General features: G+C 59.8%; 56 protein-coding genes (1 of these 56 only partly in view). 32 read left to right on the top strand and 24 right to left on the bottom strand.

Annotated elements, in window-relative coordinates:
• The 5 genes in view from ASD01_RS10410 to ASD01_RS10390 are tightly spaced (at most 6 nt apart) and all read right to left on the bottom strand, a layout consistent with a single transcriptional unit that may run on beyond the window.
• On the bottom strand, positions 1-171 hold the beginning of the coding sequence (locus ASD01_RS10410) for an FAD/NAD(P)-dependent oxidoreductase (protein ID WP_060643910.1). 1,233 nt of this gene lie to the left of the window's left edge; 171 of the gene's 1,404 nt are visible here — the first part of the coding sequence; it begins with the start codon at positions 169-171; its stop codon lies beyond the left edge, outside the window.
• On the bottom strand, positions 164-478 hold the full coding sequence (locus ASD01_RS10405; RefSeq protein WP_060519053.1) for a (2Fe-2S)-binding protein: 315 nt from the start codon (positions 476-478) through the stop codon (positions 164-166). The genes ASD01_RS10410 and ASD01_RS10405 overlap by 8 nt, the downstream gene beginning before the upstream one ends.
• Positions 479-484: 6 nt before the next feature.
• Positions 485-1,279, bottom strand: a complete 795-nt coding sequence (locus tag ASD01_RS10400) for an ABC transporter permease (RefSeq protein ID WP_060519051.1) — start codon at positions 1,277-1,279, stop codon at positions 485-487.
• Between the two features lie 4 nt (positions 1,280-1,283).
• On the bottom strand, positions 1,284-2,156 hold the full coding sequence (locus tag ASD01_RS10395) for an ABC transporter permease (RefSeq protein ID WP_034799957.1): 873 nt from the start codon (positions 2,154-2,156) through the stop codon (positions 1,284-1,286).
• The gene (locus ASD01_RS10390) at positions 2,156-3,214 is read right to left on the bottom strand and encodes an ABC transporter ATP-binding protein (RefSeq protein WP_060643909.1); all 1,059 of its coding nucleotides are present in this window, start codon (positions 3,212-3,214) and stop codon (positions 2,156-2,158) included. The genes ASD01_RS10395 and ASD01_RS10390 overlap by 1 nt, the downstream gene beginning before the upstream one ends.
• A gap of 335 nt (positions 3,215-3,549) precedes the next feature.
• On the opposite strand from ASD01_RS10390, the gene ASD01_RS10385 reads away from it, so the two are divergent.
• Entirely contained in the window at positions 3,550-4,374 is an 825-nt protein-coding gene (locus tag ASD01_RS10385) for an IclR family transcriptional regulator (protein WP_060519046.1), read from the top strand.
• 12 nt (positions 4,375-4,386) lie between these two features.
• Positions 4,387-4,662, top strand: coding sequence for a helix-turn-helix domain-containing protein (locus tag ASD01_RS37545; RefSeq protein ID WP_082566333.1), 276 nt, complete (start codon positions 4,387-4,389; stop codon positions 4,660-4,662).
• Here the strand turns inward: ASD01_RS37545 and ASD01_RS10380 are convergent.
• The 10 genes from ASD01_RS10380 to ASD01_RS10335 form a co-directional block, all read right to left on the bottom strand.
• Positions 4,586-5,329: an amino acid ABC transporter ATP-binding protein gene (locus tag ASD01_RS10380; RefSeq protein ID WP_034799947.1), complete on the bottom strand. Its 744-nt coding sequence runs from the start codon at positions 5,327-5,329 to the stop codon at positions 4,586-4,588. The genes ASD01_RS37545 and ASD01_RS10380 overlap by 77 nt on opposite strands.
• Positions 5,326-6,300, bottom strand: a complete 975-nt coding sequence (locus tag ASD01_RS10375) for an amino acid ABC transporter permease (protein WP_034799945.1) — start codon at positions 6,298-6,300, stop codon at positions 5,326-5,328. The genes ASD01_RS10380 and ASD01_RS10375 overlap by 4 nt, the downstream gene beginning before the upstream one ends.
• 58 nt (positions 6,301-6,358) lie before the next feature.
• Complete coding sequence (locus ASD01_RS10370; protein WP_060643908.1) at positions 6,359-7,189, bottom strand: transporter substrate-binding domain-containing protein; 831 nt, start codon at positions 7,187-7,189, stop codon at positions 6,359-6,361.
• A gap of 139 nt (positions 7,190-7,328) precedes the next feature.
• Positions 7,329-7,718, bottom strand: a complete 390-nt coding sequence (locus ASD01_RS10365; protein ID WP_034799942.1) for a carboxymuconolactone decarboxylase family protein — start codon at positions 7,716-7,718, stop codon at positions 7,329-7,331.
• Entirely contained in the window at positions 7,711-8,520 is an 810-nt protein-coding gene (locus tag ASD01_RS10360; protein ID WP_034799940.1) for an alpha/beta fold hydrolase, read from the bottom strand. The genes ASD01_RS10365 and ASD01_RS10360 overlap by 8 nt, the downstream gene beginning before the upstream one ends.
• 2 nt (positions 8,521-8,522) lie before the next feature.
• On the bottom strand, positions 8,523-9,599 hold the full coding sequence (locus ASD01_RS10355) for an LLM class flavin-dependent oxidoreductase (protein WP_060519041.1): 1,077 nt from the start codon (positions 9,597-9,599) through the stop codon (positions 8,523-8,525).
• A gap of 34 nt (positions 9,600-9,633) precedes the next feature.
• Positions 9,634-11,148 carry an aldehyde dehydrogenase gene (locus ASD01_RS10350; RefSeq protein WP_060519039.1) on the bottom strand — a complete coding sequence of 505 codons (1,515 nt, stop codon included), beginning with the start codon at positions 11,146-11,148 and terminating at the stop codon, positions 9,634-9,636.
• Between the two features lies 1 nt (position 11,149).
• Positions 11,150-12,145: a flavin reductase gene (locus ASD01_RS10345; protein WP_060643907.1), complete on the bottom strand. Its 996-nt coding sequence runs from the start codon at positions 12,143-12,145 to the stop codon at positions 11,150-11,152.
• 180 nt (positions 12,146-12,325) lie between these two features.
• Positions 12,326-14,128: a helix-turn-helix domain-containing protein gene (locus ASD01_RS10340; protein ID WP_060643906.1), complete on the bottom strand. Its 1,803-nt coding sequence runs from the start codon at positions 14,126-14,128 to the stop codon at positions 12,326-12,328.
• Positions 14,129-14,299: 171 nt separating this feature from the next.
• A complete protein-coding gene (locus ASD01_RS10335) occupies positions 14,300-15,781 on the bottom strand; it encodes an amidohydrolase (RefSeq protein ID WP_200950016.1) in 1,482 nt (493 codons plus the stop codon).
• A 161-nt stretch (positions 15,782-15,942) separates the two neighbouring features.
• On the opposite strand from ASD01_RS10335, the gene ASD01_RS10330 reads away from it, so the two are divergent.
• The 6 genes from ASD01_RS10330 (at position 15,943) to ASD01_RS35475 (ending at position 19,013) form a co-directional block, all read left to right on the top strand.
• Complete coding sequence (locus ASD01_RS10330) at positions 15,943-16,545, top strand: amino acid synthesis family protein (protein ID WP_060519031.1); 603 nt, start codon at positions 15,943-15,945, stop codon at positions 16,543-16,545.
• Positions 16,546-16,582: 37 nt separating this feature from the next.
• Entirely contained in the window at positions 16,583-17,059 is a 477-nt protein-coding gene (locus ASD01_RS10325; RefSeq protein ID WP_060607921.1) for an Lrp/AsnC family transcriptional regulator, read from the top strand.
• A gap of 554 nt (positions 17,060-17,613) precedes the next feature.
• On the top strand, positions 17,614-17,796 hold the full coding sequence (locus ASD01_RS10320) for a hypothetical protein (protein WP_034799928.1): 183 nt from the start codon (positions 17,614-17,616) through the stop codon (positions 17,794-17,796).
• A 26-nt stretch (positions 17,797-17,822) separates the two neighbouring features.
• A complete protein-coding gene (locus ASD01_RS10315; RefSeq protein WP_034799927.1) occupies positions 17,823-18,080 on the top strand; it encodes a hypothetical protein in 258 nt (85 codons plus the stop codon).
• Between the two features lie 101 nt (positions 18,081-18,181).
• Entirely contained in the window at positions 18,182-18,442 is a 261-nt protein-coding gene (locus tag ASD01_RS10310) for a hypothetical protein (RefSeq protein WP_234798879.1), read from the top strand.
• Positions 18,443-18,770: 328 nt separating this feature from the next.
• A complete protein-coding gene (locus tag ASD01_RS35475) occupies positions 18,771-19,013 on the top strand; it encodes a hypothetical protein (protein WP_034799922.1) in 243 nt (80 codons plus the stop codon).
• Positions 19,014-19,101: 88 nt separating this feature from the next.
• Here the strand turns inward: ASD01_RS35475 and ASD01_RS37215 are convergent, their stop codons facing one another.
• Entirely contained in the window at positions 19,102-19,230 is a 129-nt protein-coding gene (locus ASD01_RS37215) for a hypothetical protein (RefSeq protein WP_255382115.1), read from the bottom strand.
• 221 nt (positions 19,231-19,451) lie between these two features.
• On the opposite strand from ASD01_RS37215, the gene ASD01_RS10305 reads away from it, so the two are divergent.
• The 3 genes from ASD01_RS10305 to ASD01_RS35470 all read left to right on the top strand — a co-directional run bounded on the left by ASD01_RS10305 (position 19,452) and on the right by ASD01_RS35470 (position 21,012).
• The gene (locus ASD01_RS10305) at positions 19,452-19,835 is read left to right on the top strand and encodes a hypothetical protein (RefSeq protein WP_060519029.1); all 384 of its coding nucleotides are present in this window, start codon (positions 19,452-19,454) and stop codon (positions 19,833-19,835) included.
• 91 nt (positions 19,836-19,926) lie between these two features.
• A complete protein-coding gene (locus ASD01_RS10300; RefSeq protein ID WP_127890335.1) occupies positions 19,927-20,448 on the top strand; it encodes a hypothetical protein in 522 nt (173 codons plus the stop codon).
• A gap of 39 nt (positions 20,449-20,487) precedes the next feature.
• A complete protein-coding gene (locus ASD01_RS35470; RefSeq protein ID WP_127890334.1) occupies positions 20,488-21,012 on the top strand; it encodes a hypothetical protein in 525 nt (174 codons plus the stop codon).
• Between the two features lie 527 nt (positions 21,013-21,539).
• Here ASD01_RS35470 and ASD01_RS10295 read toward each other — a convergent pair.
• A complete protein-coding gene (locus ASD01_RS10295) occupies positions 21,540-21,731 on the bottom strand; it encodes a hypothetical protein (protein ID WP_034799920.1) in 192 nt (63 codons plus the stop codon).
• 367 nt (positions 21,732-22,098) lie between these two features.
• The gene (locus ASD01_RS10290; RefSeq protein WP_234824545.1) at positions 22,099-24,111 is read right to left on the bottom strand and encodes a methyl-accepting chemotaxis protein; all 2,013 of its coding nucleotides are present in this window, start codon (positions 24,109-24,111) and stop codon (positions 22,099-22,101) included.
• A 775-nt stretch (positions 24,112-24,886) separates the two neighbouring features.
• On the opposite strand from ASD01_RS10290, the gene ASD01_RS10285 reads away from it, so the two are divergent.
• The 3 genes from ASD01_RS10285 (at position 24,887) to ASD01_RS10270 (ending at position 29,344) form a co-directional block, all read left to right on the top strand.
• Entirely contained in the window at positions 24,887-25,534 is a 648-nt protein-coding gene (locus ASD01_RS10285) for an MOSC domain-containing protein (protein WP_060519025.1), read from the top strand.
• Positions 25,535-26,835: 1,301 nt separating this feature from the next.
• Positions 26,836-27,138, top strand: a complete 303-nt coding sequence (locus ASD01_RS34590; protein ID WP_082566340.1) for a DUF982 domain-containing protein — start codon at positions 26,836-26,838, stop codon at positions 27,136-27,138.
• Between the two features lie 463 nt (positions 27,139-27,601).
• Positions 27,602-29,344 (top strand): adenylate/guanylate cyclase domain-containing protein, encoded by a 1,743-nt coding sequence (locus ASD01_RS10270; RefSeq protein WP_060519021.1) that lies wholly within the window; start codon positions 27,602-27,604, stop codon positions 29,342-29,344.
• A 389-nt stretch (positions 29,345-29,733) separates the two neighbouring features.
• Here the strand turns inward: ASD01_RS10270 and ASD01_RS10265 are convergent, their stop codons facing one another.
• The 3 genes from ASD01_RS10265 to ASD01_RS10255 form a co-directional block, all read right to left on the bottom strand.
• Positions 29,734-30,141, bottom strand: a complete 408-nt coding sequence (locus tag ASD01_RS10265) for an MgtC/SapB family protein (RefSeq protein WP_210333294.1) — start codon at positions 30,139-30,141, stop codon at positions 29,734-29,736.
• A gap of 334 nt (positions 30,142-30,475) precedes the next feature.
• Positions 30,476-30,958, bottom strand: a complete 483-nt coding sequence (locus ASD01_RS10260; protein WP_060519017.1) for a pyridoxamine 5'-phosphate oxidase family protein — start codon at positions 30,956-30,958, stop codon at positions 30,476-30,478.
• Between the two features lie 143 nt (positions 30,959-31,101).
• Positions 31,102-31,596, bottom strand: coding sequence for a YciE/YciF ferroxidase family protein (locus ASD01_RS10255; RefSeq protein ID WP_034799916.1), 495 nt, complete (start codon positions 31,594-31,596; stop codon positions 31,102-31,104).
• A 443-nt stretch (positions 31,597-32,039) separates the two neighbouring features.
• Between ASD01_RS10255 and ASD01_RS10250 the strand changes: the two genes are divergently transcribed.
• The 4 genes from ASD01_RS10250 (at position 32,040) to ASD01_RS10240 (ending at position 37,200) form a co-directional block, all read left to right on the top strand.
• A complete protein-coding gene (locus tag ASD01_RS10250) occupies positions 32,040-32,507 on the top strand; it encodes a low affinity iron permease family protein (RefSeq protein WP_060519015.1) in 468 nt (155 codons plus the stop codon).
• Between the two features lie 695 nt (positions 32,508-33,202).
• Positions 33,203-34,279, top strand: coding sequence for a nucleotidyltransferase family protein (locus ASD01_RS10245; protein ID WP_060519188.1), 1,077 nt, complete (start codon positions 33,203-33,205; stop codon positions 34,277-34,279).
• Between the two features lie 629 nt (positions 34,280-34,908).
• Positions 34,909-35,127 (top strand): hypothetical protein, encoded by a 219-nt coding sequence (locus ASD01_RS36175; RefSeq protein ID WP_200954149.1) that lies wholly within the window; start codon positions 34,909-34,911, stop codon positions 35,125-35,127.
• A 990-nt stretch (positions 35,128-36,117) separates the two neighbouring features.
• Positions 36,118-37,200 (top strand): fatty acid desaturase, encoded by a 1,083-nt coding sequence (locus ASD01_RS10240; RefSeq protein WP_060519013.1) that lies wholly within the window; start codon positions 36,118-36,120, stop codon positions 37,198-37,200.
• A 310-nt stretch (positions 37,201-37,510) separates the two neighbouring features.
• Here ASD01_RS10240 and ASD01_RS10230 read toward each other — a convergent pair whose 3' ends face one another.
• Entirely contained in the window at positions 37,511-38,377 is an 867-nt protein-coding gene (locus ASD01_RS10230) for an NAD(P)-dependent oxidoreductase (RefSeq protein WP_060519009.1), read from the bottom strand.
• A gap of 70 nt (positions 38,378-38,447) precedes the next feature.
• Here ASD01_RS10230 and ASD01_RS10225 point away from each other — a divergent pair, with 70 nt between their 5' ends.
• The 9 genes from ASD01_RS10225 (at position 38,448) to ASD01_RS10185 (ending at position 47,193) form a co-directional block, all read left to right on the top strand.
• Positions 38,448-39,032: a TetR/AcrR family transcriptional regulator gene (locus ASD01_RS10225; RefSeq protein WP_234852818.1), complete on the top strand. Its 585-nt coding sequence runs from the start codon at positions 38,448-38,450 to the stop codon at positions 39,030-39,032.
• Between the two features lie 1,272 nt (positions 39,033-40,304).
• Complete coding sequence (locus ASD01_RS10220; protein WP_034803348.1) at positions 40,305-41,318, top strand: methyltransferase; 1,014 nt, start codon at positions 40,305-40,307, stop codon at positions 41,316-41,318.
• 286 nt (positions 41,319-41,604) lie between these two features.
• The gene (locus ASD01_RS10215; protein ID WP_034803346.1) at positions 41,605-42,531 is read left to right on the top strand and encodes an amino acid ABC transporter permease; all 927 of its coding nucleotides are present in this window, start codon (positions 41,605-41,607) and stop codon (positions 42,529-42,531) included.
• Positions 42,528-43,292, top strand: a complete 765-nt coding sequence (locus tag ASD01_RS10210) for an amino acid ABC transporter ATP-binding protein (protein WP_060519003.1) — start codon at positions 42,528-42,530, stop codon at positions 43,290-43,292. Before ASD01_RS10215 ends, ASD01_RS10210 begins: the two co-directional genes overlap by 4 nt.
• Before the next feature lie 31 nt (positions 43,293-43,323).
• Positions 43,324-44,184 carry an ABC transporter substrate-binding protein gene (locus ASD01_RS10205; protein ID WP_060519001.1) on the top strand — a complete coding sequence of 287 codons (861 nt, stop codon included), beginning with the start codon at positions 43,324-43,326 and terminating at the stop codon, positions 44,182-44,184.
• Positions 44,185-44,206: 22 nt separating this feature from the next.
• Positions 44,207-45,007: a GntR family transcriptional regulator gene (locus ASD01_RS10200; protein WP_127890328.1), complete on the top strand. Its 801-nt coding sequence runs from the start codon at positions 44,207-44,209 to the stop codon at positions 45,005-45,007.
• A 1-nt stretch (position 45,008) separates the two neighbouring features.
• Positions 45,009-45,749, top strand: a complete 741-nt coding sequence (locus ASD01_RS10195) for a BtpA/SgcQ family protein (protein WP_034803342.1) — start codon at positions 45,009-45,011, stop codon at positions 45,747-45,749.
• On the top strand, positions 45,746-46,255 hold the full coding sequence (locus ASD01_RS10190; RefSeq protein WP_051659646.1) for an ureidoglycolate lyase: 510 nt from the start codon (positions 45,746-45,748) through the stop codon (positions 46,253-46,255). Before ASD01_RS10195 ends, ASD01_RS10190 begins: the two co-directional genes overlap by 4 nt.
• Positions 46,252-47,193 carry a carbohydrate kinase family protein gene (locus ASD01_RS10185; protein ID WP_060643903.1) on the top strand — a complete coding sequence of 314 codons (942 nt, stop codon included), beginning with the start codon at positions 46,252-46,254 and terminating at the stop codon, positions 47,191-47,193. The genes ASD01_RS10190 and ASD01_RS10185 overlap by 4 nt, the downstream gene beginning before the upstream one ends.
• Before the next feature lie 258 nt (positions 47,194-47,451).
• Here the strand turns inward: ASD01_RS10185 and aptA are convergent, their stop codons facing one another.
• Positions 47,452-48,780 carry an omega-aminotransferase AptA gene (aptA, locus tag ASD01_RS10180; protein WP_060518995.1) on the bottom strand — a complete coding sequence of 443 codons (1,329 nt, stop codon included), beginning with the start codon at positions 48,778-48,780 and terminating at the stop codon, positions 47,452-47,454.
• 57 nt (positions 48,781-48,837) lie between these two features.
• Complete coding sequence (locus ASD01_RS10175; RefSeq protein ID WP_060518993.1) at positions 48,838-49,956, bottom strand: C45 family autoproteolytic acyltransferase/hydolase; 1,119 nt, start codon at positions 49,954-49,956, stop codon at positions 48,838-48,840.
• 131 nt (positions 49,957-50,087) lie between these two features.
• Here ASD01_RS10175 and ASD01_RS10170 point away from each other — a divergent pair, with 131 nt between their 5' ends.
• The 5 genes from ASD01_RS10170 to ASD01_RS10150 all read left to right on the top strand — a co-directional run bounded on the left by ASD01_RS10170 (position 50,088) and on the right by ASD01_RS10150 (position 56,084).
• Entirely contained in the window at positions 50,088-50,999 is a 912-nt protein-coding gene (locus tag ASD01_RS10170) for a GntR family transcriptional regulator (protein ID WP_063979510.1), read from the top strand.
• A gap of 137 nt (positions 51,000-51,136) precedes the next feature.
• Complete coding sequence (locus tag ASD01_RS10165) at positions 51,137-52,696, top strand: ABC transporter substrate-binding protein (RefSeq protein ID WP_060518989.1); 1,560 nt, start codon at positions 51,137-51,139, stop codon at positions 52,694-52,696.
• 15 nt (positions 52,697-52,711) lie between these two features.
• On the top strand, positions 52,712-53,656 hold the full coding sequence (locus tag ASD01_RS10160) for an ABC transporter permease (protein ID WP_034803329.1): 945 nt from the start codon (positions 52,712-52,714) through the stop codon (positions 53,654-53,656).
• A complete protein-coding gene (locus tag ASD01_RS10155) occupies positions 53,653-54,471 on the top strand; it encodes an ABC transporter permease (RefSeq protein ID WP_060518987.1) in 819 nt (272 codons plus the stop codon). The genes ASD01_RS10160 and ASD01_RS10155 overlap by 4 nt, the downstream gene beginning before the upstream one ends.
• Positions 54,468-56,084 (top strand): dipeptide ABC transporter ATP-binding protein, encoded by a 1,617-nt coding sequence (locus ASD01_RS10150; RefSeq protein WP_060518984.1) that lies wholly within the window; start codon positions 54,468-54,470, stop codon positions 56,082-56,084. The genes ASD01_RS10155 and ASD01_RS10150 overlap by 4 nt, the downstream gene beginning before the upstream one ends.
• Positions 56,085-56,301: the final 217 nt, after the last annotated feature.

The raw sequence follows: 56,301 nt of genomic DNA, 5'->3' as shown, positions 1-56,301 counted from the left end.
GCTGCGATAGGATCGACCGTCGTCGATCAGCGGGCGTCGATAGATCTGCCCGCCAGCGCGCAGACCTTCGTCAAGCACGATCGGCCTGAGACCTGCGCGCACGAGGCGCTCGGCGGCGCGTATGCCCGCCGGTCCGGCGCCAACGATGACGGGCTGCAACGGCTCAATCATGGGCCGTCTCCGACACCGCGCCGAGATCGGTGATGAAAGCCATGCCCGCGAGCAAGGCGGTGCTGCAGGCGCGGACGCGGCTGCCTTGCGCCGTCATCACATAACAATCCTGACAGGCGCCGATCAGGCAGAAGCCGGCCCGGTTCTCCCCGGTGAATTCGCTCTGTCTCAGGCGACCGCTCACCGAGAGTATCGCCGTCAGTACAGTGTCGCCGCGGCGCCCGGTTTGGGCCGTCCCGTTCAATGTGAAGGGCACGAGTGTCTCGTCCAGGCGGTAGCGCCGCCGGAGTAACGGGTTCATCGACATCGGATATCAGCCCTTGCCCACAAGCAGCCGGTCGAGACCGAACAGGCGATCGAGGATGATCATCGTAACGGTGGCGAGTGCGATCATGAGCGTCGAAACGGCCGCCATCATCGGATCGATGGATTCGCTCGCGTACATGTACATGCGGACCGGCAGCGTTACCGTCGACGGCGAGGTCACGAAGATCGACATGGTCAGCTCGTCAAAACTGTTGATGAAGGCGAGCAACCAGCCGCCGCTGACACCTGGCAGCATGAGCGGCATGGTGATCCGGCGAAACACCGTCCACTCCGCAGCCCCCAGCGTGCGCGCCGCATTTTCGGCGTTGCGGTCCATGCTGGTGAGTGACGCCAGGATCAGCCGCAGCGTATAGGGGGTGACGACGATCGCATGGGTGGCGACAAGCCAACCGAAGGACCCGCCCATGCCCATCAGCGAGAAGAGACGCAGGAAAGCGACGCCGAGGACCAGGTGCGGAATGATCAGTGGCGACAGGAAGAGCGCGTTCAGCGCCTCACGGCCGCGGAAATCGTAGCGGGTAATCGCCAGCGCCGCCGGAACCGCAAAAACGGTGGAGATGGTGGCTGATAGCAGGGCGAGCCTTACGCTGTTGCCGAAGGACGACATAAAGTCGGCATGATGGAAAACCGCCTTGAACCACCGTAGCGACAGCCCATTCCAGGGCATCGCCAGGGTGTTTTCCGGCGTGAAGGCCACGAGGCAGACGACCACCATCGGCGCCAGCATGAAGACGACGACGAGGCTATGGAATGCGAGAGCGATGGGTCCGTTTCTCTGCATGGCTTCAACCCAGCTTGCGCTTCGCCTGCCGCTCGATGAGGCGGTTATAGGCGAGCATGATGACGAGATTGGCGACAAGCACGATGATCGCGATGGTCGCACCGAGCGGCCAGTTCAGCTCGATCAGGAACTCGTCGTAGACAAGTGTTGCCGCCATTTTCAGCCGCCGGCCGCCAAGCAGGCCGGGGATGGCAAACGAGCTTGCCGAGAGTGCAAAGACGATGAGGCTGCCCGAGAGGATGCCGAGAGCCGCCTGCGGAAAGACGACGCGACGAAGGGCGGTGAAGCGCGAGGCGCCGAGGGTGAGCGCTGCCGCCTCGACCGTCGGGTCGAGTTTCTGCAGAACGGTCCAGACGGGGATGACCATGAACGGCAGCATGATATGGACGAGACCGATGACGATCGCCGTCTCGGTGTAGAGAAGCTGCACCGGGTCAAGGCCGACAATGGCAAGCGCGCTGTTTACAAAGCCGTTCTTGCCGAGCAGCATGCTCCAGCCGAAGGTGCGCACCACCACAGAAACAAGCAGCGGGCCGATGATCACGAGCAAGAAGATCGACCGCCAGGGCTTGCGCATGTTCGAGAGCACGTAGGCCTCCGGCACACCGATCGCCACCGTGATGACCGTCGTCAGAAGCGCAAGCCGCAATGTCCGCCAGAAGGTCGAGAGATAATATTCGTCCTGCAACACCGTGAGGTAGTTGGCGAAGGTGAAGTCGCTCTGGATCCCGGCGGTATAGTCATAGCTGTTGAAGGAGAGGATCACCGTCAACAGAAGCGGCAAGAGCACGAGGCCGATGAAGAACAAGGTGGTCGGCCCGGAAAGAGCCAACGGCGCGAGCTGGCGCGGCTTGATGGCGGAGGTAGCGGCGCTCATCACTTGGCCGCTCCCGCCAGCACACGACAATCGGCACTCTGCCAGGCAAGCCCAACGGTTTCGCCTTCCATCGGCGGCGGCGCACCGAGATTGGGAACCGCAACGGCAAGAACGCCCGCCGGTGTCTCGGCGCTGACCAGCCATTGGCTCCCCATGAAATAGCGTGTCGTCACTTTGCCCTGGATCTGGCCCTCGCCCGGCTCGGTTAACCGGAGCTTTTCCGGGCGGATGAAGATCGAGACTTTGCCATCCGGCTCGCGGCGGTCGGTGTTGAAGCGGATCGGCGTGTTGTCGATGCTGATCGACGCGCCCTTGCCGTTGAAGGACGAGGTCGCCCACATGAAGTTGGACTTGCCGACGAAGGACGAGATGAAGTCGTTGCGGGGATGCTCATAGAGTTCGTAAGGCGTATCGACCTGGGTGATGCGCCCCTTCTCCATGACGACGACGCGGTCGCTGATCGACAGCGCCTCAGCCTGATCATGGGTCACCATGATCGTCGTGATGCCGACGGTCTGCTGGATGCGGCGCAATTCGAACTGCATCTCCTCGCGAAGCTGCGCATCGAGGTTCGATAGCGGCTCGTCAAGCAAAAGCACCGGCGGATTGATGACAAGCGCCCGGGCAATCGCCACGCGCTGGCGCTGCCCGCCCGACATCTCGCGCGGGTAGCGATCGGCAAGCGCCGAGAGATGGACCAGCGACAGGATCTCCTTGATCCGTTTGTCGCGCTCCGGTTTTGCGACCTTGCGCATTTCGAGGCCGAAGGAAACATTCTGCGCCACGGTCATATGGGGGAAGAGCGCATAGCTCTGGAAGACTACGCCCAGTTCGCGTTGCGGCGGCGGCAAATGAGTGATGTCGCGCCCACCCATGGTGATCGTGCCCGAGGAGGGACGCACGAGCCCAGTGATCATCTGCAGGGTCGTCGTCTTGCCGCAGCCGGAGGGCCCGAGCAGCGAGATAAACTCGCCCTTTTCGACCGCCAGATCGAAATCATGAACGGCTGCGACCGATCCATAAAACTTGGAGACCTTCTCAAGATTCAGGAAACTCATACTCATTCTCCCCTGGGTCGCTACCCCTGAGATCGCCTGCCCCATTTTTCTTGTCGGCGATCCCGGCGGCTGCGACACGTCGTCAACCATCGAACCTTCCTTCAGGCGTTGAGATCTCCGGCGTACGCGAGTGCACCGATAAAGGCACGGTTTCGCGCTCGGAATAGCCTCTCGGCTATTCACGTCTGGCACATCCACCCCTTGAAGAAGGCTTGTGTGAATTAACTCCAGGAAATTGACGAAAAACACAAATGCAATTTTCTATTTCGGAATTTTTTGTTAGAAAAATCCGATATACGGAATTACGCCACGCAGATTTTGAAAGATTTTCGCAAATGTCGGAATCAGAGAACGCCGGAAGCTCCAGCCTCACCAAGGCGATCCACATCCTGAAAGACCTCGCAGATAACGCGAGCGAGGGTGTGCGGGTCATCGATCTCGCGCGGAGGCTGAATCTCAGCCAGCCATCGGCGCATCGGCTATTGAAGACCTTGATTGCCGAAGGCCTCGTAGAGCAAATGCCAGAGGGGAAATCCTACCGCCTGTCGCTGGAGTTCTTCTCGATCGCCTCGCAGGCGCGCAGGCGAGAAGGCATCCTCGACATCGCCCGGCCATCACTCTTGAGGCTGTCCGCCACCTTCAACGACACGGTCTTTCTGCTGGTGCGCAGCAATTTTGACGCAATCTGCCTCGACCGCGTCGAGGGTCCCTTCCCGATCCGCTCCTTTACCGGCGACATCGGTGGCAAGGTGCCGCTCGGCATCGGCCAGGGCAGCATCGCCATCCTCGCTCACCTGCCAGAGGAAGAACGCGAGGCGATCATCAAGTTTAATATGCCTCGCATCATGGACCGGGCGGCGATCGACGAGGTGGACCTGCGCATCAAGATCGAGGAGGTCAGGCGGATCGGCGCAGCCCAGATGAACTTCGAGATGATCGAGGGCATGGCTGGGCTCGGCGTGCCGGTTCTTGACCGCAACGGCATCGCCGTCGCCTCCTTGAGCATCGGCACGCTGGCATCGCGCCTGACGGAAACGCGAAGCGGCACGATCACCGATCTCTTGAAGGCAGAGGCGCAAGCGATCAGCAGTAAGCTCAATCCCTTCGACCCGACCCTACGTTATCCGGCCTCCGCCTTGCGGGCCGCGCAGAAGGGTTGAACCTTTAGGAACATGCGACTGAACTACGGGCGGTACCTGCTTTCCGGGGGCTCGCTGACTGTGATGGAAATTGCAAATATCACAGGCTTCGCGGACACAGCGCATTTCTCGCGTGAGTTTCGCAAAGCGTTCGGAGACACGCCGAGCGCGTTCCGCGCATCAGAACGCACCAACGAGCATCAACTGGTAGCTGAAACTGTTGGGCGCCGAGCTAATGCTTCAGGATCTGACCGAGAAACAGCTTGGTCCGCTCGTGTTTTGGATTGTCGAAGAAATCATCGGGCCTAGCCTCCTCGAGAATCTGTCCCGAGTTCATGAAGATCACGCGATCTGCGACGGCCCTGGCGAACCCCATCTCGTGCGTGACGCAGACCATCGTCATGCCGTCCTTTGCCAGGCTCGTCATGGTATCAAGGACTTCGGACACCATCTCGGGGTCGAGCGCGGATGTCGGTTCGTCAAACAGCATCACGGCCGGCTGCATGCAGAGCGAGCGCGCGATCGCGACGCGCTGCTGTTGGCCGCCGGAAAGCTGGATTGGAAACTTGTGGGCCTGTTCCGGGATGCGTACCCGATCGAGGAATGTGAGCGCCCTTGCCCGCGCCTCCGCTTCCGGCACGCCGTTGATCCACATCGGTCCGACCATGCAGTTCATCAGTACGGTCATGTGCGGGAAAAGGTTGAAGTGCTGGAACACCATGCCGACGTTGCGGCGCACATCCGAGACATTGCGCATCTTCGGATGCAGGTTGATCCCGTTGACGACGATCTCACCTTCCTGGTGCGCTTCCAGGCGGTTGAAGCACCGGATCAAGGTAGATTTGCCGGATCCGGACGGACCGCAAATCACGATGCGTTCGCCCTTGCGGACCGTCAGGTTGATGTCGGTCAGCACCTGGAAGGCGCCGTACCACTTGGAAACATTTTTGACGTCGATGATGGTCTCGGCGCTCATCTGACCTTGCTCCTGGCATAGTGACGTTCGATGCGGGACTGGATCAGCTCGAGAACGATAGACATCGTCCAATAGAGCATGGCGGCTGATATGAGCATTTCCATATGCTGGAAGGTCTTCTGGCCAAGAGTTCGTGCGAGAAACATGAGTTCCCAGACACCGATGACGGAGACCAGCGAGCTGTCCTTCAGCATGGAAATGAACTGGTTACCGGTCGGAGGGATGATGACCGGCAGCGCCTGAGGCAGGATGACCTTGCGCATCGTCAGCCCGAAGCCGAAGCCGATAGAGCGCGACGCCTCCCACTGGCCACGGTCGATGCTCTGGATGCCGGAGCGGAAGATTTCCGTCATGTATGCGCCGTAGCAGAGCGAAAGTGCCAGAATACCGGCCGGCACCGCGTCGATGATGAAGCCGAGCTGCGGCAGCCCGAGATAGATCAGATAAACCTGCATCAACAGCGGCAGGCCGCGAAAGAAGGACGTGTAGAAGCTCGCAATCGCATAGGCGAAGCCGTTGGTCGAGAGCTTGGCCACGGCGCCGAGGATGGCGATCGCCGAGGCAATCACAATCGAGATCGCCGAAACATAGACCGTCGTCACCAGCCCTTGCGTGATGAGGAACGGCAACTTTTCCTCTATGAAGGGCAGGCTGAGATCGAAGGTCTGGAAGAAGGCGAGGAACAGCGCCAGCAATTCGAGCCAGACGACGACGATCTGGACCCTGAGGCTCGCAAAGCCGATCAGGACGATGTTGAGGCAGAAGAGCACCGCCACGACGAAGGCGGTCGCAAAGCGGCCGTAGAATCCGCTTTCGAGCGGCTCGCCGATCACTGGCCGCATCAGTTCGCCCATCGTTGTGCCGGTCAGGCCGAAGGCCGTGAAGGCAATGAGGACGGCAGCGAACATGCTGGCCACGAACCATGGCTTGTGGACGAGTATTTCGGACTCGACAGTATCCGGATAAAGCATCTTTGGTCCCTTTGGACAACGTGCGGTCCGGCTGCCCGGACCGCCAGACATGGCTGCCTTACTTCACGACGGTGTAGTCGACGCCGTACCATTTCTCCGACAGCTTGCTCAGCGTGCCATCGTCCTGCATCGCCTTGATCGCTTCGGCGATCTTGTCGCTCAGCTCCTTGTCGCCGTGTTCGACAGCGACTGCGAGCGGTTCGTAAAAGACCGGGTCGCCAACCTGCTTGATCGGATAGCCGGCCTTGATTGCGTCGCGAATGCTGGGCAGCGACGATACGACTGCGTCGAGCCGCACGCCGTCACCGAGGCGCAAATCATCGAATGCGGTCGTCGAGTTGGCGTAGGACTTCACCTCTTTCGGCTTGAAGGTGTATTCGAAGGCAGGTGCGCCAGCAGCGTCGAGGGTCAGATCCTGTTTGGCATAGGCTTCGAAGGTGGACGTCGCCGTCGCACCAACGACCTTGTCGTCCAGATCGATCAGGCCGACCACAGGGCTGTCCTTGTGCACGGCCACGGCGGCCGGGGTGTAGTAGTAGACGGCTGGGAAATCGAAGACCTTGGCACGCTCCTTTGTCGGCGTCATCGAGCCGACATGCATGTCCCAGCGCCCCTGCCAGTTGCCGGCCGTGATGATGTCCCAGCCGGGGGTAACAAACTCGACACCGACACCCAACCGCTTGGCGAGTTCCTTGGCGACATCGACATCGAAGCCGTCCATCTCGTTCTTTTCGTTCATGAAGGACTGCGGCGCCCAGTTGGCGTCGGTCGCTACCTTCAGTGTCTTTGCATCGAGCACGTGGTCGAGTACGGCACCGGCGTGGGCCGGAACGATCGAGAGCGACAAGGCAAACGATGCCGCCGCGGTGAGTTTTGCGAATGTGTTCATGTTGTCGTTCCCTTTGTCGTTCTGGTTTTTGACAGGGTCCTCTTCCTGCCATCGGGTTGATCTTGAGTTCTGAGCCCGCCATCCGTCTTCCGGCGATACGAGGTAGCGCGGCGCTGCCCCTTCCTCGAAAACGTGGAAGTCAGCGCTCTCCTTTTTCAGCCATCTCGTCGCGGACGCGCCGGGCCACACGGAACGCTTCGACGCCTGCGGGAATGCCGCAATAGATCGCGATCTGGACGAGTGCTGCGCGAAGCTCTTCGTCGGTCAAACCGTTGCGGATCGCCCCGCGAAAGTGGACGCCGAATTCGTGCATGCGGTTGAGCGCTGCAAGCATTCCGAGGTTCAGTAGGCTGCGGCTCCTCAGGTCGAGGCTTTCGTCCGTCCAGACGGTGCCCCAGCAATGTTCGTTCAACAGATCCTGAAACGGCCGCGAGAAGGCATCGCTGCTGCCAATTGCCCCATCGACATAGTCATCGCCAAGCACCTGGCGCCGGATGGCCTCTCCCCTTGCTCGCAGTGCTTCATCCATCGACCGTCTCCCCCTGGCTCATGAACTCGCCCATCAGCGTTGCCACGACGTCGGGCGCCTCGATCAAGATGGAATGGCGAAGGCCCGGCAGGATACGAAGCTCGGACCCGGGAATGCGCTCGTGCATGTAGCGCGCCATGCGCGGGTTGGAGCCGGCATCGTCTTCGCCGGTAGCAATCAGCGTTGGGCATCGGATCTGGTCGAGAAAGCCGCCGAAATCCGTTTCCGCCAACACACGATAGGCTGCCGCGTAGCAGTCGGGGTCGTTTTCGGCGTCCCGCGCCCTTAGCCGTTGGATCACCTGCGGGTTGTTCTCCTGGAACTCTTCCGTCAGCCAGCGCGACAGCGAGGCATTGTGATGGTCGGCAGGCGTTCCGTCTCTGAGGGCGGCGAGGCGGTCGAGAACCCGCTCACGCTCGGCCGGCGTGCGGCCGGCCACGGTCGACAAGAGCGCCAGCCTGCGCAGACGTCCAAGGTGGGTCAGAGCGAGACGCTGGGCGATCAGGCCGCCCAGCGAAAAGCCTGCAAGATTGAAGGTCGGGAAGCCCGCTGCGTCGGCAAGCCCCAGCGTCTCGTTGACGAAGTCGTCGATCTCGTAGCGGCCCTTGACCCGGCTGGAGCGGCCATGACCACGAAGGTCGAATGTCAGGATCGTGAACCGGTCCTTCAAACGTTCGACCACGCCCGACCACGCTTCGAGATAGGAGCCGACGCCGTGGATGCAGACGAGCGGTTCGCCTTCTCCCTCGATGCGGTAGTTGAGCGTCACCTCTCCGACGGTATGGCGCTGAGCTCCTGCCATGTTCAGGCACCCACCGCGATACGCTTCTGTTCCTTCTCACGGGCCGCGAAGAAGGGCATGATTTCGCTGGCAAATAGCTCCAGCGTCCGCTTCTGCAGCTCGAACGGCAGATTGAAGGTCAGGCCCAAGCAATACTGGTCCACACCGGCGGCCTCATAGACCAACAGCTTCTCGATCGCTTCGTCCGGCGTGCCGAACATCAGGTTCTTGCGGATGTTGTCCGGATTGTAGTTGTCCTTGCCCTTGACCGCTTCGTAGGGCACTGCCTCGGGGAAGCCGTTGTGCACCGTGCCGATGTTCTGCATGAGGTTTTCGAAGGCGCGGCCGTAGTCCATGCTGTGCTTGACGGCACGTTCCCACCCATCCGGCCGGTCATAGACGCAGGTGCGGCGCTGCATCATAAAGCGCGGGCGCGGCACCTCCGGATGATCGGCGACCGCCTTGCGAAATTTCTCGGAGAGCACGTGGATTTCGGCTTCCGGCGCGGAGAGCGGCGTCGATAGGATACTGGCGCCGTTTGCGATCGCCCAGTCGAAGGTTCCGGGATCGCGCGCCGCCACCCAGATGGGCGGGTGGGGTTGCTGCAGCGGCTTCGGCACTGCCGCCGTGACCGGAAACTTCCAGTATTGTCCCTCATGGGCATAGTCGCCGGACCAGAGCTTCTTCACGGCCGGCACGATCTCCTTCATGTAGGCCACCCCCTCCTGCTGCGGAATACCACCCGCCATACGGTCGAACTCGTACTGGTAGGAACCGCGCGCGATCCCGAACTCCAGGCGGCCATTGGTCAGGTGATCGCAGAGCGCCGACTCGCCGGCGAGCCGGATGGGATTCCAATAGGGCGCGACCAGAGTGGAGGTGCCGAGCCGGATGCGATCGGTGTGCTGCGCGAGCCAGACCAGCGTCTGGAACGGATTGGGGGAGATCGTGCATTCCAGCGTATGGTGTTCTGCAGTCCACAGCGTTTCGAAGCCGCCTTCGTCGGCAAGCCGCGCGAGTTGCAGCAAGTTGCTCTTGACCTGCTCCATCGGAATATCGGGGGAGAAGCGTTCCATCGTGAGGGAGACTGCGAACTTCATGTTTTCTGCCTTTCCTGTGCCCGTGCTTTTGCTGTCACTTCAGACGGATGACGAAGGGGTCCTGCATCGCGCCGGAGTAGTCGACGATGACGTTCTTCAACCGCGAGAACTCGTGCATGACCTCGAACCCGCCGCGCCGGCCGTAGCCGCTTTCCTTGAAGCCGCCGTTGGCAGACATGAAAGACGCGGAGCGGTAGGTGTTAATCCAGACGGTCCCGGCATCGATCCGGTTGGCGAACCGCAGCGCCCGGTCGATGTCCTTTGTCCAGATGCCGGAAGCCAAGCCGTATCGCGTATCGTTGGCGAGCCGGATCATCTCTTCCTCGTCGCGGAACGGCATGACGCCGACCACCGGACCGAAGAGTTCGTCGCGCATGAAGGTCATGTCGTTTTGCGCATCGACCATCACTGTCGGCTCGAAATACCAGCCCCCTGACGAAAGCCCTTGCCGCTGCGGACGCCGCCCGCCGGCGGCAACGCGCGCCCCTTCCTTGACGCCGGAGGCCACGTAGGATTCAACCTTGGAGAGCTGATCGGCGAGCGCGAGCGGACCGATGTCGGTGTCCTCGACCGCCGGGAGACCGACCCGTATGCGTTGCGTTCGGGCGACGAGCGCCTCAACGAAGCGATCGTAGATGCGCTCCTCGACGAAGCAGCGAGAACCGGCAACGCAAGTCTGGCCAGCGGCTGCGAAGACCCCGGAGACGACGCCGTTGACCGCATGTTCGATGTCGACATCACCAAAGACGACGTGAGGCGACTTGCCGCCAAGCTCCATCGAGCACGGAACAAGGTTCTGCGCGGCGTTGCCGGCGATGCGCCGGCCGGTGGCCGTGCTGCCTGTGAAGACGTATTTCGCAACGCCAGGATGACGCGTCAGCGCCTCACCGGCGCTCTGGCCCGTACCCGTCACGACATTGACGACGCCGGCGGGAAAGCCCGCCTCGTGGATCAGTTCCGCAAGCGCCAAGGTCGAGGCGGTCGCATGTTCCGAGGGCTTGATGACGACCGTATTGCCGATTGCAAGGCACGGTGCCAGCGTGCCGGTCAGAAGCATCAACGGCGAATTCCACGGCGTGATCATGCCGACGACGCCCAAGGGCTCGCGCAGGTTGAAGTTCAACGTATCGAGACGATTGATTGGAATGGTCTCGCCCTGCAGCTTGTCGGCCATGCCCGCGAAATAGTGATAGCTGTCTGGCATCGAGCGCATCTGCGCCCGGGTTTCCTTGAGAAGCTTGCCGTTGTCGCGCGTCTCGATTTCCGCCAGCCTATCGGCATTGGCGCGAACAAGTTCGGCGAGACGGCGCATCAGCGCGCCGCGATCGGTCTGCGTCATGCGGCGCCAGGCCGGGTCGCGGAAGGCGGCGGCGGCAGCAACGACGGCTGCCCCGACATCGTCCGCACCTGCTTCAGCAAAATGATACCAGGGCTCGCCCGTCGTCGGGTCGAAACTGGCGATGTAGTTGCCGTTCTTCGGTGCCACGAACTGCCCGCCGATGAACAGCAACTGGCGCGAACCCTCGATGGAATTGACCGTCGTCTTCATTTCAATGTCCTTGGTCTTGGGAGGTCTGAAGCCAGGTGCGAGCTTCGCCGTCGATCATTGCCACACGGCCGCCGTCGTCGGAATCCATGTAGATGCCGAAGCGGCCGGCTTGCCGCTCGCGCACGTAGCGGCGCAACATGGATCGCAGTTCGTGCGTCGCGATCGTATCGTCAGGAAGATCGTCGAGCGGGAAGAAGCGCAGATCGGATGGCAGGCTCGTGCCGGCGCCGCCCTCACCCGCCAGCCGTGCGCGATAGACCAGGTAGCCCGGGTCGCTGTCGGCGACATCGAAGACGGAGTAAAGGAAGGTCTCGTCCGGGACGAGGCTGAGCGCGTCGCCACCGTCGATGACGAGCTGGCTGTCGGCTTTGCGGCGCCGTGCTGACGGCAGAACCCAGCCGCCCTTGCCATCCGAACGCAGCAGCAAGCCTTCACCGGCCTCGATCAGATAGCCGATGATCATCCCATGCGACGCAAGCCAGCCGTTTGGCAGCGGGTCCTTCACACTGGCATAGCGGCCGCGGCAAAAGCCGAGCGGTGCGGTGGGACTGGTGCCGAATGCGCGAACCTGGCCGATCAGGATTGCATGGTCGCCGGCGTCCACGGTGTTGTAAGTCGTGCAATCGAACCAGGTCAGGCTGTCAGTCAGGACCGGCGCGCCCGTGTGGATATGATCGTGGGTCACCGACTGGAATTTGTCGGGGGATTTCGAGGCAAAGTTTCCCGAGACGTCGACCTGTCCTTCATGGAGGATATTGACCGCAAAACATCCCGCATTCGTGAAGGCAGGATAGCTCGACGCGGATTTCGCGACGCAGACCAATAGCAGCGGCGGATCGAGCGAAACCGACGTGAACGAATTCGCCGTCATTCCACGCGGCGTGCCGTCTTCGTCGCGGGTGGTGATGACGGTGACACCGGTTACAAACGTGCCGAAGGCGCGACGAAGCGCAATCGGATCAATCGGCACGTCCGTCGATGCTGCTGTCTCAACCATGCGCTTCTCGCCTCCTCACCATCAAGTTGGTTGGAGGCTAACGCCGTGATGGCGACCATGCTTCCATGGCTTCAAAGGAGGAGCGAAGGAACTTCTCCATCGATCCCGAGGAGACGATCAAAGGCGCAGATGATCGGTGGCGACGAGGTCACAAGGCGATACTTGGCCGATGAAGATAAGCTAACTGCTGGCGGTAGAGCGGTTGTCGATGACGCCGTGCAGGCGGATCGCGAGCTCGACGGCAAAGCGCTTTTCCGGCGTCTCGACATCGACGCCGAACAGTTCCTGGATGCGCGCCAGCCGATAGCGCAGCGTCGTCACATGCAGGCCCATAGCATCGGCACAGGCCTGATTTCGGCAACCTTCCTGCAGATACACCGACAGGGTTTCGAGGTAAGGAGTACCGTTGTCACGGTCGTGATCGGCAATGGCGCCCACGCTCTCCTGCACGAAGCCGCGCACGTCGCCCGCCTCGCAGGCGGCGACCAGCATCGGCAGCGGGCCGAAATCCTGGGCGGAGACCGCCCCGGTCAGGCCGAATGAACGCCCGATGCGGATCATCCGGGCGCAGCGCTCCCAGGCTGGCGGATAGTCCGAAAGGGACGCACACCGATTGCTGGCGACGACGATAGGTGCCTCGTCGAAATAGCGGCCGAGTTCCTCGGCGATACGCCGCGCGAGCTTTGTCGTGCGCTCTTGCCGCTTACCCGTATCATGAGGGACGAGGCAGACGACGCCGCCCTCGACCGCGATCAGGTTTGCCTGAACGGATGCCTGCTGCATGACACGCGAGAGCGTGTGCTCCACATCGACAGAAGCGCCGCCAAATGCCTTCGTCTTGTCCGGAAAATCGACGACGATCATCTGCTGAAGCGTTGAGAAGCTGAGCCCGAGCCGTTGAGCCCGCTGGGCGACATCACCGGCATTACGCCACCGCGCCTCCACGATCTCGAAAAAGAGTTCGGTCTGCGTCCGCGTCTCGAAGCGAAACCGGATGAAGCTTCGCATCATCTGCACGCTCAATGCAAACTTGGCGCTGTCGAGCATCAGGAGATCGAGATCGCTGAATTCGCGGGTCGTCGGGAAAATGATGAGCGCCCCAACCAGTTGATTGTCGACCATCAGCGCTTCGATGCGGGCCGTTATTTTGAACCGTTGCGTGCCGTCGTCGAGGTAGAGGCTCACGGCGTCGGCCGTCCCGCGCTCGACGGCATCACGGGCCGCCTTCATCAGCGGCCGGCTAAGAACGGTAGCGGCCGCCTGCTGCCAACCAGCCTCGTCGTAAAGCGCGTTCGGCGACCGGCCAGCAACGACCTGATTGGCCGTGAAATCAACGACGACGGCCGGGTTCGGCAACATCTTCCCAACCATGCTGGAAAGCGATGCGACCGACCCGTCGCTCAACACATGTTCGAGCAGCGACGTATGCGCCTCCAGCGCGCGTTCCAGCCGCTGGGCGGATCGCTTCTCAGCTTCGAGACGGTGTTCCCGTTGGACGGCGATGGCGCCGAGGTGGATGATCGTGCCGAGAAAAGCAAGGTCGTCCTCCGACACTTCAGTCACCTCGCGGGCGATGACGCTGAGCACCATCGGGCGGCCCTCAGCATCCCTGCAGTTCATCGGCATGACGAGCACCGTTCGATAGTCGCGCTCGAAGGCCTCTTTTCTGTAGCCCGGAAACTCGCCCGACGCACGCGCGTCCCTGATATAGACGGGCTCATTGCGCTGCAAGGCGATCAGGGAGGGGCTGGTCGCCAGCTCCCACTTGTCGGGCAGCTGCCGCTCGATCAGCGTTGGATCATGGCGCACGATGACATAGGCATACCCATGCGCAGCGTCGATCCCCATGATCGAGCCTAGGGCCCAGTTCGCATGGCGGCATGCAGCGGCGATGAGCTGCTGCAATGCCGTCTGAAGATCGCTACCGCTGTTAATCTGGCTCGCGATGTCGCGGAGCGACAATATCCGGGACTTCTGATCCAACTGCCTCGCCTCTTGATTTCTATCAATCAACATGCGCGCCGGTAGTGGACAAGTCTACTTCGTTTCGATGGATATCTTCGGCCAAACTTTCTATGAAAAGTAGTATCTTCAACGCCGAGTTCGAGGTCATCGAACTGGCGATGACCTCGAAGCCGCTATCCCATTCAGGCTTCAGTCAACGCCGGCTTTTTCGAGGACTGAGATCGCCAGAACCTTCGCCCCCGTCTTGATGGAAATCTCCGGGGCCGGAGCGAAAAATGGCGAATGATTGGAGGGAACGGGCCTGTTCTCTTGGCTGGCTTTTTCAACCTGTTCGGGTGAGGTCCCGCCAACCCAATAGAAAATGGAAGGCACGCCTGCTTCTATGAACTCGGGATAGGTCTCGACGCCCAACGTCGGCTGGACCGCGGTCGGGACGTAGACGACGCCGTCAAAGGACGCATCCAATGCCGGCCTGACGTCGCCGATCAGCTCTGACGAGTTCGTGCCGGCCACAGCGCCGCCGCCGATGCGCAGCAGTTCGGGTTCCGGCGCCATGGCCGATTGCGCCGTCGTTTTGGCGACGCGCTGCATCGCCTCCAGCAGCAGCTTGCGCGTCTCCGGCGTGGTCGAACGCATGGTCAACTTCAGCTTGGCCTGATCGGGGATGATGTTGCCCGCAGTCCCCGCCTGAAAACTTCCGACCGTAATCACGCCCGGTTCGCGCGGATCCTTCTCACGGCTCACAACAGCCTGGATATCGGTGACGAAACGGGCCCCCTGGACGATCGGATCGATCGAAAGATGCGGAGCGCTGCCATGCGCCCCGCGACCCTTGAAGGTCAAGTCGAACGTATCGGAGTTTCCGCTGAAGGCACCGTCCTTCACCATTATTTTGCCGGCGGGATCCCCGTTCACGTGCATGGCGAAGCCGAAATCTGGCTTCGGAAACGTCTCGAACAGGCCGGCCTTGAGCATGGCCGTTGCGCCGCCGCCGATTTCTTCGGCCGGCTCACCGACGAGGAGCAGCGTTCCATGCCAATCATCCTTCATCTCGACCAGCAATTGGGCCGCCCCAAGCCATGACGCCATATGGATATCATGACCGCAGCTATGGGCGACAAAGACCTTTGCCGTCTCATCTGTGTTTCCAGGCCATTGGGTTGCCGGCACCTGTACGCGACTGGCGTAATCGAGCCCTGTCTTCTCCTCCATCGGCAGCGCATCGAGTTCGGTTCGCAGCATGATCGTCGGGCCGTCGCCATTCCTAAAGACACCGACGAGAGCGGTACCCACACCGAAGCCGACGGTCACCTCGAAGCCAAGCTTCTCCAATTCTGCCGCCAGACGCTTTGCCGTCCGTGTCTCATGAAAGCCGAGTTCAGGATTGGCATGGAGTTCCTTGTAGACCTTCTCGAGTTCCGGATACTTCTGGTCGATGAGCCTATCGAGTCGTGCGCTCGCAGCGTAAGCTGTGCCCGCGGAAAGCTGCAGGACAAGCATCAAAGCGGTCGTGTTCGCCAGTAACGTCTTCATTTGGTTCCCTTCCATCTGGTGGTCGCCTGTTGGCGGAGCCATGATGGGCGGGCGCAGAGACGGGCGCATTCTCACGGACGGAGGAAGACCGATGCCATTTTTTCTCCACTCGGAGCTAAGGGCCGAAATTTCCTCCAAAAAGAAGACGATCTAGATTTCGCTCATTGAGCGGAGTCGTTCAACGCAGGGATCTCCTTGTTTTTGCAGGAACAACCGGTGCCCACTTCCTCGAAACAGAGGAAGAAATGCCCAGGCGAGCCGGTAAGTTGTCGCAAGTTTCCACTATCAGCGGCGTCCCAATGACCCTCGGCATCCGAAAAATTTGCACCTTCCTGGAAGAAACCCTTATCGAAGGCGGCAAGATAGCGCCGCGCCCGGTCAACGTCGTCTTGGTGGCTGCAGTGATCCAGAACCCCTGGGCAGGGCGAGGCTTTGTCGAAGATCTGCGGCCGGAAATCACTCGCATCGCCGGTGAACTTAGCCAGGAGATGACGGGCCGGCTGCTCCGCCAGATGCCTGCGGATAAGGTCGAGGCTTGCGGCAAGGCCGCGGCCGTCGGCATCGCCGGTGAGATCGAACATGCCTCGGCGATGATCCACACGCTGCGCTTCGGCAACCCCTTCCGCGAAGCGATCGGCGGCACGAACTACCTCGAATTTGCCAACACTCGTAATGCGCCGGGCGCTCTGTTGTCGCTGCCGATGATGCACAAGAGTGAAAACGGCAAACGATCGCACTTCCTTACCGCCAACTTCCAGATCGCCGACGCCCCCGGCCCCGACGAGATCATCGTTGCTATCGGCGCTGCCGATAGCGGTCGCGCGCACGCGCGCATCGCCGACCGTTTTCAAGACATCGCGGAAATGGAAGCAGAAAAGGCGGCATTGCTCGGAAGCGCTTGACGCAGACCAGAGCGCGATACCGCCTCAGGAGTTTGCCATGAGACTTGACGCGATCGACCTACGCATCCTCGACGCCATCCAACGGGATGGCCGCATCACCAAGCTTGCACTCGCAGAAAAGGCGGGCCTTTCTGCCACGCCCTGCTGGATGCGGCTACGCAGATTGGAAAAGGCCGGCATCATCAGCGGATATCACGCGCGCCTATCTCTTCGACGGGTAGCCCCCGTCGCAAGCGCCATGGTCGAATTGACACTTGCCAGCCACCGCCAAGTCGACTTCGACAGATTCGAGCGGGTTGTTCGCGACATTCCCGAAATCGTCTGCTGCTGGTCAGTCGGCGGTGGCGTTGACTATGTCCTGAAGATCGTCGCTGCCGACATCGACGCCTACCAGCGCCTGATCGACACGCTTCTCGACTGGGAACTCGGAATCGCCCGCTACTTCACCTACGTCGTCACGAGGACCGTCAAGGAAGACCCAGTTGTGCCAGTGTCGCTTCTCGTGGCGACTTGACCCTTTTGCGAATTGACTTCGCCTTTGCGCCGGCGCCTTCACCTTTTCGGAACAAGACGTTTCCTGCACCTCGCTCGAGGCCATCTTTTCTTGCTGAGATCCCGGAACGATTTCGCGATGCGGGCGTTTCCACGTTGTCTTGATTCTGTTTCCCCAATCAGGGTCAGGCACAAGGCTTCACCAATGTCCCCCAGTGAAGTCTCTTCGATAAGAGCCTCTGGCCTCGTCGTGCCCCCGACGGGGCCATACTTTTTAAGACAGCTTTTTATCGGAAAGCGCTTTGATAGGGCGAGTGCGGCTTCCAGGCTTTGCGACGAAAATTGCAGAAAACGCGCATGGAAACGTAGGGTGCGGGAAAATGTTCCGCCATGGGACTTCAGTCTGATAATCCCTCCGCAATGGTCCTAATACCGTAGCTGCCAGCGCCAGCCGCCCTAGATTTTCTTTTAGCCCATGGCCAGCTCCCCTGCGCGCTGCGGGCGAACAACGACACCAGGGCGGCCTCTCGTCCCTTCGGTTCGCCCTGGTGTCGCTGATGATCGAAGGAACTCAGGATGTACGAGCAATACCGCTATAACCAACCAGAGCGAAAATTCTCGACAGGGCTTCCGATCGGAGTGATGCTCCTGGCGATGGTCGTCATCGGCGGCTACCTGTTCGTGGGCAGCGCGCTCTCGAACACCCCTCGCCAGCAAGTCGCCACTGTCCTTCCAACGTCGGTCGCACCCTCGAATTAGGCTCTGGCGGAAACGGGGGACCAGCCATGAGACTCATGCACCTGGGACGAGCCCGCCTGGAGATGGCTTTACCCCGCCATCGCCCCCAGCTGCGCCTTGCGAAAGACCCTGATCTGCTCGATCTCTTCGAGGCTTACGCGCTCGCCGCCTCGGCTCTCGACGATCTTTTGCAGGAGTACCCGGCTCGCATCCAGCTGATCACCGAATATCAACAGATCTGCGCCGACTTGCAGACAGAGGTCGTGGTCCTGCTCACTCTCACGGATGAGCGACTGTTTCCATGATCGACCGCGGCCCAAGCCCATGCCTTTACGAAGGGACAGGGTTCTCCCTGTCGCACAAAGGGATCGAACCCTGACAAACGAGTACAGCGGAGGGTCGAGCCATGACCGAACGACGCCAGATGGACGCCAGCGAAATACCGGCATTTGTGTTCGACGTCCTCGAAGTAGGCTGCGACATTTGCGCTGTCGGCCACGACAGCTACGTAATTGGCGAAATCGACGAGCAGACCCAAGCGAGCAGAACCCTTGATCGGATACTAGAGAAATACGGAAACCGCGACCCTCTGAGATGGCAAATTGTTGCCTATCTTTGGTCAATCGGCCGCTTCGTGGAGCTTACGTCGGAGCCCACACGGCATTGATTGCACGTAGAGCCAACCACGCTGCCGGCATGTCCCAATGAAAACATGTATCGCCGCGGTCGGCTGGTCCGACCACAGCCCGGGGATAGCCGAGAGGGCGGCGTCCAAGCCGTATCCGTCAGGCAATCTCTTAGAACCACGTGCCGACAGCCGGTTCTTGCGCGAGAAGCTTCTCTTCGAATGGTTACCGCCGACGGATGCCGTCAATTGCTTCGCACCGACAAGAGTTCCGCTGTCGGGTAAATGAGCCGTTGGAGCAATTGTTCAACTCGCTGGGAACAGGCGCCATGAAAGCTCGTTATATCGGTGAGATACAGAGGAGTCTTTCATGTCCGGTTTCGCAGACCTGCCTCCCCTTGCTGATGACATCGAAGCCGGGCTCGCGGCCTACATGACCGACCCGGAGCTTTCACCGTCCCCTGCCGGTCGAGCCGCCGCAATTGAGACTATTTTGCGCGACTGGCTTGTCGCACATAGTTACATGGGCGCCCCCCCGGATCCCGCCCCCATTCGGTTAGATTCCGAAGGTGTGAATCGAGAAGAAGTCCAGTATCCAGGTTTTATCAAATAGCACCCTGACGCAGGTTCGCCTCCCGCCGGCCCAAGTCAAGCAATCGAGCCTAGTCCCGAGCAGGTCCAACTCGCTGGATGCATGCTCCTTACCAGGCGCTATCGAGGCGTTTGCGCACGCGCCAGCGATCGGGCAATGTCGACGATGTCTTTTCCACCACGCGAGGCGTCACATCCGGATCGCCCTTCTCGATAAGCGCGCCGATCTCATCAAGCACTGCAGAGCCCTAACCAGCGGATAGGCTCCCCACTCATGATTGACGGGCAGACTTGACTTCCTTCCGACAACGTCGCCACATCTTCGTCGCTGGCAAACTTGCCTCGGTCGGCCTCGCGCAATGTAGCACTGATATCGTTGATGTCTCGACCGCGGGTGGTGTGGCTGTCATATTTCGCGCGTCGGACAAATGCTTTCGATCCGCAGAGAGGAAATAGACTTATGGCAGATGAGGTCAAATTGGACGACAACCAGGTTACTGCGACCGCTCCGGCGGAAGTGGCAGCGCCTAAGAAGCGCGGACCACGAGCAAAAAAAGTGGACGCTGCCACGGCAGAGTCAAGCCCCGCACCGAGCGCCGGGAAAGGCCGGAAGCGCAAGGAAACTTCGGCCGAGGCGAAAACTGCAAGTCAACCGAAGCGCGCCGCAAGGGCAAACGCCGCAAGGAAGAACGACGACAAGAGGACGGCCGCGCAATCGCAAGTACATGACGAGATCGCGGATCTTCTTCAGCTGGAGAAAGAGAATTCGCGGCTTCGCCGGGAGCTCGGCGATAAGTTGCGGGCCGAGAATGCTGAGTTGCGCAAGCGGCTCGGGCTCAGCTGAGTGTTAATGAAAGACCGATCGTCTACGCGATCGGTCTTCGTCAAAGCATCCTTCGGAGATGGCATGGCGCAATCCTGGATGACGAGATATCATGAAATCACCATGGAAGTTCTTACTTGATCTGACCTCAAGAGGCAGAGCTGTCGAGCCCCGGGAATCTATATCGGAGCCCGTGAGCGAAAGCTCGGATGCGCCCTTGGCAGGAATGGATCCTCCTGCAAGTACTCAAACGACGGATGCGGTCACAAACGCTGCCGACCCGGAGCCGAGCGAAGTCAAAAACAATGTCCGGACCGGCGGAGCAAATGCGGTTGATTTCGAGACCGCCAGCCACAGCACAAACCTTTTGGGCGGTCAGGCGCCCGAGCAGGCGGATCGACCCGCACGCAAACCACACCGACGGCAAACAAGAGACAAGAGATCAAGCGCCTCCGTTGCGGTGGATCCTCGGGTCGAGTATGGCTCACCGAGCCTCCGTGCTCCCAAGCAGCCGATCTCTTTAGCCGATGACGTGGCCGCCCTGGATGAGGAAATAAGAATGCTAAGGCGTCAGCTTTCGGAGAAGCTGGTGCTACAGAACGCCCAACTCAAGAAGATGCTAGAGCGATTTTGACGCTTTACGCGCTGAACCAGCTTTGGTCCCTGGATATCGATGAAGCCACAACAGCGAAAGTTCATTGTCGAAGTGAAATCGGCGCGCCGACGTTCGACAGGTCGACCAGCCTCTATTTGGGGCGACACCGATCTGAAGGCATTTGTGCGTGAGGCGGAGGCCGAAGTCCCACATCTGTTTCTTGCTGAAGCTCGAATTGGTGACCAGCCACCGGAGGTTACGGAACCGCTCAATTCAGTGGCTGCGGCGGTCGATGATGCCCCAACAACCGCTAGTCAACCAGAAGTGCCAGAAGAGAGTGTCGTCCCCAAGACAAGCTCGGCAGATGCGTCAGCCAACGCCACCTTCCCGGTAAAGCCGCCCGAGCGTTCGAAGCGTCCTCGTTCGACGGGTTTGGCGCGGCGCGTGCCAACAAAGTCAGTGCACATTGCAATTGCAGTCACTGTTGACGAGCTGGCGTCACTCCAGGATGCAAACCTCCGGCTGAAAAAGCGTCTGGTTCGGAAGCTTCGACAGGAAAATGCGGTACTTCAGAGTATGCTGGATCGGTTTGAGGCGCATTAAATGCGAGCTGGATCGCCCCCATCTTGGTCCCGCTTTAAGGAGCGTCGCGATCGACATCTTGCGTCGGTTTAACGGCTTCCTATCTCTGTGGCGTCTTCGACATGGAGCCCCGAGATGAATCGACAGACAACCCGTGCCAGTTCTGACCGACAGATCGAAATTCTTCCGCCTGAACGCGAGCCACGAAACACGTCCGATACCGTAGTGTGCCTCTGTTGCCAACAGAAGCACCTCGCCTCACTGATGGATGTCGACGGTTGCGGCATTTGTGAGGACTGCCTCGCACCTCGTTAATCCTGAACCCCACTCGGCGACCTCTGTGCAAGTGGCTGGGAGGCAGGAAGTACTTCGCAGCGCTATTGGACGCGGCCCGTCAGAGGGCGACGTCCGCGGGCAGACTGCTCCAACTTCGATGTTGCAGCAATCCGGTGGAACGATGACGGCTTGCGAAGGGTCCAAAAGCTGATGGCGCCGATGCACCCTCAGCAACTGTTCCCGCGAAATGGCCGATGGGAAGCCATCGGCTCCTACTGCTGCTTGGCGAGCGCGTCGATCAACCCGATCTGAGAACGAACGCCTCTTCGATACTCGTTGATGAGGATTTTCGCTTCCGCTGTGGCGTCTTTTCGGCTGATCTTTTGATGACGGCACCATGCGTCAAGCACGCTCTGGAGCAGCGCAACGTCGTTCGGTGCGATGCTCGAATTCTCCAGGTTCATTTGTTGCTCTCCCAAGACGACAAATTGCCCCGAATGACGCCGCCCCCGGCATCAAGGCGATGATACTCATGGAGCAGCCGTTAGGAAGTAAACGATTGGTGAGGAGCAAACTAAATTCAGTGGCATCGGATCGCGGGTTTCCCGCAAGTCGATTTCCTGTGACTGAGCAGTGCTGCAGGTGCCCGCATGCGTTGTGTTCCGCCATACCGAGACCTAGCTGCGATCCAAATTGAACGACGTTGACCATGGATCCTGAAATGGTCAACGTCGCACCTTGGAACCACAGAAGGGCGCCAGCTAAAAGCAGCCAGCAAACCTGGCAAACTTGCCAGGCCCGTATTTCTACCTGCTTTGACGGCCGGGCGGCTCAGAACTCCTGCCAGTCGCTGCTGACATCGAGTGCTGCATTGCCGTGGTAGGCTGCCGTCCTACGCGTCGACCGATGCGGCTGAGAGCTGTCGTTTCTTGTGGTCGTTCGCCCGTTCGCCAAGGGACTCTGAGTTGCGCCTTGGAGTTTGAATTGGCTGACAAGTCCTCTGAGGCGCACCGCCTCATTCGCAAGTGTGTTGGAAGCCGCATTGGACTGCTCCACCATTGCCGCATTCTGCTGCGTCGTCTGATCCATCGCGTTAACTGCGGTGTTGACTTCGGCAAGCCCGGCGGACTGCTCTTTCGCAGATGTGGCGATCGATTCCATGTGGGTGTTGATTTCAACAATGAAGCCACTGATCGTTTTCAACGCAGAGCCTGCGTCACGGACGAGTTTCACACCGTTGTCCACCTCTGCGGAAGAGTTGTCGATCAGGCCTTTGATTTCCTTGGCAGCCTGTGCAGAACGCTGGGCGAGTTCTCGAACTTCCTGGGCAACGACCGCAAAGCCCTTGCCGGCTTCTCCCGCCCGGGCCGCCTCAACGCCGGCGTTGAGAGCGAGGAGGTTCGTCTGAAAAGCGATCTCGTCGATAACGCCGATGATGTTGGAAATCTGCTGTGAGCTTTCCTCGATCTTTCGCATGGCCTCTTCGGCGTGGGATACGACCTGGGCGGATTCGGCTGCCGAACGGTTGGCGCGGCTTGCAACCCCCTTTGCCTCCTCAGTTCGCTTGGAGGAATTGGCGACGTTGACTGTAATCTGGTCAAGCGCCGCCGCGGTCTCTTCGAGCGACGCAGCCTGTTGCTCGGTCCGTTTCGAAAGGTCGTCGGTTCCGACCGCGATCTCGCGCGTGCCGGTATCGAGGGTCGAAATTGACCCGGAAATCTGCACAAGGGTCGTGCCGAGTTGAGCAACGGACTGATTGAAATCGTGGCGAAGTGTCTCAAAATCCTGCGCGAAGGCATCGTTAATCTGGAAGGCCAGATCGCCTGATGCCAGTCTCTTGAGGCCGGCTGCAAGGCCCGACGTTGCGACGCGCAAGCGTTCAGCGGCATCATTTTCGGCCTTTTCCTGCATCGCAATGCGCTCGACTTCGGCGCGTTTGCGGCTTTCCTGAGCTTCCTGCTCAAGCCGCCGGTTGGTGATCGCGCCCTGGCGGAAGACTTCGAGGGCCTTGCCCATGTCGCCGATTTCGTCGGCATTGCGAGCAAGTTCGATCTGCGCGTCCAGTTGACCCTCAGCAACGAGGCCCATGGAAGTCCCAAGCTTGTACATGCCCCCGATAATTCGTTTGAAGGTGACGAATCCGACGATGAAAAGCATGAGCGCCAAAGCGGACATGGCGATGGTGATGAGCATCCAATAGAACGATGCCTTGACACTGGCCTCGTCGACGGCCGCTTGCGTGCGATGCTCCAGTTTCACATAGAAGGCATCCACCGGCTTCATGATCTCGGCCTTGAATCGGTGATAGTCCGGCGAGTTCAGCATTTTCGTCGCCTTGCTCTTGGCTTCGGGGCCAAGTTTGGCGGCGTTGTCAACGAGCGCCATCGCCTCGGTTTCAAGCTTGATCAGCGCATCAGAGCGCTTTCCCGCCTCGCCGAGGAGGGCGAATTCCTCTTTGGTGAAACCAGCCTGCTGCATCAGATCTTGCATAGAAACAGCCGTTGCGTCAGGACGCGGCTTTGCGTCCCCGCCTGCGACGAAATCCCAATAGATGCGGTGATAGTCTTCGGGCCGCGGTCGCGTTCCATTGCGGATTTCAACGACCGCATTGTATTGGTCCTTGAAGGAAGGGTCCCCCGTCTCGGCGTAGGTACGCACGAGGCGAGTCAAATCATCCGACGATTGCCGGAAGTTGTCAGCCAGCATGTACGAGTGATATTTCTGGTCGTAAGCCCGCGTAACATCAGCTGCTGCACCCGCGTAGCCCCAAAGACTGGTGATGAGGCCAGCCATGGTCATACCGGTGACCGATGCCAGAACGATAAATTGGCTCTTAATTCTCATGAAGACGATTCCTGATGTGGATATCGCTGCTGGCGTGCCGAACTCATTTCTATCGCCAGTGGCCATACCTCACATGAAAGCAGGTGGACCGGGCTGCATTGCCCGAAGCAAGTATCCTATAGAATAAATTGGTTATTGAACGGATAATGGGGTCACTGATACGAGACGGCATCAGCATAGTCAGCAACCTCACCTTTGAGTTGCAATAATTATCAAGTGAATTTGTAGTTTATTCGATTGTGTTAACCGGGACAATTTCCACCCACAAACGGCGAAAGAACGCAGATTTTGGTTTCACCGATGGAAAATACAATTTTCGGGCGAGACCTTGTTCTTATGCCCCCCGCAAATATAAACTTGCGCAGCACCGCTCCCCTGGGGCGCCCGCAGGTCGTGGCGCCCATCTTCAAATCGCTCAATTCGAGCGCAAGCGAAGCCGAACGCTTACGCAACCGGCGGCACGCTCATTGCGAGGATAGGAACTGGCGGCGGTTCCAACTGTTTAGTGGAGCGAGCGAGAAACGTTCGCCTTTCGAAGACTGCGTCGTTCTCCCCCTCCCCTAGATTTGATACCGACCCTGCCGCCTTCGTGTAGAGATGAAGTGGGCGTCGCGCCAAACACTCGCCTACCTCGCTATGAGGATCGATGGTCGATGTTGCGCCCGTTGAAGAAAGGAGGTTCCATAACAACCGTGAAAGGTGGCAGGCACAAAGCGCGCTCGCGGATGAGGCACCGCTGGGAGAGCAAGCGCATCATTGAGGAGGTTGGCTGTACATGAAGGCCGCAACGCGAGATCTGAAGGTGTTGGCGGTGTGCATTGGCAAACCCGAAGAAAGACCCGGCAAGAAGATGAAAACCGGGATCAACAAGCACCCAACAGGCGAAACGGTCTTCGTTGGGTTCGAGGGTCTTGCAGACGACGCCGTTTGTAATGGAAAATACCACGGCGGTCCCGAGCAGGCGGTTTACGTTGAAGGAAACCTAACCCGCCTTTGGTGGCAAAGGGCGCTCAACAAGCCTATCAATCACGGGCTATTTGGCGAAAATCTGTGTATTGCAGGTTTGGACAACCAGATCGTGTCGGTCGGCGACCGTCTCCTAATAGGCGATCTCGTGATGGAAGTAACAGCGCCCCGGATGCCGTGCCGAGTACTTGCGGATAGAATGGGAGATCATGGCTTTCCCAAACTATACAAAAAGGTCGCTCGCCCCGGCTTTTACTGCCGTGTTATTCACCCCGGCTACGTCACCGCAGGAGCGCTCGTGCGGTACGTGCCTTACGCCGGAGAGCGCGTCTCGATGACAGAGATGGCAAGACACCATGGCAAGAGGGGGTCGCCAGAACTAATTGCCCTCTATCAGTCCGTGCCGGTGCACGCCAAGCTGCGGGCCTTTCTTTCGAACGGCCTGATCAAGTTTTAGGATGGTACGCAGTGTGGCCTGGTATCCGTCTCTTGGTCGCCCATAGTGCCGCCGGAGGCTCATCCACACTTGCCTCCGACCCCATCCCCCTCCGCTTAACGAGCGCCGGCGCGGTTGAGTCGTTCAGACGGAGCACTTGCTGATCGCGGTCGTCACACCGAACGATCGAGGACGTGGGCGACTTTTGACTACTTCTGGGCCTGAACGCGAAGCTCATTCATGTATGCGTCGAGCTTCGTCCGTGAGGGGCCTATGCGTTCCAGGATCTCGCGGGCTTCCAAAGGTTGTAACTTGTAGATGGCAATAAATTCCGTGAGATCGTAGTGGCCGTTGTAGACTGTCTCGAAAGGTTCGACTGAGCGCGCGCGAGTGGGTTTTGGAGTGACGCATGTTTTCCCAGCGATTGCCTCTTGATTGCCGTGTGTCATCGTTAACTACCGTCCTGCATGTGCTGGTCGCCTCACGCGTCCTATAAGGCCGTGGAAGCCGACGAATGTCGCTCAACGTCGAACAGGCAGCACTTGTTCCGAGAAAATGGCAACGTTGATCCGACAGATTTTTGAACACACCTGCCGCAGTCACGGCGTCTATCGATCCCGTGTTTATTTGGTCGTATTTCCACGGGTGGGGCAATGCGTGAGATGGAAACGGCCACCATCCGATCGCCTGACGAAAGGGGTGATCTGGTGCGGGCTCGCCGACGCAGAAAGACTGGCCGCCCATGTCCATCTGGCACTGTACAAGGGTCGTCGACCCTCATAATGCCGACGCGGGCGTTTTTTTTACAGCGCTGAACGTGCTGAAGATTGCGCCCCAGTCCGGACGAGTACAGGAAAAAGAGTGGGGTACGCTGAGCCGCTGGAAGGGCCCAAGCAAATCCAGCTGTCGTACTACCTTTTGGACGGCTTCGGACATGGTTTGCCCGTGCGGTGGGACAGACCAAAAGGAACTCGGCCGACCCATCCGTCCGCAACGCCGGCATTTCAGGGCCGAATGAACTCATGCGTATCTGGGGGCTCAAGCGGGCGGCCAACTGACAGTGATGTCTCCGTGGAGGCCCCAGACGCCATAACTCTTTGTCTATCGATTTTGAGACGACGAAGGTGGCGCTTTGAAGGGCCCTTGGCCGGTAGCTGATACCTCCAGAACGGAGTTCTCGCCACCCCGTACGGCGAACGTACTAGGTTGCCGCCCGAGATGACTAGTGCATGGACGTTGAAGAACGAAGCCCCTACCTGTATAGTGTCATCTATAGTTTATTTCTATTTTATCAAACTGTTAGGATACGGAAGGGGGACATCATGCGCCTTCCTGAGGTACTTTGGGCGGTTCCATTATCTGTTCGCTTACAGTCAGGAACGAACCGCCTATTCGCATCAGTTTACGACGCGCTGGATTTTCTAGAGCATGAATGGCCGATAAGGCACGGACAGGGCTATGAACGAGCCGTGACGACATGCCGGGGCGCGCTGAACCGTTCGGTTCCCTCTGCAGTCGCGCGCGAGGCCTTCATTGGTGCGTGCATGGAGGCTAATATGCAAACGTCAGGCGTCGCTGCCCACTATCATGCGCGTTCGGGACCTCACGGCAAGCCACTGGCCTGACCAGGAGTACCGCTTCGGAACTAGTTCCGCGAATCTCCGTAGGCTAGGTCCCGGACGATATCCCAGGTGAAAATCCCGGAGTCCACGGCATCCGTACCGGCGAGATCGACCACGAACGTGCGCTCTCCGCTTGCTTCATTGTGGGTCTTCGCCTCTACCCCTTGCAATCGCCCTCCCGAACTTGTCGCTCGTTTTTCTTCTCCGCGCAACTGTCGCTGAACGGGCCGACGCGGCCATTTGTTCGCCGGCTTGTCGCAAGAACACGCGATCAATAGGTGCAGCACATCCCTCCTCTGCGTCTTTGTCACGTGTTGCGGCTTGAAGAAGCCGGGCACGTCAGCATGCGCCTGTCGTGCCGATTGCAACAGGCGTATGCTTCCAAACGGGGTCATCGTGGCCGAAAATCTCAGGCCGCAAAGATAACCGAGTTGCACTTTGCAACTAGTGAGGAACCTTCTGCTCAATGGCCGAAAAACACATTCATCGCCGCCTCGCCGCTATCGTCGTCGCGGACGTTGTTGGCTACTCCCGATTGATGGAGGAGGATGAAATCGCCACGCTCGCAGCGCTGAAGGAGCGTCGGACGACAATCCTCCAGCCTATCGTAGGTGCGCATGGCGGCCGCATCGTCAAATTGATGGGTGACGGTGTTCTCATTGAGTTTCCAAGCGCGGTCAATGCCTTGGCCGGAGCGATTGAGTTGCAGCGGAAGATGCAGGCCGCCAATGCTGCCTTGCCCGAGACGCGCCATGTCGTCTTGCGCATCGGAATCAATCTCGGCGATGTCCTGATAGATGGCAGCGACCTTTATGGCGATGGCGTCAACATCGCCGCCCGGCTACAAAGCCTTGCCGACCCAGGCGCCATCTACCTGTCCGCGGCGATCCACGACCAAGTCAAGCGGAAGCTCGCGCTCAGCTTCGATGATCTCGGCCCGAAATCCCTGAAAAATATCGCCGAGGAAGTTCATGTATATCGTGTGCTCTACGACCCCGCAGCCTTGAAGGTCTACGGACAAGATACAGAGTTGTCTCTGCCTGCGCGGCCGTCCCTCGCCGTGCTACCGTTCACCAACTTCAGCGGTCAGCCCGAACAGGACGTGTTCACGGATGGTTTGACAGAAGACCTGATCACCGACCTTTCCAGAAATCCCGGCTTGTTCGTCATTGCCCGGCATTCGACGTTTGCTTACAAGGGAAAATCACCTGACGTTCGAGCAGTCGCACGCGAACTGGGTGTTCGCTACATCTTGGAAGGCAGCGCTCGTCGCGCCGGCGGTCGCGTGCGCATCAACGTCCAACTCATCGATGCCGCTTGCGGCGATCACATCTGGGCCGAACGTTTCGACCGAAATCTCGAAGACATTTTCGGTCTCCAGGACGAAGTCACAGACAAGATTGTCGAGGCCCTCGTTGGACGCTTGGCGCGACCACCGTCACGCAAACGTCCGAAGAGCTTGGAAGCATATGATCTTTGTGTCAGGGGGCGAATTCTGATCTCAGCGTTCAACAGTTCCCCAGAAGCGCTGCGCGAGGCCAAGATACTCTTGAACCACGCAGTCTCCATCGATGCCGAGTATGGAGAGGCATTTCGTTGTCTGGCTTTTGTTTATTGGCAATTATGGGCGCAAGGCATCGAACCCACCCAAGAGAACCGCTCAAGGGCCTTTGAGCTAGCTCACAAAGCAGTTGCGTTGGACGAAGGCGATGCTGCCAGTCACTGGTTCGTCGGATATCTATGGGCTTACGAAAAACGCTGGTCCGAATCTGATCAAGCCTTCGCAACCACCTTTACGCTGGAACCAAACAATGCAGATGCCCTAGCCATCCGTTCAGAACTTGTGGCCTTCGCTGGGCGCGGATCGGAAGCGGTCGAACTGGCCCAAAGGGCGCTTCGGCTCAACCCGCACCCGCCAGGCTGGTACTATTGGCAACTTGGATTCGCCCATTACGCTGCTTGCCAATATGAAGAAGCCGTCAAGATCTTGCGCATGGAGGCGATTTACCGCAGCCCCTCACGCCGCATACTGGCGGCCAGCCTTGCCCAACTCGGTCGCACAGACGAGGCAATGCGGGAAGCAGCACTTTTCATGGCAATGGCTCCGAAATTCACCATCTCCCACTGGGCCGCGGCCCAACCTGCTCGCGATCCACAAACAGTCCAGCGCTTTATCGAAGGCTATCGCATGGCCGGATTGCCAGAGTGAAGAAAGCCGAGGTTTCGCGGCGGATCGAGCGGCAAACACCGAACGTCGAGCATTACCAGGAGGAAGACCGGTGCGCGCGAGATTTGCGGTCGCCTGATCGAACGTGCGCCGCCTAGGCACAACGCTCTCGAGCCATGAGAGCGCGTCCGCAGCAGGTAACGTTAGTCAGACTATCTTGGCCGGTGCCAATAGCTTGGCTTGCTCCGGCCGCGCTGAGGTGGTCCAGCATTGCTTGCACGAGAGGTTGGGACGCGGGACGGTTGGATCGACCGTCCTAAACGCTTGCTCGTAGCCGCAGGAAATTCAGCCTCGCGCCGGTGGTAAGCTGGGAATCCGGACATGCGATGATTAGGGCTGGATCTCTCGTGCCATATGACAATGGCGCTAACTCAATCCTTTTCCCGCGGTGCCAGGGCTTCGTTTCTCGGTGACTTGAAATTTGTCATAACTTTCAACGTTGCGAACGTGACGATCGATAGAACGATGGCGGTATCGTAGGATCCGAGCCCCACGGCGACGCCGATTGCGCCGGTCGCCCAGATGCTCGCCGCCGTGGCGGTCCCGCGAGTGCCGAGCTTGCCGACAAGGATTGCGCCGCCACCGATGAAACCGACACCGTTGATCAGACCTTCAACCACGCGCGCGGTGGCCTCGGCGTTGCCAAGTATGACCGTCTCTGCAGCCTGTATAAACCCACATGCGGCGATGGCGACCAACGGAAATGTGCGAAGACCAGCGCTTCGTTCGTTTTGTTCGCGATCCCAGCCGATCGGCAGAGCAAGGATGTAGGCCACCATCAAAGCTGCCAGATGCGGAAAAATGTCGAGTTTCACACCAACAGATAAAAGCCAATCCGTCACACGTACTTCCCCTTAAATGTCGCAGCCGATCAATTGAAGCGCCGACGAGAATGGCCTGCGCAACGGCTGTTTTCGCCAGGTCTCGACCTGAGGTTCAATTGCCGTGGCGGCGGATAACGCCAGCAGCGCGTCTGGAATTATGAGGCGATCAGCGGAAAGACGTTTTCCTGCCCGTTGAAAAGATGAGCGATCGCGCCAAGCCGCCGCATCACCGATTTCATGAGGTAATCTCAGGCGACAAAGATGACAGGCCACGTCGGCCCGCCAATACCTACATCCGCACTTTGGCGTTTTCGCCCATGTCCGGTTTGGCGCTGGTGACGGCTGCCGCTACCATCTTGATGTAGCTGATCACAGTGCCGGGACTGTCCCAGTATTCTGCCGAGCTTGGCGTAACTTTGAGAATGCGAATGGAGGGATCGTCGGGGCTGTCCCACCATGCCTTGGCAGGAGTTGACCAGAGATCCCGGATCTTCTCGCGGTCGTTCTGTACCTCGGCTACGCCCGAAATCGACACATACTTTTGCTTCTTCGTGTCGGCGAAAGCCAGGCAGACATTTGGATGGCGCGCGACCTCGTCATCTTTGTGGCTCTTGACGTCGGTCAAGAAATACAGGGCGTTCTCAACCCGCTCGATGTAGGCCGACATTGGCCTGGCCTTAAGGTCCGCGCCGGATTGAGTGGTGAGCATGCAGAACCCGATCTTTTCGGCAAGGTCCCAGACCTCGCCGTTGTCGTCCTCGATGTAAGTCATACGCTTTTCTCCTTTGAGCCAAAGAAAACGACGGCTCTGGAATGACAATCCACGAAACCGGCTCACCTTGCCGGAGCGACAACTGCAGAGGTTGCGCCGCGGCCAGCCGCGCCGTTTTAAAGGGCGCGGCCGCCCCTTGGCGATTAGGCCGCCTTGGATCGCTTCGATGTTTTGTTGATCGACGTCACGGCGAGGTTGGTGAGCTTGTTGTTCGTAGCCTTCTCCTGGTCGAGAATCTCGCTCAGAAGTTTGTGCGCCTCATCATGACCAAGATCCTTGGCCCACTCACGAAGAGAGCCATAGCGCGCGATCTCGTAGTGCTCGACAGCTTGGCAAGCGGCCAGTAGTCCGGCATCGAGAGCTGTTCCTTCGGCCTCTTTCATCAAACCGTCGGCCTCCTTGATCAGCCCTTCGATGGCATCGCATTTTTCACCAGACGCCGTCTTGCCGATCGACTTGAAAACCTGCTCCAATTTCTTGATTTGGTCTTTGGTTTCCGAGAGGTGTTCTTCGGCCGCTTTTTTCAGTTCAGCGCTGTTGGCTGCCTTAGCAACCTTTGGAAGTGCCTTGGTGATGGCGTTCTCAGCGAAATAGATATCCTGCAGTGTATGCTCGAAAATTTCAGCCAGCGATTTCAATGGTTCTCTCCTTGGCAGGTGAATGCAGGAGAGAAAGCATTTTACGGAGGAATCGTTCCACTTCTCGTCGCCAAACCATACCATCCGTACGATCGGCACATTTAATCGCGGCGGGCGATCAGACGCCTCGACACCTACAAACTTGAAAAGAAGCACTGATGATGAGGGCTCACGCACGACCCTTTCAGAGCGCAAACCGCCGGGATCGTTCATGAGACGATGGGGTAGCGCAATTCGCTCACCTGGTCGGTAGGATAAATTCATGCCTTGGAGAACACTACGAACTCGGCGTGAAGAGTTCAGTTGTTCGCACCCGCAAAGACCAGAACACTGGAAGCAATTAAGAACATCTCAAATCTTCGCAGCATCGGGAACAAGCATGGCTGTGCCCCGTTTTGTCGTAAACCCGCTGTAGGCCAACGACATCGCACGCAGGCCTGACCATGGATCGTTTCTTTGCAAGGTTCGCCACCGCAACCGCACACGCAACAGGCAGCCCGCTTGCCTTCATCGTCTGTGTGATCACGGTTCTTGCTTGGGCACTGTCGGGCCCCTTCTTTGGCTTCTCCGAGACGTGGCAACTAGTGATAAACACGGGAACAACGATCGTCACGTTCCTCATGGTGTTTCTCATTCAAAATACCCAAAATCGAGATGGGGCGGCGCTGCAGGCCAAACTCGACGAAATCATATTGTTTACGGATGCCGAAAACGAATTCGTCGGTATCGAGAAACTGACGGACAAGGAGCTACAGGAGCTGCATGCTCGATGCGAGAAGGCTGCCCAGCGCTCGCATGCAATGCTTCAGAGCGCCCATGCCGAACGAAACGCAAGAGAAAATCGGTCGAAGCCGGCCTTCAATCGAGAGGATATCGAGAATCCGTCTCAAGCAAGCACCTCGGGTCGTTGATAAATGTGGCCCAGTGTCGGACGCCGACAGGCGCGAGTTGTTCTCCATGAATCCATGGCGGTCGTAGATGTTCATCCAAGCGACCATTGCGAACGCGATAGCTATCGTGCGGAGGGCAGTAAATTCGGCTTGTTGATCATTATCCCGAAGCCGCCATCATCGTCTGAAAGGAACTCTAAGGAAAACCGATCACGACTATCTCGTTCGTTGTCAAAGGGGCAGAGGACGGCTTCTCAGTCCCGCAATATGCAGCCGTCTTCAGCTGCGAGCTAGACGGCCTCAAGGCCACCGAACCGGAACGAACGAAAATCTACTACCTGAATTGAGCAATCAGATGAAAACGTTAGCGATCACCACGGCCGCCATCCTGATGAGCGCTGCATCCAGCTTTGCGCAGTGCAAAGCGAAAGTCGGCACCACAGTCAGCATCGTCAGTGCTCGAAACAGAACACAACGTGCATCACTCTAACCCCGGTCTTCCGGGGTCTTTTCGTAGCAGCCAACCCGTTATAAGGTTTTGGCAAAGACTTATAACGTTGACAAAGCCGCGCATCGTTATAAGGTCTTGGCAGAGACTTATAACAGCGGTGTGAGATGAGCGAAGATTATTCATCAGCAGAAGGAAACGGAGCTTCGACCAAGTGATGGCCGAACTTGTCGCCGAGAGGGCCGCCGCACTCGAGAAGGAAACACCAATGATGAAAGAGATCGACATCAGCTATCGGACGATGTTCGCGGAGCTGGCGCAACGGACGCTCGATGCTCAATTCGTGGCGGACTTCCCCTTGGAGGGATGGTTCGTGAGCGTGACCGTCAAAGATCGCGATTACTGGTATTTTGATCTCCCTACCCCCGAGGGCAAAGACAAGCGAAGCTACGTCGGTCCCGCGAGCGACGAAGCGATCACGGAGCGGGTGAAGGCCCACAAGGAAATCAAGGACAATATCCGGGAGCGGAGGCGCATGGTGAGCACGCTGCGCCGCGCTGGCCTCCCCGGTCCCGATCAGTTTGCGGGCGACGTCACGAAAGCCCTAGCCGACGCCGGATTGTTTCGGTTGCGGGCCGTGCTTATCGGGTCAGTCGCATTCAGCACCTATGCGGGGATGCTAGGCGTCCGCCTTCCCTCGGCGGTTATGCAGACAGGCGACGCGGACTTCGCGCAGGACTTCGCAATCTCGGCTGGGGTCCAAGACAGCCTGCCGCCTATCCTCGAAATCCTCAAGTCGGTCGATCCCGACTTCCGAGCGGTTCCGCACCAGGCTGACAAAGCCAAGGTGGTGGCCTTCCAGAACGCCAAGGGTTATCGGGTGGAGTTCCCGACTGGAAACCGAGGATCGGACGAATATACTGGCAAGCCGTCGCCCATGCCCGCCCTCGGCGGCGCGTCGGCGGAAAACCTCCGGTTCTTGGACTATCTCATCTACGAGCCCGTCCGGACGGTGCTTCTCTTCCGCGAGGGCGTGAACGTCCTTGTCCCCGCTCCCGAGAGGTATGCCGTCCACAAGCTGATCGTGTCTTCGCGTAGGCTGACGGACACGCTAGGACGCGTGAAGGCGGACAAAGACCTGTCGCAGGCCGCCTTGCTCTTCGAAGCGCTTGTGGAGACGCGCCACGGGGACGAACTGGCCGATGCGTGGGAGGAAGCATGGGAACGTGGAGATGCGTGGAAAGAGGGCATTGTCAGCGGCCTATCGAGACTGCCCAAGAACGGAGTGAAAGCCCTCGAAAAGGTTCTCGGTCCCGAGGTGGTGGAAAGCCTGCTGAAAAGGTGATCGACAGATGAACGCGAACCTTAGCCCTTACGACCCCGGCCCTCGCCAGCGTTGCGGCAAGCCGTCGGAAGTCGTCCTGAAGGTCAGCCAGCAAGTCGTGAACGGCGAGGACAAGCATCTGCCGGATCGCCGGCTGTGCCTCGGTCTGCTGCGAGATCGAGAGGAAAGAGCTTTGGGAAGCGGGAGTAGGGCCTCGAGAACCTCTCAAGGCCGCCGACGCATGCGGGCGCGGTTTCGTACGACAGACAAAAGCACGGTTGATTGCCGGCGATGGTTCAGACCGCCTCATCATCCCTTGCCGTCAGAGTTTATCCCTTTTCAAGCAAGCGAGCTGTGCGGTTACGAGCAAAGACATTAGCGATCGGATGTGAGTTATCGGGATGGGCGAGAGTTGCTTGAGTCGCGAGATTACGTCGGGAAGACGAACAGTCCCTGGAGGCGCGGTCCAAGAAACACGCTTTTTCCATGCTCACCAGGACGTCGCCTATCCAATCCCCGGGCAAATCGTCGTCACCGCAAAGAGGCATTTTTGCTTTTTGACGGAAATGAGCTAAGCCGAAACATCGGAATTTCCGCCACTGGTCCAACGCATTAGACGTGAGCAGGAGCGCCAACTGGGTATCGAGCACGTGTATTACATCTACAATGAAGACACGACACACCACTTCCATCTTTGGATGGTGCCGCGCTACCCATGGATGGCACGTTTTGGAAAATCGATCGAGGCGGTGCGACCCGCCTTGCGCCACGCGCGTGAGCAAATGAGTTCTGAACACCACTTGGCCGCAGTAGCAGAAGCGGCCGCAAAGCTGAGGGAAAGCTTGGCCCGAGAGGTGGAAGGTGACTGACAAAGCGAACGACGCGCAGTTAGCCCCAACCGACGTGCGCCGTCCTTGGGCGGTCGTCAAGTTAGTCCCTTGGGATCAGAAACAGACGCCGACCTCACTCAACCAATCCCGATGGACACTATGACCGGTATTTAAGGCCTGAAACGACCGCTTCGGTCGCACGCGAAGCCCTTCCGCCACGTCATCGCTCCCAACCAAAATCCCGCACGTTTCCTAGATCGTCCGCAATCCAAGGATGTTTCTAATTCAGATATAGACAACCCCAGGTGCAGATGATTATATCTTTGAAGGTTGTATTCTTCGTTTTCTCTACTAATAGGAGCATTCTTTGGAAGATGCAAGTTTAATCATCAAGATCATATTGGGGTTCAGCGTGATAATAGCGGCGGTTCTGGTTCTCTTGATGCTAGCCCCTGCTTAAGCCCCTTCCCCAACGAATAGCGGCGTCGAAACCAAAATCCGACAACTTAAAAGCCGAGTTTCAGGTCAGGGTCCGCCGTTCCGCGGATTTTGCGAAAGGCAGACCCGAAATCGTCGTCGAGTGCGGAGACCTCGCATCGCGCTGCAGACAACGCGAACAACCGATTGACGCCTAGGTGAAGATATCGATAAAACGCCCCATCGAATTTGCTCGCTAGCTTTGGTTATAGCGCAATTGGCTTCGCGCTCTGAACGAACCTTCCTTTCAAAATCGCTATCAGGCCTCAAGTTTCGCGCGGAGGCTCCCAGTATCCTACGGAAGGGCTCGTCATGATTGCCGGCACAGTCAAATGCTCCAGATAAGGCCTTGGCGTCATCCAACATGCAACGGCGGCGTCGGCCGGTCTGCCGCTATTCCGCCGGCGAACGCGCTGCTATGAGCGATCACGTCGAAGGCCGAAACATGATTTCGAAGGCGAGCGAGATCTCGGCCCAAAATCCCAGTTTGCCTGTTGCGTCCATAGCAATGTCTCAAGGCGACTATGTCACACAATCAACTAGGAAGACGCCTTGAAGAATTCCAGAGTCAGCCCGCTTTCCGGCCACGGCGCGGCAGCAACCGTCGACCGTGAAAAAGCCTGGCTAAAGATCCTGTCCACCTATCGACAGCCGCATATCGGCCGCAGCACCTTCGAGCTGACGGCGACCCTTGTGCCATTTGTTCTGCTGTGGGCAGGAGCTTGGGTCTGTTTGCACTTCGAGTACTGGCTCGGCGTGGTCCTTATCGTCCCTGTTGCGGCGGGATTTCTCCTGCGCTTGTTCATGCTGCAACATGACTGCGGACATGGTTCGTTTTTCGGGCGGCGCAGCCTGGATGACTGGACGGGCCGAATGATCAGCGTTTTGACACTAACGCCTTATGACTACTGGCGCCGCGCCCATGCCGTACACCATGCTTCGGCAGGCAACCTCGACGAGCGAGGTGTCGGTGACATCACCACGCTTACCGTTGCCGAATACGACGCCCTCACGCCAGGAGGACGGGTTCGTTACCGCCTCTACCGGCATCCGCTCGTGATGTTCGGCATCGGTCCCGCCTGGCTCTTCCTGTTCAAGCAAAGGTTGCCGTTCGGAATGATGCGCTCTGGCGCTCTTCCGTGGGTTTCCACCATGGCAACGAATGTGGCGATTGCCGCACTCTCGGGCATTCTTATCTGGGCAGTGGGTGTCGCACCGTTCCTCCTGATCCATCTGCCGATCGTCCTTCTTGCTGGGGCTGCAGGTGTCTGGTTGTTTTATGTCCAGCACCAGTTCGAAGACACGCACTGGTCAAGGCCACCCGAGTGGACGTTCCAATACGCGGCCATGCATGGCGCCTCGCACTACGATCTGCCGCAGCCCTTGCGCTGGATCACCGGCAATATCGGCATGCACCATCTCCATCACCTGTCGAGCCGAGTTCCCTTCTACAGGCTTCCTGAGGTCATACGTGATCATCCTGAACTGGGAGATATGGGCCGCATCACCATCAGGCAAAGCCTGGGCTTGGTGAAGCTCGTCCTTTGGGACGAGGCCTCCCACCGACTGATATCATTTCGAGAAGCAGACGCGCGCGAAACTGTGGCACGATCGGCTTTGCCGACACCTGCTTGAGCGCACCAGGCGCCGGCCGCGGCACGCGGCCAGCCCCCGTTCTCCCCCGGCTTGACCCGTCAAAAGAGCCGCTCGCCAAGAGGTTCAGCGTAGCGCCCGCCAGCGTCCAGGAACGTTATCCAACTAGCCGCTCCGGTCGCTTTCATCGCACCATCGTCGCGCCCAGGCTCCATCGCCTGCTTGCAACGGGTCGACCTCACGGTTTTTTTGCTGATCGACAAAGCAAGACCGCTCGAAATGTTAATTTGGACAGCTCCGTCTAGCTGCACAGCGTATTGCGGCAGCACGCCTGCAGTTTAGAGAACCGTTTTCACCAAGCGCGGATCACTTTAACAATCGCACAATGCTCCTCGGCGCCGTACCCCGCGTCTGTAGCGTTGCGAAAGAGATCAGAGGCAAAGGCGGGAAACGCGGTGTTGATGTTCAAATCATCCGCTATCTCGACGAGCCGCGTGATATCCACGCCGACCGACCTGATGGTGCTTTGGGGATCAGCAAATCGGTTTCCTTCGATGGCTCGACCCATGTGGCGCAGGTCGTCCGCAAACATCGGTGACAGGCTAGCTATTGTTTCGCCAAATTCCGCGACATCCATTCCTTCCGCAGCACACATCGCCGCCCCGTGGCTGAAGCCAATCCAGTGCCCGGCAAAATAGGCAAGAGCCGCATTAAAGAGAACCTTTGCGCGGCTTATATCGTTTCCGACGTGAGTAAGATTTGGAGCGAGCAGCCTTAAGCTCGCTTCGAGCGAGGTGAAGACACTTTCTCGTCCGGCGATAACGATCGAGGCCTCAGGTCCACCGATCTGACTTGGCCAGGCAGAAATCGCGCCGTCAAGATAGCTTCCTCCGCGGTTCGCCACCCATTCTTCAAGCTGACGCGCTTGCTTCGGCGTGCCCGACGTGAGTTGCACGACGGTCTTTCCTTGGAGCAAGTCTGTCGCGCATGCGTCGAGGACCATCGAGGTTGCCGCGTAGTCTGACAGGCAGACGATAAGTGCGCTGCTGGCGGCAATAGCAGCGGACGGCGTTTCCGCCCTCGACGCGCCGAGGTGCTCCAAGGCCTCTGCCTTGCCTGGAGTTCGGTTCCAGACTGTAACGCTCCTTCCCGAAGTTATAAGCGCTTTGGCGAGCGCGCTGCCCATGCGCCCCAGCCCGATGACAGCTACTTCACTCATCACTTCACCCTTGACCGGTTAGTTACACTATGTAACTTACATATTGTAACTTTAGGTGCAAGGGGCAACCGTGAAGCTCAAGAAAGATATGCGTCGCGAACAAATGCTTGATGTCGCGATGCAAATTGTCCGGGATCAGGGCGCGGATGAACTGACGCTCGGGACCTTGGCTGCAAAAGCAGGGGTCAGTCGTCCGATCGCTTACGGACACTTTTCTACCCGGTCCGGACTTTTGCTGGCACTGTTCAAGCGGCTGGAGGAAAACTATGTCCACCGTCTCCGCTCCGCGCTTTGCGAAGCGCCAAAGGAGCTCACCGCCGTAGCTGACATTATCAGCAAAGCATACTTCAATTGCCTTGCCGATTTTGGCCCAGAAGGTCTCGCAATATCCGCGGCGCTCAAAGGGACAGAAGAGATGGCCGCGCAGCAACGGCTCATGATTCGCGCATACATAGATTTGATGTGTAATGCCCTTCGGCCATTCTCAGAGCTGGAAGTTGGCCATATCCATCCTGTGTGCGTCGGTCTGTTAGGTGCAGCGGAGGCGCTTGCTTCCGAAACGCAAACCGGCGCGATATCTGAGCGGGTCGCCACGGCCGTTCTGGCGGCGCTCATCATCAAAGGGGTCGCAAGTGAGCCGAGCAAGGTTGGGTGAATTTTACCCATGAGGCTTGAAGCCTCAATATCCTAAACCGGCTGGCCGACGCAGGATGCATCGTCAGGCGTCAGCAGTCTTTCGCAGCCGCTACGGTCATACGGCCGATTGATGCACGACGGCTCGTATCATCCACCGAACCACCCGCGATTGCCCTCTACAGAAACGCTGCTTCGTCTATCAGCGAGCGGGTGCTGCGGCACAACAATCGACGCGGAAAGGCCAGCGTCAATAACGACTAAGCGAAGCCCCGCGCGACAGGTCGGCTGTGCACTTTTACGATGGAGCGCATGGCCCGTTGTGCATTTCCAAGGAAACCGCCCTCGCGACAGTACCCACCTTGTCCCTTGGTGTTTCCTTGGCCGTTGGTCCGAGGAGCATATTTCAGGTTTCACGCCAAGCACCCGGGAGTATGCTGACAACAGACAATTCGTACTTGCCAATCAGCAAGCAACCTCTCGGCGTTTTCGAAGGGCTGCCTCCAAGGAGGTGCACAATGAGAGCCGCGCCATCATCCATTTATCTGATTATTCTTGCGACAATCTCAGTCGGAGTCGTCCGAACGGACGCTCACCAGGCAAAGACCGGCTGGACCTATCCTCTGGCGTGCTGCAAGGCCCATGAGGCAGGTGGCGATTGTGCTGCCATCCCCGCGCCCGACATTTTGCGAGGGGCTCGTGGTTTTTCCGTTTTCTTGCATGCTGGCGACCACCACATGGCAAGACGACCGCACGTGTTCTTTATCCCCTATGGCGATGAGATCCCCTCGGGCGATGGGCAGTATCATATTTGCCTTCATCCGACGGAAGACGACGTGAACTGTTTCTTTGCCCCACCTGACAGCAGCTAATGCGAATACGCCACCCCGGAGTTCAACCGCTCGAGGTCGCCCGCGTCCGTCATTCGCGGGCGCGATATCGAGGCGGTCCTCGCTGCCGTGACCGAAACATCGATCCGAGGTTTCGGCAAATAAAGCGCGAGTATCGCAACCTCATAGCTCGTGCGACGATCAAGGTAACTGCTGAAGTTGACTTCGTACCAGCAAGACCCAGGCTCATCACACGACGCGAACAATTCCACCTGAAGTCACGCAACGGGATCTTTGATTGCGGTCCTTGCTAGTGATTCTTGATTAATTGCACCCCATCGCAGAACGCAATATTTTATTGCGTCGATGAGACGGGACGTCCACGGCCAGCGCTGCCGAACAGTTTCGGGTTCCGCACCAATCCCAGATGCCGTTCGACGACACGATCCACGAGGAGACGAGCGATGGGCACAACGACACCGAACAACATCATGCAGGTCGGCATGGGGTTCTGGGCGTCCAAGGCCCTGCTCAGTGCGGTTGAACTCGGCGTCTTCACCGAGCTTGCGACTGGCCCGGCCGAACTGCCGGATCTGCAGGCCAGGCTGAAACTGCATCCCCGCTCGGCCCGCGACTTTCTCGACACCCTGGTCGCGCTGAAGCTGCTCGAACGCGAGGACGGCCGCTATCGTAATGCCCCTGACACGGACCTCTTCCTCGATAAGGCGAAGCCATCCTATATCGGCGGCATCCTCGAAATGGCCAATGCCCGGCTCTACGGTTTCTGGGGTTCGCTGACCGAAGCCCTGCACACCGGAGAACCACAGAACGAAGCCAAGCACAGCGAAGATTTCTTCGCCGCGATCTATGCGGAACCGGCACGGCTGCGCGGGTTCCTCGAGGCGATGAGCGGGATCAGCGCCGGCGCGGCGCAGGCGATCGCCGCCAGGTTCGACTGGTCGAAATACACGACCTTCGCCGATGTGGGCGCGGCGCAGGGGATGGTGCCGGTGGTGATCGCGCGAGCGCATCCGCATCTCAAGGCCATCGGCTTCGATCTGCCCGCCGTGCAGCCGATATTCGACGACTTCGTCGCCCGGCAGGGCCTTACCGACCGCATCACCTTCCAAAGCGGCAACTTCTTCGACGGCCCAATGCCCAATGCGGACGTGATCGTGATGGGGCACATCCTGCACGACTGGGATCTTGCCGAAAAAAGGAAGCTCTTGGAAAAAGCGTTCGCTGCGCTGCCGAAAGGCGGAGCCGTGATCGTCTACGACGCCGTCATTGACGACGAGCGCCGCTTGAACGCCTTCGGCCTGTTGATGAGCCTGAACATGCTGATCGAGACCCGCGGCGGTTTCGATTATACCGGCGCCGACTGCCAAGCCTGGATGCGCGACGCCGGTTTTGTGTCCACGCGCGTCGAGCCGTTGCTGGGGCCGGACTCGATGGTGATCGGCTTCAAGCCCGGTTGATCGGAAACCAAACCCCGACCGTTGTTCCGAAAGACCGACCACTGGAGCAATTTCGATTGCCGGCAGCTGACAACGCCGTTGCTCAATCTGACTTTTGAACAGTCGCCGCAAAAGCGCCGCTACCAGCAGCCGACGTTTCTTGAAGTGCCGTCGGGAAAACCGAACCGCCTGCGCAATTCCCCAAGCAGCTAAACATGCAAACCCTCAAATATACCCGAGGGGGCCGCTTGACTCCCTCAGGCCGCGCCAGTATCAAGTTGTAGGCCTAACCCTACAATTGGATGCCATGCACCAGTCTCAGTCAAAACCAAGTCCCGCACTGTCGTTGTCGGATCTTCCCGCTCCCGATGTCGTCATTCGCCGGCTGAAACACCCCGGACGCTGGATCAGTGGCGGTCTCGTCATCCTGCTTCTGGCGGTGATCGGACGCGCCTTCGCCGTCGGGCAGATCCAGTGGACGGTGGTCGGCGAGTTTCTGACGGCCGGTGTCATCATCACCGGTTTCGGCTGGACGCTGCTCATTTCGGCCTGCGCGCTGGTGCTCGGCGTGCTGCTCGGCTTTGCCTTCGGCATCATGCGGCTCTCGGAAAACCCGATCCTGCGTTTTGCCGCCTGGCTCTATGTCTGGATCTTCCGCGGTACACCGGTTCTGCTCCAGCTTCTCATCTGGTTCAACATCGCGCTGATCTTTCCGAAGCTCTACATCCCAGGTCTTATTGACGCCCGCATGGTCGATGTGGTGACACCCTTCGTCGCCGCGGTTCTCGGTCTCGGCGTCAATGAAGGGTCGTACCTCACGGAAGTCGTGCGCGGCGGTATCGGTTCGGTCGACAAGGGTCAGAAGGAGGCGGCCCACACTCTCGGCATGACGCCCGGGCAGACGATGCGGCGCATCATCCTGCCGCAGACCCTTCGGCTGATCCTGCCCGTGCTCGGCAACAGCGCGATCGGCATGCTGAAGTTCTCTTCGCTCGCCGCCACCATCGCCATGGGCGAGATGCTGAACGCGGCCCAGCGCATCTACTTCATCAACGGCGCCGTCATCGAACTGCTGTTTGTCTGCGCCGTCTGGTATCTGGCCGGAACCACGGTTCTGTCCATCGGCCAGTATTATCTCGAACGCCACTTCGGCCGCGATGCCGCAACGACAACCACCGAACGCCGCTGGTTCAAAGCCTGGGCGCGTCGTCCGGCCGTCACGGGTGAAGCATGACACTTGCAGTTAAAGCGGTCGGTATCCGCAAGAGTTTTGGCAATCACGAGGTGCTGAAGGGTCTCGACCTGGACGTCGCCTATGGCGAGGTTCTCTGCATCCTCGGACCCTCGGGCAGCGGCAAGAGCACGTTCCTGCGCTGCATCAATCACCTGGAAACACCGAATGGCGGCTACGTGTGGGTGGACGGCGCGATCATGGGCTACGAGCTCAACCGCGGCGCGCTGCAGGAATTGCCGGTCAAGCGACTGCGCGCCCAGCAGAGCCAGCTCGGCATGGTGTTCCAGCACTTCAATCTGTTTGCGCACCGCACCGTGCTCGGCAACGTCACCGAGGGACCGATGGTGGTGCGCGGTCTCAGCCGCGCCGAGGCCGAAGCCCGCGCCATGGCCCTGCTCGAGCAGGTCGGCATGGCGGCCAAGGCATCGAGCTACCCGTCGCAGCTTTCCGGTGGCCAAAAACAGCGCGTGGCAATCGCGCGGGCGCTCGCCATGGAACCGCGCGTCATGCTCTTCGACGAGCCGACCAGCGCGCTCGATCCGGAGCTCGTCGGTGAGGTGCTGGAGGTGATGCGCAATCTGGCGCGCGGCGGCACGACGATGATCGTCGTCACCCACGAAATCGGCTTCGCAAGAGAAGTCGCCGACCGCGTCGTGGTGATGATCGACGGCGAAATCCGCGAGAACGGCGCACCTCAACAGGTCCTTAGCAATCCCGGTGATGCGCGTGTGCGCAGTTTTCTGAGCCGCGTGCTTGCCTGACGACAAGAGTTCAAAAAAGGGAGAACAGGAAATGAAACGATTGCTGCCGATGGCTCTGGCGCTTGCCTCCGCCACCTTCATCAGCCTTGCCGCAGGGGCTGCTGCCCATGCCGCCGACGAGAAGCTGGCCGCCGCCCTGCCGGATGCCGTGCGCGACACCGGCAAGCTGAACGTCACGATCAGCCTTGCCTATCCGCCGATGGAATACAGCGACGCCGGCTCGACCGAACTGAAAGGCTTCGACATCGATCTTGCCAAGGCGATCGCCGAGCGCCTCGGCCTGACGGCGGAATTCCAGAACGTCGAGTTCCCGCAATTGATCCCGCAAGTGGTCACCGGCCGCTCCGACCTGATTATGACCGCCTTCTCCGACAAGGTGGAACGCCAGACGCAACTGGACTTCATCGACTACTTCAAGACCGGCAACGTCTTCTATTCGACCGCCGACCACCAGGGTGAGATCAAGGCCGAGGCCGACCTCTGCGGCAAGACGGTTGCGGTCGCGACCGGAACCAGCTGGGTCACCTGGGCGGAAAACCTTGGCAAATCCATCTGCCCGGCCGACAAGCTGATCACCGTCATTCAGATCCCGACCCAGGCCGAACACATCATGCAGATCCGCCAGGGGCGTGCCCAGGCTTCCGTCATCGGCCTTGAAGGACTGCTCGACCTGATGAAGCAGGAGCCGGACAAATTCTACCAGATCGGTGAGGTTGGCGAGATCAACCACTACGGCATTGCCCTTGCAAAGGCCAACACGCAACTGCGCGATGCAATCAAGGGCGCGCTCGACGCCATGAAAGCCGACGGCACTTATGCACAGATCCTCGACCGCTACGGCTTGAAACAGGCGGGTGTCGAGGAGTTCAAGATAAACGGAGCCACGAAGTAACAGAACCGCGCCGGAGCCTGCCTTGACCCATCCCCCTATGCCAGACGCCTCAACCGCAACGGGCGAACGCCCTGACGATCGACTGTCGCGGCTGCGCCTCGATCTCTATTCGAGCGAGCAGCTTTACCGGCAGCTCTATCGGGCGCTGCGCGCCGCGATCCTGAGCGGCGACTTTTCCGAAGGTGAAGCCATTCCCTCGGAGAACCAGTTGCGCGACCAGTTCGGCATTGCCCGCACGACTGTGCGCAATGCGATGGCGCTTCTGGTTTCGGAGGGCCTCGTCCAGCAGGTTCGCGGCCGCGGCACAATCGTCTCGCACCGACCGATCAGCCACAACATCTGGAACTTCGGCAGCTTCACGGAGCTTGCCCGAAAACAGGGCCAGCGCCCGGTGACGCAGGTGCTGGAGCACCGGGCAGACAACGGCCAACTCGTGCTGGTGCGCGCCCGCGGGCTTGCCAACGGCGACAGCGTGACATGGCTGAACGTCGACACGTCCGAGCTCGATCTCGCCCTTTATCCCGGGCTTGATCGATACGACTTCGCGTCGCAATCCCTCTACGAGGTGTTGCGCCGCGACTATGACCGTCACCCCCTGCGTTCGGAACTGCTGTTGACCGTCGTGCCGGCTTCCGATCGCCTGCGGGAGGTCTTTGCCCCGGCGCAGGACGTGCCGGGCTACCTTTGCGCCAGCGGGGATGTGCTCGACGCGGACGACCGGTTGGTCGAGCGCACGTCGATCGTCTACTCGCCGGCAGTCCAGATGAAATTTGCAACGCGCTGGGGCCGCGAGACCGCGCCGCACGGCGTGCAGGAGACATGACATGAGCCGCTTCGGCGACACCTTTACCATCCAAAAACCGATCCTCGGCATGCTGCACCTTGCCGGTGACGGCGCTCAGGCCAAGCTTGCCCAGGCCGAAGAGGAAGCCCGCATCATGGCCGGCGAAGGCGTCGATGGGCTGGTGGTCGAGAACTATTTCGGCGATGCCGAGGATGTCGAACGGGTGCTAGAGCGGATCTTCCACCTCGACCTCGGAACGCGCATCGGTGTCAACGTCTTGCGCGACGACTCCCGCGCCTTCGCGCTCGCGCGGACCTATCCGGTCTCGTTCATCCAGGTGGATTCCGTCGCTGGCCACCTGCCGCCCGAAGCAGACGTCCCCTTTGCGACCGAACTTCAGACCCGCCGCGACGGTGTGACGGCCCTGCTCCTCGGTGGTGTCCGGTTCAAGTACCAGCCGGTCCTATCAGGCCGGCTGGAGGAGGAAGACGTGCGCATCGGTGCGTCGCGCTGCGACGGGCTGGTCGTCACCTCGGACGCGACCGGCCAGCCGACCGACTTGGAGAAGGTGGCGCGATTCCGCGCTGCGACCGGTGGCGAGACGCCGCTCCTGATCGGCGCCGGCCTCACCGAAGCCAACGCCACCGAGCAATTGGCTCAGGCCGACGGCGCCGTCGTCGGCAGCTGGTTCAAGCACGATCACAAGGACACCGGCCGGGTCGAAGCCGCCCATGTCGCAGGCTTGATGCGTGTCGTGCGCGCGATAAGGAGTGCGGCATGAACGTCGTCCACGCCCGGCCGGTGACCCCGGACAATTTTTCCCGCTACGGCCGGGTGTACGACCTGACCGGTGACACGGACGGCAAGGTCGTCTGGACTGTCGGCGACGGCTGGAACGACGGCTTTACGAAAACGCCGTTGATCGACGGCCGCGGTCATCTCGGCATCACCCGTGGCGGACAAGCGCCCTGGGACTGCCGCGCGATGGAGCGGCACCCGCTGACCGAAGAGGCGATCTTCTGTCTCGCTGAACCGGTTGTCCTTGCGGTTGCGCCGGCGTCGGATGGCGAAGCACCTGATCGCGACGAGATCGAAGCCTTCGTCATCGCGCCCGGGCAGGCTGTCGTCATGGATCGCAATGTCTGGCACGATGCCTGCCGCGGCGTTTCCGGCCCCGCACCCTATTACTGGATGGCCGTCTGCGGCCTCGGCGAAAGCCCATGGGTAGCAGTTTCGGGCGGTCCGATAAAGGTGTCGGCGGCAGCGGGCACGGGACTAACCTTATGACTGCATTCTTCATTGGCGATGTCGCCCTCGACGAATACTACACCGCCGACCGCTGGCCCGGCCGCGCCGACAAGGGCATGGTCAAGGAGCTTCCGGCCGAAGCCGGCGGCTCCATCGCCAACGCCGCCGTCGTGCACGCCGGTCTTGGCGGCGATACGCAGTTCATATCGCTGCTCAACGACAGCCCATTGTCCGAGCGCCTGATCGCCGATCTCAGGCAAAATGGCGTCGGCGTCGATCACATGCTGATCGATCCGGCCATTCCGGAATCGCGCAACTTCATCTTCCTCGTCGAGGGCGAGCACATCGTGCTCACCGTCGAGATGGGCGAGCAGCCGATGTGGCTTTCAGGCGCCAGTCTGAAAGCGTTGCGCCAGCCGGGTTACCTCTACACCACGCTCTATCGCGTCCGCCGTCTGCACGCCAAGACGCAAAACAGCGTTCTGAAGCAAGCCGATCTCCTCAGGGACCTGCATTCCAACGGGCGCCGGGCGATCTTCGATCTCGACGTCGGCGGCTGCACGCCCGAGGACATGCCCTATCTGACCGGCGCGGCTGTCGTCATCTTCAACCAGATCGGTTTCCACACCGCTTTCGGCCACGACGACATCAACCTCATCGGCGACTGGATGCGAGAGCACCAAATCGACCGAGTGGTGCGGACGCTGGCCGCCGACGGCGCGGAGGCTCGCAACCATGAAACGGTCTTGCGCGTGCCCGGCTTTACTTTGAAAGTCGTCGACGTGACTGGTGCCGGCGACACCTTTGGTGGAACGCTCACCTGGTGCCTGTCGCAGGACCAGAGCTTCGAGGAGGCGCTCGACTTCGCAGTCGCGGCCGCTTCGCGCGCCGTCACCATCCATGGCCCGCGCGCAGGCAAGGCGACACCCGAAGATGTCCTTGCCTGGCGCCGGCGGCACCGCCACCAGGATCGCTGAACTGGCCTCATGGAGCGCACACGAACCGCAGGCCCTGCGGTTCTCCCGAACCATGACAAACACAAGCGTTTGGCCGATCACGGGGCGCACCTACCCGGATTTCCCGTCGCCGTTTGCATCGATCACGACGCGTACCGGCCCACCGTCTGGTCGTGCGGCATCGGCGGGAGGCCGGGCGCAGAAGGCCATCGAAGGTAGCACGCGGCGATCGAGCCGCAGGACACTCCTCGAGCCCGTTGGTGTGTCAGCTTTGCGATATCAGTTTGCTCGAAGGGCTGCGGCGATGGTCGCATATATCGTTTCGACCTCGTCCTTGCCGATCGTCAGAGGCGGCGACAAGACGATCGTGTTTGCGACCGGACGAATGAGCACGCCGCGTTCGAAGCAGAATTCATAGACCTTCTTGGCGAGTGTCTTGCCGACGGCGGCGTTTTCGCCAAGCTCGATGCCCGCAAGCAGACCGAGGTTGCGGATGTCGACGACACCGGGCAGCCCCTTCAGGCTGTGCGCACATTGCTCCCAGTGCGGTTCGAGCCTCGCTGCCCGCTCGAAAATCCCCTCGGAAACATAAACGTCCAACGCCGCCAATCCGGCGGCGGCCGCCAGCGGATGGCCGGAATAGGTATAACCGTGGGAGAGTTCGACCGTACCTGGTGCCGCCTTTGAGGTAATCGCATCGTAGATGCGATCGCTGGCAATGACGCCGCCCATCGGAACCGCGCCATTGGTCATGCCCTTTGCCACCATCAGTAGATCGGGCTTTACCGAAAAGCGGTCGGCCGCGAAAGCATGGCCGAGCCGACCGAAACCGGTGACGACCTCGTCGAAGATCAACAGGATGCCGTGGCGCGTGCAGAGTTCGCGCAGCCGCTCGAGATAGCCGACCGGCGGAACGAGAACACCGGTCGATCCCGCGACCGGCTCAACGATGACGGCAGCAATCGTCGATGCATCGTAGGTCGCGATCATCTGCTCAAGCGCATCGGCCAGCTCTGCCCCGTGCGGCGGCTGACCGCGGCTGAAGGCGTTCTTCGCCGGATCATGCGTGTGCGGCAAATGCACCGTGCCGGGCAAGAGCATGCCGAACTGCTTCTTGTGCGGGCCCATGCCCGCAGCCGACAGGCCGCCGAAACCGACGCCGTGATAACCGCGCTGACGCCCGACGATGCGCTGGCGCTGCCCTTCACCCCTCGCATGATGGTAGGCAAGCGCGATCTTGAGCGCGGTATCGGCCGCTTCCGAGCCGGAATTGGTGAAGAACACGCGGTTCATGCCTTCTGGCGCAATCGACGTTAGCCGGTTGGCATATTCGAAGACCAGCGGATGCCCGAGGCCGAACGAGGATGCGAAGTCCAGCCGCGCCGCCTGTTTCTGGATCGCCTCCACGATGCGCGGATGGCCATGGCCAACGTTGACGCACCAAAGCCCGGCGATAGCGTCCAGCAGGCGGTGGCCGCCGCTGGTGAAGTAGTAGAGCCCTTCGGCACGGGAGATGAATTCAGCATTCACCTTGAAGTCCCGGTTGGCCGTAAATGGCATCCAGTAGGCATCAAGGTTGTTCGGGCCGGGCGTGGTGAGCGTATCCATGGCATGTGGACCTTCTGTGAATGGGCAGGGCGCGCGCGAGGCGACGGCGACCAAGGTTCAAGCGGCAATTTCGTCGCGATAGGTCGGGTAGCTCTTGAAGCTCGGATTGTCGGCCGGCAGCACCGCGAGTTCCATTTCACCTGCCGCCGGCCGCATCACGATGGTCGCGACTGTCGCCGAGACATGGCCGCGGGACGAACGATGCGGCGGACGGCAGACGGCGTAGGGATAACCAAACTTGTCAGAAAGCGCGGCTTTGACCTCGGCGACGCCGATCTTGTCGGACTTTTCGAGAATGCGGCGAACGCGCCAGTCGCGGTAAAAACTGTCCGACCAGCTTGAATGAGCCTGCTCACGCAATTTCAGAAGCGCCGTTTGGCTCTGCCAATGGTTGGCATGCACGATGAGATCGTTTTCCGGATAGATGTTGAACGCTTCGTCCGGTGCGCATTCGAAGCTGACGGCAAAGCCATCCTTGTGGCTCACGATGATGTTGTTCGACGCCGACTTCCTCGTTCCGGCAACGGCACGCATGGCCATCGCCAGATGTTCCTGTTGCAGGACCATGCGCCGGATGAGTGCTAGCGGCACGCCGTCGCCGGCAAAGTCGCGGTCGCTCTCGAGATAATTTGCCGTGACGGCGATGCCCTTGTCGTTCATGCCGCTGCGTGCAAGGCCACCGGCCTCCGTGAACGTCTGATAGGACGGACCTTCATCCGGCTTGACGCGCAAGACGATCGCCGTCTCCGCGCATTCTGCCATCCAGTCCCAGTTCTGCGCGTGCACGAGCTCTCCCGTGGCGCTGCGCTCAGGCAGGACAACGACACCGGTGCAGCCGTCGCCGGAATGCTCAGCCCTCGCAGCCTGGGTCCTTCGTGCCCTCGCAAGGATCTCAGTACGGGCATTGATGAGGACGACGTGCTCGAACGGCAAGTCCGCACCTTCGGAGATACCCTTCATCTCCACCACGAAGTTTGGGTCGAATGCCTCGATGAGCGGTACATAGCCGGCAACGATCGACTTCAGGTCGTCGGGCAAGACCCCGAGCGTCGCAAGCCGACCAGCATACAGTTCGACGCTGCGACGCACACGGTCCTTCGCCTGCTGCCCATACTGACGCCCGCGCTCGAGCGGAGTTCCTGAGATCGAAACGAACGGAAACGGTGCGGCGGTCATCTGTCTTCTCTTTCACTCTATGTTGCGTTTTGTGTGGTTAAAATGCACTGTCACAAGGAATTGTCCAGAGGAAATCGAACAGCTATGTCAGAAGCGCACCCCAAAGACCGACCAGACCCTGGAGCCAGTTGATGAGCACGGTAAGCACCCCGAGCGCTTTGCAGATCGACATTGCCCGGCAGATCCTGCTTCAGGCACAAAAAGAAGGCTGGCGGGCAGGTCATCCGATTGTCGAGAAGACCCTGGCAACAATGTTTGGCGTATCGCGCACACCGATGCGGGCCGCTCTCGAAATCCTTGCGACCAAGGATCTCGTGCGCCTCATCCCCAACAAAGGCTTTGTCGCCGCCACCGATCTCGGCAACGGCACCTACATCGAGACATTCAGTGAGAGCGAAACGGAGCGCCTCAAGCAGCAGATCCTGCGCGACCGCTCTGTCGGCACCATTCCGCAGGAAGTGTCGGAAAATGAGCTGACGGAACGCTACGGCATTGCGCGCGGGACGATCCGCAAGGCGTTGACGCAATTATCCTCCCAGGGCCTCATTCACCGCCAGCGCGGCCACGGATGGGCGTTTGTCGATTCGCTCGACAGCGCAGAAAGCCTGGCCGAAAGCTATCGTTTTCGCATCGCGATCGAGCTTGCAGGCCTTGCCGAGCCGAACTACCGCGCCGATCCGGATGCGCTCAGGGCCCTCATTGCCGAACATGAAAGCATGTTCGACCAGATCAATGCCGCCGGCAGCATCAGCCGCGACAGCTGGTTAAAACTGAACGCCTCCTTCCACGAGACACTCGCCACCTGGTCCGGCAACCGCTTCATCCTGCAATCCGTGCGCATGCAGAACGACCTCAGACTGCTGCGCGAGTCCTCGGTATTCGATCGGCTCCGGCCCGAGCGCATGGAGAGGTCGCTGAAGGAGCACATCCAGATCCTCCGGTATATTGGCTCCGGCGAGATCGAATTCGCCCAGCTTGCGCTGCGGCGCCACCTTGAATCGACGCTGCAGAAAGTCGAGGACCGGATCCGCAGCGAAAGATAACGCCTGCCGAGAGCGCATTTACCCCCCTTTTGGGGAGGCCGAGAAGGTTTGCGATTTTTCGTATTGCATTATGATCACACAAAAGGCACAGTTCGCTCAACCGGAAAACCGGGCAGACCACAAAGAGGAGAACTGAGGTGAACCGTAGACAGAGACTGGCCGCGTCGGCCGCAGCACTAGCGCTGACCTTGGCCTGCGGCCCGGCCGCAGCAGAAACGCTGAAAATCGCACTCAATGCCGACATCCGCAGCCTTGATCCGGGCGTCAACCGAGACGCCAACAGCGACGCCGTCGTGTTGCACATAGTCGAGGGTCTCGTTGCATATAGCGAGGACGCCTCGGTAAAGCCGCTGCTTGCCAAGGAGGTCGCTGTCTCGGACGACGACCTGACCTACACGTTTAAGCTCAGGGATGGCGTCAAGTTCCATAATGGCAACGTGCTGACTTCGGCCGACGTCGTCTGGAACTGGAACCGCTACATGGACGAAGCTACAAAATGGCGATGCCGCAACGACTTTGCCGCGGGCGGCGCCGCCCATGTCGTATCGGTCACGGCACCCGACGACAAAACCGTCGTCTTCAAGCTCGAAAAGCCGAACGCCCTCTTTCAGGCAACGCTTGCCAGAACCGACTGCGGCATGACCGGCATACTCGACAAATCATCGTTTAACGCCGACGGCTCGTTCAACGTGCCTGTCGGCACCGGTCCCTTCCGGTACAAAGAATGGCGTAAGGGCGAATTCATCGACCTCGAAGCCTTTGCCGACTACGCGGTACGCAGCGAAGAAAAGCGGGACGGCTACACCGGCGCCAAGCGTCCGCTTGTCGAGGCCGTCCGCTTCGCCGTCATTCCCGACCGCTCCTCCGCCAAGGCTGCGTTGCTCAATGGCGACATCGATATCGTACCGGACGTTCCCTATGCCGATGTCGAGGAGTTCAAGCAGAACGCCGATACCGCCGTTTCGCTGGCGACCAATCCCGGCATCGTCGCGCTCCTGTTGCAGACGCGCGATCCGCTGCTCAAGGACATGCGCATCCGCAAGGCCATCGCCATGGCTCTTGACACCAAGACCATGGTCGAGGGAATTACGCTCGGTCTCGGCAAGGCCAACAACTCGCTGATACCGCCGACCTCAAAATACCACTCCCCAGCCCAGACCCAGGGCTACAGCTACGATCCCGCGGCGGCAAAGGCGCTGCTGCAGGAAGCCGGTTACAACGGCCAGCCGATCAAACTCATCGCCAATACGCGCTACTCCAACACCTACGATGCGGCAATCGTGGCACAGGCAATGCTGCAGCAGGTCGGAATATCCGCGGAACTCGAAGTGCTGGAGTGGGCGGCACAACTCGACCGATATCAGAGCGGCAACTATACGGCGATGGTGTTTCCCTATTCGGGACGCTACGACCCCGCACTGACCATGGACTCCGTCATGGGCAACAAGGACAAGGAGCCGCGCAAGGTCTGGGACGATCCGGACGCGCAGGCCATGCTCGCCGACGCCGTGCGTTATTCCGACCCGGCCAAGCGCCAGGAGCTTTTCGACAAGCTACATGCGCGCTTCCTGGAAACCGTGCCCTTCATCATGCTCTATAACGGGCTCGAGGCTTCGGCCTACCAGAAACACGTCCAGAACTACGCGGCCTCGATCTTCTCCATGCCGAGGGCGTGGGAAGTCACGATCGCCGAGTAAGAGAGTTCGCTCGAGATGCTGCGCTTCATCCTTTCGCGGATAGGAATGGCCGTTCCGACGGTTTTCCTCGTCGCCGTCGTCGTCTTCTTCCTGATACGCCTTGTTCCGGGCGACCCGGCAGCATTGCTGCTCGGCGACATGGCGTCGCCGGAAAGTGTCGCTGCCTTGCGCTCGGACCTTGGACTCGACAAGAACATCCTGACGCAGTTTGCGATCTGGCTGACCAGCGTCCTGCAGGGCGATTTCGGGACGTCGATCACTACGAAGGAGCCGGTGACCCATCTCATCATCGAGCGTTTCAAGGTCAGCGCCGGCATCGTCCTCGTTGCCGTCGCCCTTGCCTCGCTGGTCGCCGTTCCGGCCGGCTTCATCGCCGCCCTCCGCCAGAACTCCAGACTTGATTTCACCCTTGTGTCGATCGCCGCGTTGCTTCTGTCGATCCCGACCTTCTGGCTCGGTCTCGTCATTCTGCTCATCTTCGGCCTCAAGCTCGGATGGTTGCCGGTGGTCGGCTACGTCTCCGTCGCCGAAGACCCGAGCCGCGGGCTGCTCTATGTGCTGATGCCGATCCTCACGCTCTTCCTACACGAGATCGGCGTGCTTCTGCGCATGGCCCGCGCCTCGGCGCTCGAAGTTCTCAGGCTCGACTACATCACTCATGCGCGCGCCAAGGGCCTGCCCGAGCGAACGGTGCTGTGGCGCCATGTGTTCCCCAACGCCTTTGCGCCGACGCTGACGCTGATCGGCCTGGTGCTTGGCAACATGCTCGGCGGTATCGCCGTCGTCGAAACCGTGTTCACAATCCCGGGTCTCGGGCGGCTCCTCGTCGATGCGATCTTCGGCCGCGACTATCCGGTCATTCAGGGATGCCTGCTCTTCATCGCGGTCATCTACGTGCTGGTCAACCTGATCGTCGACCTGTGCTACCCGCTCTTTGATCCGCGAGTGAAAATCACATGAAGACCCTTTCTGCCAATGCGCTGGTTGGCGGCCTGTTCGTCGGCGCCTTCGTGATCGTCGCCTGCCTGGGCTCCGTCTGGACGCCCTATGATCCGATGGCGCTCGACATGAAGGCACGCCTCGCCGGCCCCTCGGCCCGGCATCTGCTCGGCGCCGACGAATTCGGACGCGACGTGCTTTCCCGCTTGATGCTCGGCGCGTCGGCGAGCGGCATCGTCAGCCTTGCCACGGTCGCGATCGCAACTGTGCTCGGCACCGCGCTTGGCGCCATCTCAGGCTATGTCGGCGGTTGGACCGATCGGGTGCTCGTCGCCGTCACCAATGCCCTGCTCGCCTTTCCCGGCATCCTGCTTGCGCTTGGGCTGCTTGCGATCTTCGGCGCCAACAAATTCGGCATCGTGCTGGCGCTTGGCATTGCCTACACGCCGTCCGTAGCAAGGATCGTTCGGGGCACAGTGCTTTCGTTGCGGGAGAAGGAATTCATTGACGCCTCCCGGATTGCAGGCGATTCCGAGATCTACACGCTGCTGCGCCATATCCTGCCGAATTGCATCGCGCCGCTGACGGTCCTGACAACGTCGATGTTCGGGTGGACACTTTTATCTGAAAGCGCGCTTTCCTTCCTCGGCCTCGGCGTGCCGCCACCGGCCCCGACCTGGGGCAACATGCTGGCCGCTGCCCGCCCCTACCTCGCCCAGGCGACCTGGCTTGCAATCTTTCCGGGCCTTTGCATCTCCGTTGCGTTGCTCGGGATCAATCTGCTTGGCGATGCGCTGCGGGATAGGCTCGATCCGAAAATGAGAGGCACGCAATGACCCAGCTAGCACTCCTGACCGTCGAGCAACTCGTGCTCGGCACCTCGGCTGCGATGGCACCACCCGTCGTCGATTGCGTCAGCCTCACTCTTCGCGCTGGCGAACGCATTGGCATCGTCGGCGAATCCGGTTCGGGCAAGTCGATGTTGATGCGCGCTGTCATCGGCCTTCTGCCGCCCGGGATCGTCAGGCGCGGGGGCTGCGTCCGGTTTGCCGGCCGCGATATGAGCGGGCTTGCGCCGGACGACCTGCGTAAGCTGCGCGGCAAGAGCATCGGGCTCATCTTCCAGGAGCCGATGACCTCGCTCAATCCGGCGCTCACCATCGGCCGCCAGATGGAGGAAGGTCTGGCGCTGCACACGACAATGGACGCGTCAGCGCGTCAAAGCGCAATCCTGGCGATGCTGAAACGTGTCGGCATTGCCGATCCGGACGCAGCCGTCCGTGCCTTCCCGCATGAGTTTTCCGGTGGCATGCGGCAGCGCATCATGATTGCCTCCGTCATGCTGCTCGAACCGGCGCTCTTGATCGCGGACGAGCCGACGACCGCACTCGACGCCGTCGTGCAACGTGACGTGCTGGAACTGCTGCATGCGCTGGTCGAAGAGAAAGGCACCGCGATGGTGCTGATCAGCCACGACATGGCGATGGTGGCGCAATATACCGATCGCGTGCTGGTCATGCAGAAGGGTGTCTGCGTCGAGGAAGGGACAACGGCCGAACTCCTCCGCATGCCGCGGCACGACTACACCCGGAAACTTCTTTCGGCCCTGCCGCGCCGCGCGCCGGCGCGTGCAGTCGCACCGAATGCTCCGCTCGCCAGCGTCAGAAATATGAAGCTTGCCTACGGCAGCGGCACGGGCGCAAAGCCTGTCTTGCATGGCATCGATCTCGATATCCATCCTGGAGAGATCGTCGCGCTGGTCGGGGGGTCCGGCTCCGGGAAGACGACGCTTGGCCGCATCATCGCCGGGCTGCTGCAACCGGATGAGGGCACGCTTACCTTCCGCGGACAGGTGGTCAATCGCAAAAGCAGCGGCTTCGCCGACTACCGCGCCAATTGCCAGATGGTGTTTCAGGATCCCTACTCTTCGCTCGATCCGCGCATGCGGATCCGCGACATCGTGGCAGCGCCGCTCCGGCACGAAAAATCGATGCGCGCCGCAGACCGCCGTGCGCGGGTCGATGAGGTGCTCGCCGAAGTGGGTCTCGCTCCGCAATTCGCCGAGCGATTTCCGCATCAACTCTCCGGTGGGCAAAGGCAACGTGCCGCCATCGCCCGCGCGCTTGCTCGCTGGCCCGACCTTGTCATCGCCGACGAGGCGGTCTCAGCGCTCGACCTGACCGTAAAGGCCCAGATCCTCACCCTTTTGAGCAAACTGCAGCGAGAACAAGGTTTTGCATGCCTCTTCATCTCCCATGACCTGGGCGTCGTAGAGCAGATCGCCGATAGAGTTGTGGTCATGCACAAGGGCGTTATCGAAGAACAGGGCAGCCGCGACGAGATCTTCGACCGCCCATCCTCGGCCTATACGCGCAAGCTCCTGTCTGCCGTACCGATGCTGACCCCGGCGGCCGGCGGAGGCATCGATCTCGTCTGGCGCGCCGCTTGACGGGAGCTGCTCGCGCCACAAAAACTTAAGTCGTCGCGCCTGGCGCCTTCGGCTTGGGACCCGGTGGCCGCATCGCTTTCCAGTCAAGGTCGCCTGGCCAGGCGACCTGTTCCCCATCGACCTGATCCTACGGCATCGCGCTCAAAGCGGCGAACTTCATTCAGTAAAGGGTTTCCCATGGCTCACTACCCAGACATCCTGCTTCATATCGACGGCG

Origin of the sequence: Ensifer sp. Root423 (genome assembly GCF_001426275.1) — a bacterium.
Lineage (GTDB): Bacteria > Pseudomonadota > Alphaproteobacteria > Rhizobiales > Rhizobiaceae > Ensifer > Ensifer adhaerens.
The sequence above is the reverse complement of the archived record's forward strand: the minus strand, read 5'-3'. Positions and strand labels throughout refer to the sequence as shown.

What these genes read in the sequence shown, in the direction of transcription:
- ASD01_RS10405 (WP_060519053.1), bottom strand. Translation starts at nt 478, where the DNA reads ATGTCGATGAACCCGTTACTCCGGCGGCGCTACCGCCTGGACGAGACA.
- ASD01_RS10400 (WP_060519051.1), bottom strand. Translation starts at nt 1,279, where the DNA reads ATGCAGAGAAACGGACCCATCGCTCTCGCATTCCATAGCCTCGTCGTC.
- ASD01_RS10395 (WP_034799957.1), bottom strand. Translation starts at nt 2,156, where the DNA reads ATGAGCGCCGCTACCTCCGCCATCAAGCCGCGCCAGCTCGCGCCGTTG.
- ASD01_RS10390 (WP_060643909.1), bottom strand. Translation starts at nt 3,214, where the DNA reads ATGAGTTTCCTGAATCTTGAGAAGGTCTCCAAGTTTTATGGATCGGTC.
- ASD01_RS10385 (WP_060519046.1), top strand. Translation starts at nt 3,550, where the DNA reads ATGTCGGAATCAGAGAACGCCGGAAGCTCCAGCCTCACCAAGGCGATC.
- ASD01_RS37545 (WP_082566333.1), top strand. Translation starts at nt 4,387, where the DNA reads ATGCGACTGAACTACGGGCGGTACCTGCTTTCCGGGGGCTCGCTGACT.
- ASD01_RS10380 (WP_034799947.1), bottom strand. Translation starts at nt 5,329, where the DNA reads ATGAGCGCCGAGACCATCATCGACGTCAAAAATGTTTCCAAGTGGTAC.
- ASD01_RS10375 (WP_034799945.1), bottom strand. Translation starts at nt 6,300, where the DNA reads ATGCTTTATCCGGATACTGTCGAGTCCGAAATACTCGTCCACAAGCCA.
- ASD01_RS10370 (WP_060643908.1), bottom strand. Translation starts at nt 7,189, where the DNA reads ATGAACACATTCGCAAAACTCACCGCGGCGGCATCGTTTGCCTTGTCG.
- ASD01_RS10365 (WP_034799942.1), bottom strand. Translation starts at nt 7,718, where the DNA reads ATGGATGAAGCACTGCGAGCAAGGGGAGAGGCCATCCGGCGCCAGGTG.
- ASD01_RS10360 (WP_034799940.1), bottom strand. Translation starts at nt 8,520, where the DNA reads ATGGCAGGAGCTCAGCGCCATACCGTCGGAGAGGTGACGCTCAACTAC.
- ASD01_RS10355 (WP_060519041.1), bottom strand. Translation starts at nt 9,599, where the DNA reads ATGAAGTTCGCAGTCTCCCTCACGATGGAACGCTTCTCCCCCGATATT.
- ASD01_RS10350 (WP_060519039.1), bottom strand. Translation starts at nt 11,148, where the DNA reads ATGAAGACGACGGTCAATTCCATCGAGGGTTCGCGCCAGTTGCTGTTC.
- ASD01_RS10345 (WP_060643907.1), bottom strand. Translation starts at nt 12,145, where the DNA reads ATGGTTGAGACAGCAGCATCGACGGACGTGCCGATTGATCCGATTGCG.
- ASD01_RS10330 (WP_060519031.1), top strand. Translation starts at nt 15,943, where the DNA reads ATGACCCTCGGCATCCGAAAAATTTGCACCTTCCTGGAAGAAACCCTT.
- ASD01_RS10325 (WP_060607921.1), top strand. Translation starts at nt 16,583, where the DNA reads ATGAGACTTGACGCGATCGACCTACGCATCCTCGACGCCATCCAACGG.
- ASD01_RS10320 (WP_034799928.1), top strand. Translation starts at nt 17,614, where the DNA reads ATGTACGAGCAATACCGCTATAACCAACCAGAGCGAAAATTCTCGACA.
- ASD01_RS10315 (WP_034799927.1), top strand. Translation starts at nt 17,823, where the DNA reads ATGAGACTCATGCACCTGGGACGAGCCCGCCTGGAGATGGCTTTACCC.
- ASD01_RS10310 (WP_234798879.1), top strand. Translation starts at nt 18,182, where the DNA reads ATGACCGAACGACGCCAGATGGACGCCAGCGAAATACCGGCATTTGTG.
- ASD01_RS35475 (WP_034799922.1), top strand. Translation starts at nt 18,771, where the DNA reads ATGTCCGGTTTCGCAGACCTGCCTCCCCTTGCTGATGACATCGAAGCC.
- ASD01_RS10305 (WP_060519029.1), top strand. Translation starts at nt 19,452, where the DNA reads ATGGCAGATGAGGTCAAATTGGACGACAACCAGGTTACTGCGACCGCT.
- ASD01_RS10300 (WP_127890335.1), top strand. Translation starts at nt 19,927, where the DNA reads ATGAAATCACCATGGAAGTTCTTACTTGATCTGACCTCAAGAGGCAGA.
- ASD01_RS35470 (WP_127890334.1), top strand. Translation starts at nt 20,488, where the DNA reads ATGAAGCCACAACAGCGAAAGTTCATTGTCGAAGTGAAATCGGCGCGC.
- ASD01_RS10295 (WP_034799920.1), bottom strand. Translation starts at nt 21,731, where the DNA reads ATGAACCTGGAGAATTCGAGCATCGCACCGAACGACGTTGCGCTGCTC.
- ASD01_RS10290 (WP_234824545.1), bottom strand. Translation starts at nt 24,111, where the DNA reads ATGAGAATTAAGAGCCAATTTATCGTTCTGGCATCGGTCACCGGTATG.
- ASD01_RS10285 (WP_060519025.1), top strand. Translation starts at nt 24,887, where the DNA reads ATGAAGGCCGCAACGCGAGATCTGAAGGTGTTGGCGGTGTGCATTGGC.
- ASD01_RS34590 (WP_082566340.1), top strand. Translation starts at nt 26,836, where the DNA reads ATGCGCCTTCCTGAGGTACTTTGGGCGGTTCCATTATCTGTTCGCTTA.
- ASD01_RS10270 (WP_060519021.1), top strand. Translation starts at nt 27,602, where the DNA reads ATGGCCGAAAAACACATTCATCGCCGCCTCGCCGCTATCGTCGTCGCG.
- ASD01_RS10265 (WP_210333294.1), bottom strand. Translation starts at nt 30,141, where the DNA reads ATGGTGGCCTACATCCTTGCTCTGCCGATCGGCTGGGATCGCGAACAA.
- ASD01_RS10260 (WP_060519017.1), bottom strand. Translation starts at nt 30,958, where the DNA reads ATGACTTACATCGAGGACGACAACGGCGAGGTCTGGGACCTTGCCGAA.
- ASD01_RS10250 (WP_060519015.1), top strand. Translation starts at nt 32,040, where the DNA reads ATGGATCGTTTCTTTGCAAGGTTCGCCACCGCAACCGCACACGCAACA.
- ASD01_RS10245 (WP_060519188.1), top strand. Translation starts at nt 33,203, where the DNA reads ATGATGAAAGAGATCGACATCAGCTATCGGACGATGTTCGCGGAGCTG.
- ASD01_RS10230 (WP_060519009.1), bottom strand. Translation starts at nt 38,377, where the DNA reads ATGAGTGAAGTAGCTGTCATCGGGCTGGGGCGCATGGGCAGCGCGCTC.
- ASD01_RS10220 (WP_034803348.1), top strand. Translation starts at nt 40,305, where the DNA reads ATGGGCACAACGACACCGAACAACATCATGCAGGTCGGCATGGGGTTC.
- ASD01_RS10215 (WP_034803346.1), top strand. Translation starts at nt 41,605, where the DNA reads ATGCACCAGTCTCAGTCAAAACCAAGTCCCGCACTGTCGTTGTCGGAT.
- ASD01_RS10210 (WP_060519003.1), top strand. Translation starts at nt 42,528, where the DNA reads ATGACACTTGCAGTTAAAGCGGTCGGTATCCGCAAGAGTTTTGGCAAT.
- ASD01_RS10205 (WP_060519001.1), top strand. Translation starts at nt 43,324, where the DNA reads ATGAAACGATTGCTGCCGATGGCTCTGGCGCTTGCCTCCGCCACCTTC.
- ASD01_RS10195 (WP_034803342.1), top strand. Translation starts at nt 45,009, where the DNA reads ATGAGCCGCTTCGGCGACACCTTTACCATCCAAAAACCGATCCTCGGC.
- ASD01_RS10190 (WP_051659646.1), top strand. Translation starts at nt 45,746, where the DNA reads ATGAACGTCGTCCACGCCCGGCCGGTGACCCCGGACAATTTTTCCCGC.
- ASD01_RS10185 (WP_060643903.1), top strand. Translation starts at nt 46,252, where the DNA reads ATGACTGCATTCTTCATTGGCGATGTCGCCCTCGACGAATACTACACC.
- aptA (WP_060518995.1), bottom strand. Translation starts at nt 48,780, where the DNA reads ATGGATACGCTCACCACGCCCGGCCCGAACAACCTTGATGCCTACTGG.
- ASD01_RS10175 (WP_060518993.1), bottom strand. Translation starts at nt 49,956, where the DNA reads ATGACCGCCGCACCGTTTCCGTTCGTTTCGATCTCAGGAACTCCGCTC.
- ASD01_RS10170 (WP_063979510.1), top strand. Translation starts at nt 50,088, where the DNA reads ATGAGCACGGTAAGCACCCCGAGCGCTTTGCAGATCGACATTGCCCGG.
- ASD01_RS10160 (WP_034803329.1), top strand. Translation starts at nt 52,712, where the DNA reads ATGCTGCGCTTCATCCTTTCGCGGATAGGAATGGCCGTTCCGACGGTT.
- ASD01_RS10155 (WP_060518987.1), top strand. Translation starts at nt 53,653, where the DNA reads ATGAAGACCCTTTCTGCCAATGCGCTGGTTGGCGGCCTGTTCGTCGGC.
- ASD01_RS10150 (WP_060518984.1), top strand. Translation starts at nt 54,468, where the DNA reads ATGACCCAGCTAGCACTCCTGACCGTCGAGCAACTCGTGCTCGGCACC.